Raw genomic sequence first — 57,671 nt, 5'->3', positions numbered from 1 at the left:
CTCGGTGTGTAGACCGCATTGGTCTTGACCATCCGCAACTGCTTGGCAGTGTTCTCCGAACTTGCAGTGAGGAAGCGATTCCGCTCGTAGGGCTCGCCACCGAAACTACGTACCACGCGGTAGCCCTGAATGGTTTCCGAAGCCACGTGCGTCACATCGCCCATCGCGAGCTGGATCTTCTTGCTCTGCTTGCGGAATTTCTTGCTGGCGCTCGACACCATGAAGCCGATCACCGGCAGGATCGCCAGCATCACCAGAGTGAGCTTCCAGTTCATCCACAGCAGCGTGGCGAACAGGAAAATCACCGTCATACCCTCGCGCACCACGACCTTGATCGCATCCGTCGCCGCGCCGGTGACCATGGTAACGTTGTACGTGATCCGCGAGATCAGGTGTCCGGAGTTGTGGCTGTCGAAATAACGATTGGGGAGGGTCAACATGTTGTTGAACAATGCCAGCCGCAAGTCATGCACCAGGCCTAGTGAAACCTTGGCGAGAAAAAAATTACCGAGGAACGAGCCGATGCCCTGCATGAGGGCGATGAAGATGATCAGCAGCGGGACGGCCTGCAATAGCTTGAGTTCGGCGAGCCAGCTGTGCTCCTGCAAATAGGGGACCTGGGCAAAGAAACTGGCCTCGGGATTGTTTAATCCATCGACGAAAAACTTGAGCATGTAGCCCAGCATCGGCTGTGTCGATGCGAAAATCAAAAAGCCAGCAAGGCTGACCGCGAACAGCCCCCAGTATGGAAGCACGTAGCGCAGCAATCGCAGGTACACAGTGAGACTGGATTGCTGGGTAGAATTGGCCATTCGGCGAGCCCCATACGACTGGCTAGAGGAACAAGATGCGGATTGTAACAGCGCAGGAACTGGAAAGCTGGCTGGCTAGCGGCGACGTGCTAGAGAGAGACGGCCGCGGCCCGAAAGTGGTAGCGCTATCGAATGGGCTATACCTGAAGATATTCCATACTAGGCGCGCCTCATGGCTCGCTCGTTTACGGCCGGCAGCCATTCGCTTCGCACGGAATGCGCAAACACTGGCCGCACACGGTATAGCCACACCCGAAATTACCGAGACTTTCTGGCTCGACCGTGACATAGGTCTGAGTGGCTGTCTGTATCGGCCACTGCCGGGCCACTCGCTTGAAGGATTATTTAGAGAGTCGCCAGAGACGCTGATAGCTAAGCTTCCTGAGCTGGCGAGCTTTATCCGTAAACTTCACGAACATAAAATTTACTTTCGCTCGCTACATATTGGAAATATCCTGCTATTGCCCACAGGAAGGTTTGGCTTGATTGACTTTCTTGATCTGCAACAAAAGCTCCTCCCTCTAAACAGCTGGCAGATCAGGCGAAATCTTCGCCATATGCAGAATCACCTCGCCCGTAAAAAGCTCGGAAGCTTCCCCTTCGAGGCGCTCCAATCTTTCTACTATAACAAGGATGTCCATGCGCACCCCCAGAAGAGTCACCGGCCTAAAACATGAAGTTAATGCGCAGCATGGCGATCTAGTCGCTTTCAGCGTGGGTGATGAATCAGCCCTGATTGGCAACCTCGAATCGATAGAGGAACTCATTGCACTACGGAAGCGAATGGGCCGCCAACGCCTCGCCCAGCCTTGCATAACTTGCGATGGCCAGCAAATATTCGTAAAAACTTCCTCTATCGAAAGCTACCCATCACGTCTGCGCATTAGCTTTGGCCTTAAGCGCCGCTCCGGCGCGTATGACTGGCCCCTGGCCGAACTGCGAAACAATTTTAGAGCAAACCAAAAGACCAACATGATCCCAAGGCTGACAGGGCTTGGATTTGCACGAGGCAGGCTTGGATTGGTCCGGGAAGTATTTTTGGCATTCGAGAACCTGGCAGGCTATACCAATGGATTCGACTGGGTAAATAGTCATCCGGCGCAACTCGAGCGGTTTATCCGAGCGGCGCTAGATTCGCTCATGACCCTCAACTCTAAAGGAATCTACCACCTTGATCTTTGGGCAGGAAACATCATGTTTCCAGACCATTCCCTAGAAAATCCAAAAGTTATCGATCTAGAGAACTGCTTTATCGGATCTACTGCATATCATAACGAAACGGTCGGCTACCAACTTGCGCTTTTTTACCAACATTCCCTTGAACGCCTAATATCCGAAAAGGATTATGACGAAATAATCAGGAGCTACATGCACGACCGCCGTGAACTGAAGAGCAAAACAGCCCAAGAGTTTTATCAGCATTTCAAGCATAACGGTGCAGGACGCAAGGCACGTTATTTAATCCCATTTAGGGGAAAACTTTAGCCATTACATTTGCGCTTACCCCGAACGGGACGCTAACGATGTCTAAATCGTCGAAGCCTGGTGCGGAGCCGGAACATTTGCCAGGCCAACCAGGCGCCGAGGTGCTCTGGCACCTTGCGCGCGCTTCTGGCCAGACGGCTTGCCAAGCTCTTGCCATCACGCCTACGCCAACTCCCAGCATACAGATGGCGTGCAAGCGGCTGGATGCCCACCTTCGGTGCGCGAACAGCATCAGCGAGCCGGCCGACACCGAGCACTCGCTCGGTTCCACGAAATTCTTCCTCACCACTGCCAGTGAAGCCCCTCGCCAGCATCAACCGGCTTACTTCATTCACGTTAACCAGCTCGGACAACCGCTCTTCGTCGAACTGGACCCGCCCATAATATTCAAGCATATGGACAGGAAGCCAATGCCCGACAGACGCTCCGATAACGGCCGTCGCGAACCGTTGACGATCCTCGAGCCCGATGAAGAATTCATTATCTAAAAGCTCGTCAAAAGAGGCACAAACCTCCACATCGACGTCAAGATAGATGCCTCCTTCTTTAGCGAGCACGTGCATTCGCACATAATCGGCTACAAATGCGAACTTGCCTGCCGAATGTGCCGCAGCGGTAAATGGATGACTCGCTGGATCGAAAGCGGCTTCATCCCAGCGCACCACTTCATAATCAGGAAGATAATAGGCCCATGAAGCGAGGCATCGCTTGGCCTGCAAAGGCATTGGCTGCCCGCCAAACCAGCAATAATGTATACGGCGCGCTATCACCTAGCGCACCTTAGCCGCAGCCCACTCAAACAACTTTTCTTCACGTAGGTCATCGCGCCACCTCATCTTATGATGATGCTCGTCGGATCCGCGAAGTAGAATATGGCCTTCACACAGGATCTTGGATGCCTGCGTTTTCTTCAGCGTAGCGTGAACGCTGAGCCAGAACGAGGCCTAGACCGATTGGCAGCCAGGTAATCATCCAATCGGCGTTGGGTTTAAGCCAAAGCCCTATTCCGTCCGTCATCAAACTCAACGTCGAAAACACCCAGAGCATCAATAGCGCGCGCCCCAGTGCTTCTCCTCGGGCTCGCCAGGCCAGGAATGCGCAGCGAATCCATATAAAAAGAAAAAGCAGCAGACCAACTAGGCCAAGCCGTATGCCTATATCAAGAAACAGATTGTGGGGATGGTTATATAGCGTCTTTAGCCCCGGCACCGCCAATTTGAAATCTTGGAATCCCAGCCCCCAAAACGGGTTCTCCAACAACAAAGCGGTGCCCGCTCGCCAGAGCTCCGGCCGATAGGAGAAACCTCGCTGCAATAGCAGATAAGCGTCATGCCAGATGATTATAGCAACCATCGTCACCGCAGCGACCGTCACTGCGATCCGTACACGCCAAGGCAATGACAACAAAGCCAGCGCCATCACACCCGCAATTCCAAGCCAAACCCCGCGCGTCTGGCTCGACAAGAGAAATAGAGCACAGGCTCCAATTACAAAAGCTTCAATAGCCGAGCGACGCCATGTTAGCGGCTGCTTGAGAGCCAGACCGACGCCAATGACAGCCAAAGCGCCTACGGCATGCGCCGCCATAATGACGGTATCCCATATCCCGATGGCCAGGACACGATGGCGATAGGAATGCTCAGTCAACACGTAGAAATCGATCCATGATGCCAGCGAACCAACACCGGCAACCAGAGCGGCTAGCATCAGGACACGTTCTACGGATGAAGGTGCTGCACGCTCTGATAACAGCATCGCCGCCACGCTGAGACTGACGTAGAACACGACCTTGGCTTGGCTGACGGGTTCCCCTCCACCATTGAGCGCGGTTATTAGCAGCGTCCAGCTAGCAAATGCACCGAGAAGAACTAAGTCTAGTCGCGGCAACTTTGGCCTTAGGTGCGAGAAGCCCAAGCTGATCAGCGCAGGCAGCCACATCAGTGCAATTAGTGCTTGGTGATACAACTTGTTGGAGGGCATCAGCCACGGCGCGCAAAGCAACGTCACAAAACCAAGCAAAGCCCAACGGGAAAGAACATCCGAACTATTCAAACAACCACTCCATTGCTCGCAAAACAACCGCTGGCCATCAGACGACGTGCCGCTTCTTGCAGATGCTCCGGAGAAGCATCCTGCCACCGACCAGGCACACAATATTCATTGGATAAATAATGCAGAAAAGCACGCCGCAAACGTTCATCGACAGGCCACTTCGGAAACTCTTCAACCAGTGCCAATAATTGCTCCACCGAGTCGGCGTGCACGACTAGACCTTCAATGTTAAAAAAGGCTTGGCCTAGCGTGAGCAGCGGCTTGCTGAGAAGCAAGGACTCGAGCCCGACAGTAGAGTTAAGGGTAATGACGAAGCTGCTAGCCTCGATAAGCTCCTGGGTAGAATTCCCATTGGCAAACGTCAGTCGATCGCGGCAACGGCAGTGAAGATCGGGATAGCTCTCGCGGCTTGAGGGGTGCTCCTTGAATACAACCTCCCAGCCAGTCTCATCGGCAATGCGCTCACCCAATGCGAATAAATCACGCATATTTCGCACCCACGGTGAATACAGCCTAACCTGTGTATCCCGGTCGTCCTGAAAGGGAATGAAGATAAATCGATCTGGCAACTTGACCGGTGGCGGCCCCTCACCACGTGGCTTGCGAGGAATCAAAACGACCGGCTCACCATCAGAGGGCAGAGATACTCGACCTGCATAATCCAGATAAAAACGTGCTTCACGAGGGACGGAATTGAGATAGTTAACGCCCCGAGGATCCAGCGTTGTGGTTCCAGGAAGCAAACCATTCTCGACAAAAAAGGTACGCGTGCCCGCGGGCAGCAACGCCAGCATGAGCTGGCAGTGGCGATTCGCGCCATTCCAGACTACTACGGCGTCCGGCTGCTCCTTTTTCAAAATTGCGGCACAGCGCAATGCAGTCAAAAGCATTTCCAAGCGCAGCAGCAGACGAAACGCTATGCCTTGGTATTTTCCTTTAACACGCCGCTCCTGGCACTTCTCCTCGACTAATTTGCGCCACTCGACCAGCTGTAGCACATTGGCCAACTGGCCAAACGCCGGCCACGGCAGGCCCTGCACTTCAACTACCCGTCCATCCATACCAGCGCACGACAACAACTTTGTAAAGTAAGTCGACTGGTGTTTAGCCAGAGAAAAAAAAAGGAACTTCACTTCCCTAACCTCTCGATGAGAGGCACGCCAACACAGGAATCCCCTGATACTAGGCTTTCCAGCAGCGTCAAACAATTTACCAATCCCTTATTCCCCTGAGCCAAATGATAGTTGGCAAAAGACACAGATGCCGACACTGCAGCTGAGTAGTTATTCTCTATATTATTTAATCTCTCTGAAATTTGCTTCGTATTATTAATGCACCGACCAAAGAATCGTGATTGTTCAAATATATCCTGGTCGGAGCTGGCATTAACGTACATGACAGGGCGCCGCGCCAAGGCGGCCTCAATGACAGCATTGGACATGACATTCACAACGATCGATACCTGCGACAACGCCTCTGCCAAGGTGCACTCTTTCGGAAGCACACGGACATTGCTAAGTTGCGTCGAAACGTCTTGCCAGAAGGGCACGCAACTGCGGGGGTGCGCCTTGATGAGCACCCGGTAAGTTGGATTGGCGGCCGCCCAATCGCGTAACAGTTCATAGGTAGCCCGGTAACCAGCATCCTTTTCCTTGTCCGGACCTACACCCAAGACCAGTAATGTATGCAGGTGAGGATCCGCTACCGGCAGATCATAGCTATCGTCAATCATGTGCGAACCAGCCAAAACGGCTAGCGAACTGCCAAATCGGAGATTCCTAGATTTCAACGCTGCTAAAGAACTCTGCCCGAACAGAAAATAGTAGTCGTAATCGTTCATGCCGAGCCGACGCGAGCCCTCCACGGTTGTGGCGTGCGCCAGATGCACTAAAAGCCGCTGGCGGGCGTTGAGAGCCAAACGGAGGAAGGGAGCATGCAAGCTGCCGTTGCGGTCGTTGAGCAGAACTTTCGGCTGATGGTGCTCCACTAGCCATTGCGCATAAGCAGCCAGCCCGAAATAGCGCGTGGGCAGGGAAAAGGGAGGACGCCGGAGCATCGCGTCACGCAGGACAACCCTCGGAGGCTGTAGCGCAGTTTCGGTAAGCGTATAGCCACGCTCTCGAATCCCAGCAATCAGCTTCTTCTTACGCTGAAAAGCCAACACTTTGGGTGCCGACTGCAAAAGCAAAAAGTCGCAAGGCTGGGCTTCGACTCTCGTTGCCAGCCGCGTCTTGGCACGAATCCCAAACAGCCAATCGCTAATCGCCTCTCGCAAGAACCGCACACTACTGCCGACAATGCCGTGTCGCTCACGCAACAGCATCCAACGATAACGATCTAGATCACGCGCCTTGGTGCTCCAGGGATTGCTACCCATAGCTCGGCTCACTCCTTAACCGCGGGCAGAACCGACAGATTCCAAAAACGTTTGCGCGAAGCTTGGTCGGAAAAAACTTCGGCCAACCGAGCCGCCATCATGCCGCGAAGTTGCAGGGTGTCTCCAGTATTCGCTCGGCGCTCGAGTGTCGCGGCCAACTCCTGCTCATCCTTTAGAGCGAACAGCTCCCCGATGCCCCCAACCACCTCCTTTCCGCCCCCGGAATCTGTGCATGCCACAGGGACACCCGCGGCCATAGCCTCCAACAGAACCATGCCGAACGGCTCATGATCTGAGGTAAGAACGAACACATCGAATGCCTTGAAATACCGTCGCGCGTGCGGGACCTGCCCTAGAAAACGCACAGACTGAGATATCCCAAGTTCAGCAGCCAAACCCTTCAGCACCTCTTCCAGCCCGCCGCTACCCGCAATCACCAGCAAGCTGGCCACCGGTAAACCAGGTAAGGCCAGTGCGAAGCCCCTAATAAGGGTTGCCTGATCCTTATCGGAGTGCAAACGCCCAACATTACCGACAACCCAAACATCCTGAGGCAATCCAAGAACTGCTCGCGCCTCCTCCTTGGATACCTGCTCAGCTTGCACCGCAGCTATATCGATACGGTTGTATAGCGTCTCGATACGCTCGGCCGACCAGTCTGGTAGACAAGCGCGGATGTCGTCGCGTACAGCGTTGGAAACGCCCAGCAAAGCCAGGCGCTTTCGATAGAAATTGGCAAACAGCTGGCGCGACCGACGCTGGTAATCGCCAAAGGCATGGTGAACGCCGATCACCGGCAGCTCGGTGCCCAGCAATGCCACGTAGATCGGTTTGAAGCGATGAGCGATACAGAACGCGAAGTTGCGTGTTCTGGCCAGTTTGCGGATATCCAGGATCGCTCGCAGTTTTAGACCGCGGACGTCGCGACTGCTGTAATTGAGAAAGATCACTTCATCAGAAGCCGAACCTTGCACCACCTCTTCGCTCGGTGCGCCTGTCAGATAGACGGTACAGACCTTGTAAGGGGTACCAACGAAAAGCGCGGCGTATTGCCGCGCACAATCGAGAAAAGGTCCATCGTAGCCATGGCAGAACTGCAGAACCCATCGCTGCGCCTGACCAGGCGACAGTTCAGATGCTGTCATACCAATCCTTGCCATCCTTCACCACCAATACATCTTCCATGATCAGGTACTGCAGATCCGAGCCATAGAACATGTTCAGCGCATCGGTCGGCGAGCAGATCATCGGTTCGCCGCGGCGGTTCAGCGAGGTGTTTAGCGACACGCCGTTACCGGTCAGCTTTTCCAGCTCCAGCATCAGATCGTACCAGCGCGGATTGTGACGGCGCTCCAGCACCTGGGCGCGGGACGTTCCGTCCTCGTGAACCACTTCGCCGACGCGCTCCTTCCAGCCTTCGTTGACCTCGAAGGTGAAGGTCATGAACGGGCTTGGATGGTCGACCTTGAGCATTTGCGATGCCACGGTATCGAGCATTGATGGGCAGAAGGGCCGCCAGCGCTCGCGGAACTTGATCTGCTCGTTGATGCGATCGGCCACGCCAGGGACGCTCGGACAGCCGATGATTGAACGCCCACCCAAGGCCCGCGGACCAAATTCCATGCGACCCTGAAACCAGGCGACAGGATTGCCGTCGGCCATGATCCGCGCGATGCGTTCAGGCGTATTGGTGATTTGTTTGAATACCGGCTTATTCGGATGCTTGGCGCAAGCGGCAATAACATCCTCGTTGGAGTACGACGGACCGAGATAAACGTGCTCCATCTTCTCCACCGGCACGCCGCGCTGGACCGATACATAAGCCGCAGCACCAACCGCAGTACCGGCGTCACCAGAGGCTGGCTGAACGAACAGCTCTTTGACCTCGTCGCGGGCGATGATCTTCTGATTGAGCTTGACGTTCAGCGCGCAACCGCCGGCGAAGGCGATCTTGCCGGTCTCGCGGATAATGTCGCCCAGGTAGTAGTCCATCATCTGCAGCGCAAGCTTTTCGAACAGCGCCTGCATGGCGGCCGCGTAATGGATGTAGGGATCGTCGGCGATATCGCCTTCGCGCTTGGGCCCCAGCCACTCGATCAGCTTGGGCGAGAAGTAGTAGCCCTTACCCTTCTCCTTGTAGCGACGGAAGCCGATGACGTTGGCGTAATCGGTGTTGATGGTCAGTTCGCCGTTCTCGAAGGTCGCCAGGCGCGAGAAATCGTACTTGGCCGCGTCACCGTAGGGCGCCATGCCCATCACCTTGAACTCGCCATCGAGCATCTCGAAACCGAGGTATTCGGTGATCGCACCGTACAGCCCACCCAAGGAATCCGGGTCGTAGAATTCCTTGATCTTGTGGATCTTGCCGTTCTCGCCCCAGCCAAAGAAGGTGGTGGCGTATTCGCCCTTGCCATCGATGCCAAGGATCGCGGTCTTCTCGGTGAAGCCCGAGCAATGGTAGGCACTGGAGGCATGAGCCAGGTGATGCTCGACCGGCTGCAGCTTGACCTTTTTCAGGTCGAAGCCCAGCTGCTGCAGACACCATTCGATGCGCTTCTTGTAGCGGTAGTAGCGGCGGTTGCCCATGAGGATGGCATCCAGCGCACGATCCGGTGCGTACCAGTAGCGCTTGGCGTAGTGCCAGCGCGCCTTTTCGAAGATGCTGATAGGCGCGAAAGGAATCGCCACCACGTCGACGTCGGACGGTTTGATGCCCGCCTGCTCAAGGCAGAACTTGGCGGATTCGTACGGCATGCGGTTCTTGGCATGCTTGTCACGTACGAAGCGCTCTTCTTCGACGGCGGCGATCAGCTTGCCGTCGATGTAGAGAGCGGCAGAAGGATCATGACTGAGGGCGCCGGAAAGGCCGAGAATCGTCAATGCCACGGGTATTGCCTCTTAATCTTCGATGCTGGTGCCGGGCACCGCGGGTAAACGTTGGTCAAGCAGCCGGTACAGGGCGCTGTCGGTTGGCCAGTTGCGCAGGAACCGCGCGCGGTCCTTGGCATATGCTCGGGCGAAGCTGGCGTCGCTGCCATGCTGCTGAACCGCATCGAGATCGATGAGTGCCCAGCCGCCTTGCTCCCAGAACACATTGTGCCCTTTCAGGTCGCCATGGCTGATACGTTCGCGAATCAGCACTGCGAACAGCCGATCGAGGGCGAACAGTTCCTCCTCGGGCGGACAGTCATTCAGGTATGGCTGAAAACGCGCGATTATATCTTCTCCGCGCAGCAATTCGGTAATCAGCCATGCCGGCCCGCGCATCCACAGCCAGCGTCGCTCGATGACCGCCAGCAATCGCGGAGTGGCAATTCCGAGAAAGTCGAGCCGATTGCCCTCGACCCAGCTGTGCCAGGCCCGGCTCGGCCGCCAGAAGCGCTTGAGCCAATGCAATGGATTCTTGATGTTGTAGCGCTTGATCAGCAGTGCGCGGCTGTCCAGTTCGCATTGCGCAACGGTGGCTGCGCCGCCGGTCTTGAACAGTTTGCCCTTGGCGATGAACGCATCCGGGTCGGCAAGCACGACCTGCAAGCCTGCTTCCTCATCGCGCCTGATGACCTGCGCACCGAACGCACCGATACGCGCGCTGAAGAGACTGCAATCGCGCGCGACCTTTTTGAGGTAATCATTCAGACGCCAGGCGCGGGTCTTGCGGATTTCCTTGAGCAACGCCTCCAGTGGCAGCGCGTGCTCGCTGTTAGCGAGCAGGTAGTGCACCAGCAGCTCTTCGATGAACGGCTCGATTTCGGCCGGTAGCTGCGCGAAGAAGACTCCGAGATTCTCCAGCACCTGCTCGCGAGACAAAGGCTGCCCGGGTGTCTCTGCCCTCACGCCGCCACCGTCGACCACATAGAGCCGCCCGTCGGCCCTGAGCAGATTGTCCAGATGCAGATCCGCCTGCCAGAGGCCTTGCGTATGCATCCTGGCGATCAGTTCAAGCGCCTCACCGAGTACGTCTCGCTGCCCATCCGAGAGGGCATGCTCGGCCTCTACCGAGCGCCAGGCATCCCACAGGCTTTCGGAGGAATCGAGCCAGTCGAATAGCAACCAGCCACCTTCGCCCTCCTGCCAACCCTGAGCGACCAGTGATGGCGTAGGCAACTGTTGGTCCGCCAGCAGCTGCGCGCCAGCCATCTCACGCTGATGATGACGCTGCGCTTTGCCGCCCACCATCAGCTTGGCCAGGACCTGGCGGCCGTTCCAAAGTGCTCGGCCGACGTAGCGCTGGCCGGGCAGGATGCGCAGCCAGCAGTCAATATAGAGAACCCCGCCGCCGGGTAACTCGACTTGCGCAGGGCATGCGGGCTGTCGCCCTGCGCCGGCCAAATCGGACAGTTTCATCCGCGGGCCTCCTTGGCTTCGTGTCGCCGCTGCAACTGCAGCTGCCATGGCTCAATCTGGCGAGGATCGTCCAGATAGGCATTCAGCAGATGCCGCACGCCTTGCTCACCGATGCAGCTTGCACGTCGCACCAGCGGTTCTAGATCCTTGATGCGATCACGCCGTCCTAACAGGAGAGGACGAGTCTTCTCCAAGTCGATTAGGCAGGCCTGCCAGTCACCGCCCTGCTCGCGGAGGAAGATGTGCTTCGGATAGAAGCAGCCATGCATCTGTCCGGCCTGATGCAGGGTGCGCGCCAGCCTGCCGACCGCGCCGATGATGGCCTGGCGATGAGATTCGTCCAGCTCAGGCCATCGCTTCAGCCAGCCTTCCAGATCCATCCAGCCATCCAGCGCACGCGTCAGGAGAATAGCCCGCCTGTCGCCACCGACCTTGCGCTGCCCGAAGAAACTGGCCTGTAACGCCGGCACGCCAAGCTGCGCATAACGACGGATATTGCGAAACTCTCGGGCAAACGTTGGCTCTCCAAACGGGTGCGCCAATGTGCGAGTCAGATGATTGCTCTGCCGCTTGAGGTAGAACGCCGAGTCGTCAAGCTCCAGCCGGAAGACACTGCTCCAGCCGCCGCGCTCGACGTTGGGCTCATCCACCGCCGTTAACTGCACTGACCAGAGAGCATCGAACCCCGCCAAGCCGTGACGCTCCAGCGTCGCGCGATCAGCCTGTGCAATGAAATCGTTCATTCCCGCCCCTGGAAATAATTCAGAATCTGCTGGATGCGCGGCTTGTCCTTCTCAACCAACCGCTTTCGCTGGCAGTACTGCAGATAGAACCGCAGGCGCTGGGTTCGGCTGAGCTGGTACTTGGCAACCTTGTCCAGACAGGCCAGGTCCTTGATGATGCGCCGCTGTAGAAACGGACCGCGCCAGAACGCGCCGGTCGGACAGTCGATCAGGTAAAGGCGGCGCTGCGGGTCGACCAACAGATTGCGCCACTTGAGATCGTTGTGAGCAAAGCCCCGGTCGTGCATCGCTCGCGTCGAACGCGCCAGCTGCAGGCTGACTTCCTGTACCCAGCGGGGATCGCGAAGGCGAGCATCGTGGTTGGCCGCCAGCAACGCCAGATCGTCCGTCTGCTCCAGCTCCCGGGTTATAAGCGCGCCTCGTAGGAATGCCCCGCCGCGCCGCTCCATGCCGTAAGCCACGATCGGCGCCGTCGGAATGCCCCAACGACGAAAGAGCATAAGGTTCTGCCACTCCGCCTTTACCCGCGGCCGACCGATAAATCGGCGTAACCCTTTGCCCGCGCCGGAATAACGTTTTACGTAGTAGCGCACACCGTTGCGCTCGACTCGAATGACCTCCGATAAGGGGTCTTTCGTCAGACGCTCGCCTTTGAGGGCAAACACAGCCTTCAGGCTGCCAAACTCGCCGTCCAGATCGAGGTAGGCTGGATCCAACGTCCAACTTGCCATCAGCGGCTATATCCCAGACGCTTGCTGATCCGCCAAATCGGGATGAAAGGCCGCCATATGTAACGCCCCAGCAACTTGAACGAAACGATTGGCGCCAACACTTCGTTGCGCGTATTGAAGCCCGGCCGCCATACGAAACCAGTGTGCTTACGCGTAACCGTAAAGCTCTGCAGCCCCAGCAGCGAACCGAGATGGCCGCCGCCAGAATCATTACTGACAACTACCGAGCAATTGACCAGAAAGTCCATCAGCGCACGCACATCGGGAAATGTGCGAATGGAAAAACCTGGAAAACACCGGGCCAGAACTTCGATCTCGTGAGGCATCCCAACGATTTCGACCAACCAGCCCCGCTTTTGCAAACGCTGAGCCAGCCAACGGAATCCCCTCGTTGTGTAGTTTTTCTTCGCGTGAGGGGTAGTGGGGAATATTGCTACGCGCCTTTTTGAATCAGCGCAGTGCTTCGAGAGGTCGACGTTAATCGGGGCGTCGCTCCGCAAGCCGAAAACTGTCGCGGCATACTCATCTACCCACCCCACCATGGTTAGCCCTGCACGTGAGCTTTGACAAAGCGCACGGCTCGCTCCAGCAAAGACGTGATCGCCTACGACGACTTCTCGGCCGTCCAACTTAAGTGCAGCAGGCAGCTTCTTCGCCGTGACGAAGCAGATGTTCCGTTCTTCCAGTACCCGATCTAGCGAATCTGGATGGCAAGTCAGCCAGTTGATGTAGCAAATGACCAGATCTGCTTGGGTGCACAGATGCAGCAGATCGACTTGTTCACTCAGCTCTACCTTCAACCAGCCAAAATACTTCTCAGCTGGCTTGAGCAAGCTACTTACAAAGCGTACTTCCGCACCGGCAAGATGAAACAACCAAGCCAAACGCAAATATATCGTCACGTCACCTAGAGCAGGGCAGGGAGCAATAACAACGCGCCTGCCGTTCCATTCCATCTCAGTCCTCAAAGCGCATCTCCATAGCGCTGCTTGCGCGCCTGCAACTTTTCGGCCTTGCGCTGTAACCAGGCCAACATCCCCGCTTCTTTGCGCAGGATCTCTCGTAATGGATGCTGAAAGTAATCACGTAAAAAACGCAGCTTGTCACCACGGGTCAGGCCGATTTCGAGTGCCGAGAAGTACAGCCCGGCCAGGTCCTTGTCGCGCCAGCGCCGCGGCGTCTGGGTGCGAGTCTGGGCACGGTGCAGATCGATCAGCGACAGGCGGAAATCGCTCGCCGTCACCGGCTTGTCGGTATGCAGCAGAAAGTGACAGATGTAGAAATCGCGGTGGTTGACGCCGGCGCGGTGCATGGTACCGGCCATGCGCGCGACTGCGGCAATCAGTGCGCGCTTTAATGCTGGCGGCGGCGGTTGTTCCAGCCAGTTTGCCGAGAAGTCCTCCAGGCTAATGGTGGGGGCCAATTCTTCTGTGATGATGAACGAATGCTGCTTCGCCGGATTGCCGCCACGCTCGCCATAGGCAACCGCGGTCATGGTCGGCACCCCCGCTTCGTGCAGCCGCTGAATCGCTCGCCACTCCTGGCCGGCGCCAAGTACGGGCGCCTTGGCCGTCAGCAGATTCTTGGCGATCTCGCCCCAGCCGATACCACGATGGATCTTGACGAAGTATCCGCGCCCATTGACCTCAGTGCGCAGCGTGCGACGGCCCTCCAGTTCGCGGTAGACCTGGCCCTGCAGGCGCTCGACCTCGACGAAGGGATCCGTGCCATGCCAGAGGCTCTTGAACGGTTCCGATAGCATCAGACGCATGGGGCCTCCGCCAGTCGACAGGTCACTGACTGACCGGCGACAGTCATGAGCGCTCCCCCAGAATCACATCAGCAGCTTTCTGCGGCATCGAATAAAGATCGGCCGTGTCGGCAAAGGCCAACGCATTGTGCCTCCAGACCGCGCGCTGCTGATCATCGGCCAGCATCTGTGCCAGCAGTCGATCGAGGATGCTCTGCTCGAATGGGCTAGGCACCACGCGACCGCAGTCGGCGTCGGTGATGTAGTGCGCATAGCCACATACATCAGTGACCAGCACTGGCAGCCCGGCGACCAACGCCTCCAGCAGCACGGTACCGGTATTCTCGTTGTAGGCCGGATGGATCAGCAGATCGGCGCCCAGCAGAAAACGCGGGATATCGCTGCGCCCCTTGAGGAACTCGACCATGCCGGAAACGCCTAGCGCCTTGGCCTGCAGCTTGAACGGCTTGGGGTCGTCCTGACCGATCACCAGTAGGCGGGTGCGCTGGCTCAGCTCGCGTGGCAATGCGGCGAGCGCCTTTAGGCTGCGATCCAGCCCCTTGGTCTTGAAGCCGGAGCCGATCTGCACCAGCAACAGTTCTTCGGGCCTAACCTCGAACTCATCTCGAAACTCGGCACGGATCTGCGCGGTATTGGCCGGCGCGCGGCGGTCTAGGGCAATGCCGGGCGGCAGCAGGTGAAAGCGCTCAGCGGGCGTGCCGTAGTGTTTGACGAACAGCGGCTGCTGCACCTCAGAGATCATCAGGATCTCGGTCTTCGCCTCGGGCGCGAACACAGCACGCTCATACTCGGCGAAATGCTTGTAGCGGCCCCAGCGGCGGTAAATTGGGTTGCGCAGGGTCTGCGCCTTGTCCTCGAAGCATGGGTCGGCCGCGTAATAGACATCCAGTCCCGGCATCTTGTTGAAGCCGATCACCCGACCCACCGGCCGCTTGGCCAGATCGGCCTCGACCCAGGCGGTGAAGCGCTCGTTGCGGGTGTGGTTGAACAGCGCCTTGACCGGCGCGATCAGCACTTCGAAGCCGTCCGGCACCTCACCTTCCCAGATCATCGCGTAGACGCGGATTGAATGGCCGCGACGCTGACATTCAAGGGCAATGCGCATGAAATCGCGCTGCAGCCCGCCGAAGGGGAAATACTTGTAGAGAATGAACGCCAGTTGCATCAAACGGACTCCGGGGCCCGCAGCAGGGCTTTCAGTTCGGTGACGACACGCTCGGGGCGCAGATCGTCGAAACAGGGCTTGTGCCGATCACCGCGACCGGCGTTCGGTCCGCTGGCGCACAGGTGCACCTGCGAGCGCCCATAGGCGCCGACCCGCCCGGGCAGGGTCGGACCATAAAGCGAAATGCTCGGCACATCCAGCGCAGCAGCCAGATGACCAAGGCCGGTATCCACTGCGACACAAGCCCGCGCACCAGCGATGACCCGTGCAACACCGGCCAGATTGAGCTTCGGCAGCACCGCTGCATTGGCCACTCCGCTGACGATGCGTTCGGCCCGCGCCTTCTCCTCGGCATTACCCCACGGCAGGCGGATCGCCCAGCCGAAATCGCTCATGCGTTCGGCCAGCTCGCGCCAGTAGGTTTCCGGCCAGTGTTTGCTCGGCCAGGTGGTGCCATGCAGGAACAACAGATAGGGCTGATCACTCGGTGCAGCCATCTGCTCGCGATTCAGGCCGTAGTCGGCAATGCTCTCCGGCAACGGATAACCAAGGGCCTGGGCGAACAGCTGACGCACTCGTTCCAGCGCATGCTGATCACGCGGCACGGCGTAACAGCGGTCATAGAAGCGTGCGGCGATGGGCTCGCGGGCCGAAGCACGGTCCAACCCGGCTACCGGTGCCTTGACGTAGCGGGTCAGCCAGGCGCTTTTGAGCAAGCCCTGGGCGTCGATCACCAGGTCGTAACGACCTTCGCGCAGACGCGCCTTGAAGCGTCGCCACTCGCCGCTGCGCAGGGTATCGATCGGATGTTTGCGCCAGCGACGAATCGCCACGGGAATCACCTGCGCCACGGCCGGATGCCAGGCCGGGATTTCCGCAAAACCCTCCTCCACCACCCAGTCGAACTGGATGCCGGGTAACGCGCGCTGCGCGTCGGTCAGCGCCGGCAGCGTATGCACGACATCGCCCAGCGACGAGGTCTTGACCAGCAGGACCTTCAATCAGCGTACCTCGACCGACTGCGGAGCCAGACGATCCAGCGCCTCGATCACCGCACGCGGCTTCAGCTCGCGCATGCAGTTGTTGTGGCCGAAGCGGCAGGTGCGCTCGAAACAGGGACTGCAGTCAAGGCCCAGGCGCACCACTTCGACCTGCTCGGAAAGCGGCGGAGTGAAGGCTGGCGAAGTGGAGCCGTATACGGCCACCAATGGCCGAGCCAGCGCGGCGGAGACGTGCATCAAACCGGAGTCGTTGGACACCACCGCATCGGCGCAGGAGAGCAGGTCGATGGCCTCGGCCAGACTGGTTTCACCGGCCAGGTTCACCGCTTCTTCGCGCAACCCAGGAATCAATCGCGCGAGAATCTCCTCGCCCACCGGATGATCGTTTTTCGAGCCGAACAGCCAGACCTGCCAGCCGTCACGGATTTTCAGCTCGGCGACCTTGCCGAAGTGTTCCGCCGGCCAGCGCTTGGACTCGCCGAACTCGGCGCCCGGACAGAGCGCCAGTACCGGACGATCCAGGCTCAGACCGAAACGCGCCAATGCCGCATCGCGGGTCACCGGATCAATCCGCAGCGAAGGATTTGGGTACGGTCTGGGCAGCTCCGCGCCCGGTTCGAAGGCCAGCGCCATGAAGCGCTCGATCATCAACGGATAGCGTTGCTTGTCGAGCTTGCGCATGTCGTTGAGCAGGCCGAAGCGCATTTCGCCGCGCCAGCCGGTGCGCTTGGGAATACCGGCGAAGAACGGCACCAGCGCCGACTTCAACGAATTGGGCAAGAGGATCGCCTGCTCGTACTGACCGCGCAGACTCTGCGCCACCTTGCGCCGGGTCGCCATGTCGAGCACGCCGTGTCCCACCGGAAAGCTCAGCGCCTGACGCACCTCGGGCATGCGCTCGAGAATCGGTCGGCTCCATTCAGGCGCCAGCACATCGATCTGGCAGTCGGGATGGCGCTGTTTCAGGCAGACGAACAACGTCTGCGCCATCACCATGTCGCCAACCCAGCTGGGTCCCACAATCAGTATGTTCATAAGCTCTAAGCCATAAGCTGAGGGGCTGGAAGCGTGGCCGGCAAGCGAGTCATGCGTTGCCGGCTCCCAGCGCCAGGCTTACTTGACCAGTGTCCGCCATTCGGCATGCGCCGCGGTCTTGCCGGAGACCAGATCGAAGTAGGCCTTCTGCAGCTTTTCGGTGATCGGTCCACGACGGCCGATGCCGATGGCGCGGCCGTCGACTTCGCGAATCGGCGTGACTTCGGCGGCGGTGCCGGTGAAAAAGGCTTCGTCGGCGATGTAGACCTCGTCACGGGTGATGCGCTTCTCGACCACCTTCAATCCATGCTCGGCGGCCAACGTCAGCACGGTGCCACGGGTGATGCCGTTCAGGCAGGCGGTGACTTCCGGGGTGTAGATCACGCCATCCTTGATAATGAAGATGTTCTCGCCCGAACCTTCGGCCACGTAGCCTTCCGGATCCAGCATCAGCGCTTCGTCAGCGCCGCCGGAAATGGCTTCCTGCAGCGCCAGCATCGAGTTGATGTAGGCACCGTTGGACTTGGCGCGGGTCATGGTGATGTTGACGTGGTGACGGGTGAAGGAGCTGGTGCGCACCTTGATGCCCAGCTCCAGCGCCTCGTCGCCCATGTAGGCACCCCAGTGCCAGGCGGCGACGATCACGTGCACTTTCAGGCCGCTGGCGCGCAGGCCCATGCCTTCGCTTCCGTAGAACACCATCGGGCGGATGTAGGCGCTTTCCAGATTATTCTCGCGCACTGCGGCGCGGGTCGCCTCGTTGATCTCTTCCTTCGAGTACGGCATCGGCATGTTCATGATGTGTGCCGAATCGAACAGGCGGTCGGTGTGCGCCTGCAGGCGGAAGATCGCCGTACCGTCCGGGGTGCTGTAGGCGCGTACGCCTTCGAACACGCCCATGCCGTAGTGCAGGGTATGGGTCAGCACATGGGTGGTCGCATCACGCCACTGCACCAGTTCGCCGTCATACCAGATGACGCCATCACGATCGGCCATCGACATCGTTGCCAGCTCCTCAGAATTCGAATTTGCCAGTAGCCCGACGAGGGGCTCAGCTTAGGCCCAACTCACGCCAGATACGCATGACAGCGCGGCGCTCGTCGTGGAATTGATCCCCACTCACCACTCCGGGCTGCTTCTGCAGTGATTGCCGGTGGGCTGCGGCGCGGTAGGCCTTGTAGGCGTCCTGCAGCAGCCGAACCTCATCGCCGGTCATCAACCCGGCCTGCTCCAACCCATCGAGAATGCGGATGTTATCGGTATAGCGCAGCAGTTCGGGATGCTGGTGCGACCACGCCAAAGCCGCGTATTGCACCATAAATTCGATATCCACGATACCACCGGCGTCCTGCTTGAGATTGAACTCGGCAGCGGCGTCGAAGGCCTGCTCGGCGGTTCCCGCATGCGTCGCGCGGGTGCCGAGGTTGTCGCGCATCTTCGCGCGCATGTCGCTGACTTCGCGACGCAGCGCATCCAGGTCGCGCTCGCGACCGAGCACACCAGCGCGCACCCGCTCGAAGTCGGCAGTCAGCTGTGGACAACCAACCAACACCCGCGCGCGCACAAGCGCCTGGTGCTCCCAGGTCCAGGCTTCCTGACTCTGGTAGCGCTCAAAGGCGCCAAGGGAGCTGACCAGTAGCCCGGAAGCGCCGGACGGACGCAGGCGCATGTCCACCTCATAGAGCTGGCCGGAGGTGGTCTGGGTGGTGAGCAGATGGATGATGCGCTGGCCCAGGCGAGTGAAGAACTGCGCGGTGTCGATGGGCTTGGCGCCATTGGTCTCGGCGGCAGGGTCGCCGTCGTGGATGAACACCAGATCCAGATCGGAACCGTGACCGAGCTCGATGCCACCGACCTTGCCGTAACCAACGATGACGAATGCAGGATCGCAGAGCGTGCCATCGCTGCGCTGGGGCTGGCCATGACGCGCGACGGTGTGGCGCCAGGCCAGGGTCAGCACTTCTTGCAGGATCGCCTCGGCCAGCCAGGTCAGGTAGTCGCTGACCTTCATCAACGGCAGCGTGCCGGCGATCTCCGAGGCGGCAACGCGCAGCCGGTGCGCCAGTTTGAAATGCCGCAACGCCTCCATCTGCTGTTCGAGGTCGTCCTCAGGGATGCGCATCAGCCGCTCGCGCAGCTCGGCGGCGAGCTCGGGCGCCAGCGGCGGACTGTAGAGGCGCCCGGCGTTGAGCAGCTCGTCGAGCAGCAGCGGGAAGCGAGCGATCTGCTCGGCGATCCACGGGCTGGCCGCGCAGAGCTCCAGCAGTCGCTGCAGCGCCCCGGGATTTTCGGTCAGCAATACGAGATAGGCCGAACGCCGAGCCACCGCCTCGACCAATGGCAGCACGCGCTCGAGCACCAGATCCGGGTCGTCCTGCTCGACGGCCTGTGCCAGCAAACGAGGAATGAAGGCATCCAGGCGCTCGCGACCGAGACGCTGCATGGTCCTGACCTGGCTGGCATTGCGCAGTGCAGCAAGACGCTGACAGGCAGCCTGACCATCACGAAAACCGGCTTCGGACAGCTGTCGGCAGGCGAATTCCTCGTCCCAGTCCTGCTCCCACAGGGGCAGCCACTCGCCACCGACCAGCGCCTCGCCTTCGGCATTCTCGTCCTCGTCCGGGTCGGCGATGACTTGGCGGAAATGCCAGTCGATACGCCCACGCCAGTGCAACAGCTGCTCGTGGAAGGCCTGCCAGTTGTCGAAACCAAGCATGAAGGCGACCCGCGCACAGTCCACGTCAGTCTCCGGCAGCATCTGCGTCTGGCGATCGGCGATGGCCTGCAGCGCGTGCTCGGTATAGCGCAGAAACTCGTAGCCTTCGCGCAGCTCCGTCACCGCTGCGCCCGGCAGATAGCCCTGACCTTCCAGTGTCGCCAGCACCTTGAGCAACGGCCGCTGCTGCAGGCTGAGATCGCGCCCGCCGTGAATCAGCTGAAACGCCTGGGCGATGAACTCCACCTCGCGGATGCCACCGGCACCCAGCTTGATATTCGAAGCCATGCCCTTGCGCCGCACTTCCTGCTGGATCAGCTGCTTCATGGTGCGCAGCGCTTCGATAGCGGAGAAATCCAGGTAGCGCCGATAGACGAACGGCCGCAGCATCTCCAGCAGCTCCTTGCCGGCCTGCTGATCACCACCGATAACACGCGCCTTGATCATCGCGTAGCGCTCCCAGTCGCGCCCCTGATCCTGGTAGTACTGCTCCAGCGCGTTGAAGCTGTAGACCAGCGGACCGGACGAGCCATAAGGACGCAGGCGCATGTCGACGCGGAAGGCGAAGCCATCGACGGTGATGGCGTCCAGCGACTTGATCAGCCGCTGGCCAAGGCGGACGAAGAACTCCTGATTGTCCAGCGAACGCTTGGCGCCGACGGTTTCGCCGCCCTCCGGATAGCCGAAGATCAGGTCGATGTCGGAGGACAGGTTCAGTTCATGGGCGCCCAGCTTGCCCATGCCGAGAATCACCATGTGCTGCGGGTTGCCGCTACGCCGCCCGGTGGGCACGCCGAACTGTTCGCAATGACGCACGTACAGCCAGTGATAGGCCAGATCGACACTGGCATCGGCGAGATCGGAGAGGTCGCGACAGGTTTCGGCAAGCTCGGCCTGACGGGTCAGGTCGCGCCAGATGATCCGCACCTGCTGGCGCGTGCGGAAGCGGCGCAGGGTCAGCGCCAGGGCATCCTCGCTATCGCACGCAGCGACCTGCTCACTCAGCGCGTTACGCATCTCGGCGGGCGCGAGCGATCTGCCCAGCCAGCCCTGCTCGGCCAGCTGCAGCAACATCTGCGGATCTCGGCTAACCTGTTCGCTGACGAAGTCGCTCGCCGCGCAGACCCGGTCGAACGCCTCGCGCTGCTCCGCCAGCCAGGCGCGGCAACGTGCCGCAATGGCATCCGACAGGCTGCCGGCAGCAGCGAGGAACGACTCTTCGGCACGACTGACAAAAGGCAGAAGCGAGGGCGGCAATGCAACCAGCGATGGCAGACTCATTGAGGTTTCCTTCACAGCAGCAACACAGTGAAACCGCGCGATTCAGAGCCTCGCAAATGCCTTTCTCAGGAAATTGCCAGCGCCGCTGATCTGTAGTTTTACTACTAAAGAGTATTTCAGGGGGCTGATCCCGACGTCATTTTGTAGTAAAACTACAGACGCCCGGTCCTACCCCCGGCACTCGTCCAAGAACATTACACGCACCGGCCCACAAAGCCGGTCGCGAACAGGCAACCGATTCTGGAAGCCTTTCCGCCATGGAGCAAGCCATGCAAGATCTCGATCCCGTCGAAACCCAGGAATGGCTGGACGCCCTCGAGTCCGTCCTCGACCGCGAGGGTGAAGACCGCGCTCACTACCTGATGACCCGGATGGGTGAACTGGCCACACGTAGCGGCACCCCGCTGCCCTACGGCATCACCACGCCGTACCGCAATACCATCCCCGTCACCCGCGAAGCCAAGATGCCTGGCGACCTGTTCATGGAGCGCCGCATTCGCTCCCTGGTCCGCTGGAACGCACTGGCCATGGTGATGCGTGCCAACCTCAAGGATCCGGATCTGGGTGGCCACATCTCCACCTTCGCGTCCAGTGCGACGCTCTACGACATCGGCTTCAACTACTTCTTCCAGGCGCCGACCGAAGAACACGGCGGCGACCTGATCTACTATCAAGGCCACGCGTCCCCCGGCATCTACGCCCGCGCCTTCCTCGAAGGCCGCCTGAGCGAAGAGCAGATGCTCAACTTCCGCCAGGAAGTCGATGGCAAAGGCCTGTCGAGCTACCCGCACCCGCACCTGATGCCGGACTTCTGGCAGTTCCCGACCGTGTCGATGGGCCTCGGCCCGATCACCGCGATCTACCAGGCGCGCTTCATGAAGTACCTGGAAAACCGCGGCTTCATTCCGAAGGGCAAGCAGCGCGTCTGGTGCTTCATCGGTGACGGCGAGTGCGACGAGCCGGAAACCCTCGGCGCCATTTCCCTGGCCGGCCGCGAAAACCTCGACAACCTGGTGTTCGTCATTAACTGCAACCTGCAGCGTCTGGACGGCCCGGTGCGCGGCAACAGCAAGATCATTCAGGAACTGGAAGGCGTGTTCAAAGGCGCCAACTGGAACGTCAACAAGGTGGTCTGGGGTCGTCTGTGGGATCCGCTGTTCGCCGCCGACGAAGACGGCCGCATGCAGCGCCGCATGGACGAGGCGATCGACGGCGAATACCAGAACTACAAGGCCAAAGACGGCGCCTATGTGCGCAAACACTTCTTTGGTGCTGACCCTGAGCTGCTCAAGCGTGTCGAGAGCATGTCCGACGAGGAAGTCTGGAAGCTCAACCGCGGCGGCCACGATCCGTACAAGGTCTATGCGGCCTATCATCAGGCGGTCAACCACAAGGGCCAGCCAACGGTCATTCTCGCCAAGACCATCAAGGGCTACGGCACCGGTGCCGGTGAGGCGAAGAACATCGCCCACAACACCAAGAAGGTCGATATCGACAGCCTGAAGAAATTCCGCGATCGCTTCGATATCCCGGTCAACGATTCGCAGCTCGAAGAGCTGCCGTTCTATCGCCCGGCCGAAGACAGCGCCGAGATGCGCTACCTGCGCAAGTGCCGCGAGAAGCTTGGTGGTTCTCTGCCGCAGCGCCGGCCGAAGAGCTTCAGTATCCCGACGCCGCCGCTGGACACGCTGAAAGCCGTGCTCGACGGTTCTGGCGACCGCGAGATTTCCACCACCATGGCCTTCGGCCGGATTCTCTCGCAGCTGGTCAAGGACAAGGATCTCGGCAAGCGCATCGTGCCGATCCTCGCCGACGAGGCCCGCACCTTCGGCATGGAAGGCATGTTCCGTCAGCTGGGCATCTACTCCCCGGTGGGGCAGCTGTACGAGCCGGTCGACCGCGATCAGGTGATGTACTACCGCGAAGAAAAGGACGGCCAGATTCTTCAGGAAGGCCTGAACGAAGCCGGTGCGTTCTCCTCGTTCATCGCCGCAGGTACCGCTTACAGCAACTACAACCAGCCAATGCTGCCGGTATACATCTTCTACTCGATGTTCGGCTTCCAGCGCATCGGCGACCTGGCCTGGGCGGCCGGCGATGCGCAGACCCGCGGCTTCCTGCTGGGCGGCACATCTGGGCGTACCACGCTCAATGGTGAAGGCCTGCAGCACGAGGACGGCCACAGCCACATCCTCGCCAGCACCATCCCCAACTGCCGCAGCTATGACCCCACCTATGGCTACGAGCTGGCGGTGATCATGCACCACGGCATGCACGAGATGATGGAGCTGCAGAAGAGCGTCTACTACTACATCACCGTGATGAACGAGAACTACCAGCAGCCGGCCATGCCGCAGGGTGTCGAGGACGGCATCATCAAGGGCATGTACCTGCTCGAAGAAGCCAAGGGCGACTTCAAGCACCGCGTACAGTTGCTGGGCTCGGGCACCATCCTGCGTGAAGTGCGTGCTGCGGTGGACATCCTCGCCAAGATGGGCGTCGGCGCCGACGTCTGGAGCGTGACCAGCTTCAACGAACTGCGACGCGATGGCCTGGCGGTCGATCGCTGGAACCGTCTGCACCCGACCGAGGAGCCGCGCAAGAGCTACGTCGAGCAGTGTCTGGAAGGCCGCGAAGGCCCGGTAGTGGCCTCGACCGACTATATGAAGCTGTTCGCCGATCAGATTCGCCAGTGGGTTCCGTCGCGTGAATACCAGGTGCTCGGCACTGACGGCTTCGGCCGCAGCGACTCGCGCGCCAAGCTGCGTGACTTCTTCGAAGTCGACCGTCGCTGGGTTGCCGTCGCGGCACTGCAGGCACTCGCCGATCGCGGCGCCATCGAACGCACCGTGGTGGCCAACGCCATCACCGAGTTCGGTATCGACCCCGAGAAGCGCAATCCGCTGGATTGCTGATGCTGCGTGCGCACAGGAGAACCTATTGTGAGTGAAACCATACGCGTACCCGACATCGGCAGCGGTGAGGGTGAAGTAATCGAGTTGTTCGTCAAGGTCGGCGACCGTATCGAAGCCGACCAGAGCATCCTGACGCTGGAGTCCGACAAGGCCAGCATGGAAATCCCTGCGCCCAAGACTGGGGTCGTGAAGGCCTTGAAGGTCAAGCTCGGCGACCGCCTGAAAGAAGGTGACGAGTTGCTCGAACTGGAAAGCGAAGAACAGGACAGCGAGGCGCCGGCGCAAGCCGCTGCCGAGCCAGCCGGCGCAAGCAGCGGCGGCCCTGCCGACGAGACCGAGGCCCCCACGCCTACAGGCGATGAGAATCCGTCAGCTTCGGCTGAGGAAGGCGAATCGCAGGAGATCAAGGTTCCGGACATCGGCTCCTCCGGCAAGGCCAGCGTGATCGAGATATCAGTGAAGGCTGGCGACACCATTGCCGCCGAGCAACCGCTGATCACTCTCGAGTCCGACAAGGCCAGCATGGAGATCCCCTCCCCAGCCGCCGGCGTTGTCGAGAGCATTTCGGTCAAAGTGGGCGACGAAGTTGGTACCGGCGATCTGATCCTGATTCTCAAGGGCGCCGCCGCGAGCAAGCAGGCCGCCGCCAGTGCTCCGGCCAGCCAGGCACAAAGCCCGGCCAAGGAGAAACTGACCGAGCAGGCGGCAGAAGCACCCGCCGAAGCTGCCGGTGAGTCCGTGGAAGAGGTTCGTATTCCGGACATCGGTTCCAGCGGCAGCGCCAAGGTCATCGAAGTCATGATCAAGGCCGGCGACAGCGTCGAGGCGGACCAGTCGCTGATCACCCTTGAGTCCGACAAGGCCAGCATGGAAATTCCGGCGCCCAAGGCGGGCGTGGTGGAATCGCTGTCGATCAAGGTGGGTGACGATGCCAAGACCGGCGATCTGATCCTGACCCTCAAGGTTCAGGGCTCCGCACCTACGAAAAAGGCCGAGGTCACGCCGCAAGAGGCCGTTTCCCAGCAGCAGGCCGTCGCACCGAACAAGCAGGGCGTACCGGAGGCCAAGGCCGCGGCGACGCCGGCTCCGGCCGTCAGCGGTCCGAGCAAGGCCGGCACCAAGGTTCACGCCGGGCCGGCGGTTCGCATGACCGCGCGCGAGTACGGCGTCGACCTGGCCGATGTTCCGGCCACCGGTCCCAAAGGCCGGATTCTCAAGGAAGATGTCCAGGCCTACGTGAAGAACATGCTGCACAAGGCCAAGCAGGCTCCGGCCGAAGGTGCCTCGGGCGGTGCCGGCATTCCGCCGATCCCGGCCGTGGACTTCAGCAAGTTCGGCGAAGTCGAAGAAGTCTCGATGTCACGCCTGATGCAGATCGGCGCAGCCAACCTGCACCGCAGCTGGCTGAACGTACCGCACGTGACCCAGTTCGAATCGGCCGACATCACCGAACTGGAAGCCTTCCGCGTCTCTCAGAAGGCTGCCGCCGAAAAGGCCGGCGTCAAGCTCACCGTGCTGCCGTTGCTGCTTAAAGCCTGTGCGCACCTGCTCAAGGAGCTGCCGGACTTCAACAGCTCGCTGGCGCCGAGCGGCAAGGCACTGATCCGCAAGAAATACGTGCACATCGGTTTCGCGGTGGATACGCCGGACGGCCTGATGGTCCCCGTGATCAAGAACGTGGATCAGAAGAGTCTGCTGCAATTGGCTGGCGAAGCGGCCGAGCTGGCAGAGAAGGCGCGCAGCAAGAAGCTCTCGCCTGACGCCATGCAGGGTGCCTGCTTCACCATTTCCAGCCTCGGCCACATTGGCGGCACCGGCTTCACGCCGATCGTCAACGCGCCGGAAGTGGCGATTCTCGGGGTTTCCAAGGCCACGATGCAGCCAGTCTGGGACGGCAAGGCATTCGAGCCGCGCCTGATGTTGCCGCTCTCGCTGTCCTACGATCACCGTGTGATCAACGGCGCAGCGGCGGCGCGCTTCACCAAGCGTCTGTCGGAGCTGCTGGCGGACATCCGTACGATGCTGCTGTAAACATCTGCGACTGACAAAAAACGCCGCGTTCTCTCACGAGAATGCGGCGTTTTTCTTCAGATGCTCTTGGAATGCCGGCAAGTGGGGAGCTGGCCGCTGTGTCAGCCCTTTTGCAGATTGCGGATCAGGAACGACAACGCCTTCGCCAGCTCTTCTGCACCCTTGGGGTCGCGCAGGATAACCACCAGCGGCAGGCCGTCGACCGGGCTGTTTACGGAACAGCTAGGCCCCTGCGCAGGACACTGATACTGCAGGTAGGGATCGAGGCCGAACACCGACAAGCTGCGATTGCGCACAGCGACGCCGCCATTGTTGCCGCGCACCTCCTCACGGATACGTAACTCACCCGGCGCAGCCACGCTCAATTCGTAGATAAAATCCTGGGGGTTGGTCTGACCGACTTGATAACCGGCCCGCAACGCATAGGTGTCCAGCAAGCCATTGCTGTGCGCCAGAAGGGCCTCGCGATCACTGGTGGTGAGATAAAGCTTCTTCAATTCAGCCAGGTAATGAGCCGATTCGTCAGAACCGAACTCGATCGGCTCTGCGGCCATCACTGGCGTGCCGATCGCCCAGAAAACCGAGACCATCACTAACTTTGCAAGTCGACTTGTCAGTCCCTGTCGCATGATGCACCCTTGCCGAAATTAATATTATTTAGCCATCGTCCTTCACTGGAACGGTGCCTGGAGCCCGAGCCAGCCCGACTCCGTGGAGCATACTGGAAGCCAACCGCTCGATGAAAATACATACCGATGCCGCCAGCCGCCTGGCGACCGAGGTTGTGACGCAGTTGCCAGTGCCTTCACGGCTCGGCATGCTGCGTTTCGAGCGGCTGAACGAGTCCAGCTGGACGCTGCTATTTCTCGACCCCGCCTGTGAGCGGTTGCTCGGCGTGTCAGCCAGCGAGCTCTGCTCGCTGATCGACTCGCCGTACGCGAGTCTGATGGAGCCCAGCGCTCGTCATCAACTGCATGAGGAAATCCAGCAACAACTCGCCAGCCGAAGCCATTATTCGGTCAACTACCGGCTGCATACGCCCGAGGGCGTACAAGACATTACCGAGCTGGGTGAGGTCTGGCAGCAGTACGGCAGGGAAATGCTCAGGGGTTACCTGATGGCGGGCCGGCAGCCCGACTCGGATCAGGACCTCAGAGCCCAGAACGCACGATTGCGTTCCACACTACAGCAGCATCAGCAAACTCAGGACGAGCACATCGAGCACATGCTGCGTTCGCGCACCCAACAGGGACTTATCGTCAAACTGGCGCGGCACCGATACAGCTCTGCTAATCCGCAGCTGGAAGCCGCGCAGCTGATCACCCAAGCTGCCTGTGAAGTCTACCAACTCGACCGCGCGGCAATCTGGCACCTGAACGGCACCCATCTCGAGCCCGTCGCCTGCTATAGACTCGGCAGCGCCAGCTATGAGGCGCTGCCAGAACTGGATCTGGCACCCTTTCCTCGTTACCTGCAGGCCCTGCAAAGCGGCCGCGCTGTCGATGCGCAGGAGGTCTCGCAGGATCACCGCACCTGCGCCTTGAGCGAGTATCTCCATCGCCCGCAAGGCATCCGCTCAACGCTCGATGCCAGCATTCGGGTCGGCGGTGAGGTGATTGGGGTGTTGAGCTTGCAACACGCCGGTCAGCCGAGGACATGGCAAGCTGACGAGATCGCCTTTGCCGGAGAACTGGCCGACCAGTACGCACAGGTGCTGGCGAACCAGCAGCGTCTCAGCGCCACGCATATGCTCAGCCTGTTCCAGCGCGCCGTAGAACAGAGCGCCAGCGCCTTCATTCTGGTCGACCGGGAGGGCCGCGTGGAGTATGTCAACCCCGCCTTCACCAGCATCAGCCAGTTTTCCTCAGCCGAGGTGCGCGGCCAGCGCCTGACCGACCTGAAAGCCCTGGAAAATCTCAGCGAGCTGCTATTCGATACCTCATCGGTGCTCGCCCATTCCAACAGCTGGCAAGGTGAATTCCGTTCACGGCGCAAGAATCTGGAGCCGTACTGGGGCCAACTGTCCATCTCCAAGGTGTTCAACGAAGAGGGCGTTCTGACCCACTACATTGGCATCTACGAGGACATTACGCGCAGCAAACTGGCGCATCAGCATATCGAGCGCCTCGCCTATACGGACAACCTGACCAACCTCGGCAATCGACCGTACTTCATCCGCAGCCTCGAAGAGCGCTTTGCCGCTGGCGCCGAGCCCAGGCTTTGCTTGCTGCTGGTGGATATCGACAATTTCAAGCGAATCAACGACAGCCTGGGCCACCAGACCGGCGACAAGCTGCTCACCTGTCTCGCTCGCCGATTGCGTAACGGCCTCAGTCAGCAGAGCGTGCTCGCGCGTTTTGCCAGCAATGAATTCGCGCTGCTGTTCGACGACATGATGCTGGATGAGGGGCTGCGGCTGGCCGATCAGGTTCTGCGTGTGCTGGACAAGCCGCTGTTCGTCGACAAGCAGCTGATCAGCGTCAGCGCCTCACTGGGTCTGGCCTGCTCGCCACAGCACGGTCATGACCCGGAAACGCTGATGAAACATGCCGGGCAGGCGCTGCACAAGGCCAAGGCCAACGGCAAGAATCAAGTGCAGATTTTCACCGAAGCCCTGCACGCCGAGGCCAACTACAAGCTGTTTGTCGAAAACAACTTACGACGCGCCCTTACGCAGAACGAGCTTGAAGTGTTCTATCAGCCAAAGCTGTGCCTGCGCAGCGGACAGCTGCAAGGACTGGAAGCCCTGTTGCGCTGGAACCATCCCGAAAAAGGCATGATCCGCCCGGACCAGTTCATCGGCGTCGCTGAGGAAACCGGCCTGATCATCCCCATCGGTAAGTGGGTACTGCGCGAAGCATGCCGCATGGGAGTGAGATTGTCGGCATTGGGTCTGGGCAAGCCACAAATAGCGATCAACCTATCACCCAAGCAATTCTCCGACCCGGACTTGCTTGGCTCGATCGCCGCCATCCTTCTGGAAGAGCAGCTTCCGCCAGCGCAGCTGGAGCTGGAGTTGACCGAAAGCCTGCTGCTCGACGCAACAGAAGAAACGCGACAACAGCTGATAGGGTTGAAGGCATTAGGCCTGACCCTGGCCATGGACGATTTCGGTACCGGCTATTCCTCGCTCAGCTATCTGAAGAAATTCCCCATCGACGTGATCAAGATTGATCGCAGCTTCATCAAGGATATCCCCGGCAATCAGGACGACATGGAGATCACTTCCGCGGTCATTGCCATGGCTCGCAAGCTGCATCTCAAGGTCGTCGCCGAGGGCATCGAAACAGCCGCGCAACTCAAGTTCCTCCGTCATCACCGTTGCGACATCGGCCAGGGCTATCTGTTTGACAAGCCGATCCCCGGCAACATTCTCAGCGACGCCCTACGCCGCTACCCACGCTGGCACTGAGCTCAGCCAAGCGCTTTTGCCAAGTTCGGCGACGCGTGGTCGTTGCCAAGCTTTCGCTGTTACTCGCGCTTTTGTAGCCTAGCTTGCCAGCCCGCTAAACCGATCGAGGCAAACATGTCGCTACGCTCGCAGATACTGGTCAACAAACAGGCGCTGCCGACTGCCGAGCAGGCCCTGCCCGGCCGCTCGACGCCCATGTCGGTCCCGCCTGCCCACTATGTAAACGGCAACCCATTGCAGCCGCCTTTTCCCGCCGGATTTTCCCAAGCCATATTCGCCATGGGCTGCTTCTGGGGAGCAGAACGCCGGTTCTGGGAGTTACCGGGCGTGTGGACCACAGCCGTAGGCTATGCCGGAGGCCTGACGCCGAACCCGACGTACGATGAAGTCTGTTCCGGGCTCACCGGACATACGGAGGCGGTACTGGTGGTCTTCGATCCGCAGCAGATCGACTACAGCACACTGTTGCGCGTTTTCTGGGAAGCGCACAACCCGACCCAAGGGATGCGGCAAGGCAACGATGTCGGCAGCCAGTATCGTTCGGCGATCTATTGCATGGATGCGCAGCAACGCAGCGAGGCAGAGGCGAGTCGTGAACGTTTCCAGCAGCGGCTGAGCGCAGCGGGTTTTCCGGCCATCACCACCGAGATCGACGACGCGCCGCCGTTCTACTACGCAGAGGCTTACCACCAGCAGTATCTGGCAAAGAATCCGGGGGGATATTGCGGGCTGGGCGGAACCGGCGTGTGCCTGCCGAATTGATGCTTTAGGAAGACGGACTAAGCCAGAGGCGCCAGAAGGCCATTTGAATGGCTAATGGCTGGAGGAGGACTAAGCAGAAAAGAAAAACCCCGCCGAAGCGGGGCTCTGCAGACTGAATCCTGACATCCATGATCGCGCGCCATCCTGGCACCGCTCCCTGTGTGGTCCGTATTGTTGATTCGCGCTTTCCATGCGCCACGTCCCTATCCAGTAGATTACTGCCTGCCCTTGCGGACCTGTAGTAGCCATTGTGCATCACGCCTTGTAAGCCTTTTCCTACACCGCGTCATCCGTGATGCAGAACTGTAAGTCCAAGCTTACATTGCGCGGTTTTTATGACCGAAGGGGCGACTTAATCGTTCCGCATCATGGCCAAATAATTTCATATTGCCTTTAGATTAAGCCGCGCCGCTTAGAACTGCGTCGCGTCGAGCAGGTACAGCGACTCGCTGCCAGCTTTCACCGAAGCGCTCAGCGAATGAATTCGCGGAAGCAATCGCGCGAAATAGAAGCGCGCGGTACCGAGCTTGCTCTGGTAGAAGTCTCCCTCCTCCCGCTTGGCAAACGCGACTGCGGCCATGCGCGCCCACATATAGGCGTAGGCGGTGTAGCCGAACACATGCAGGTATTCCACCGAGGCGGCGCCGATTTCGTTCGGGTTGGCCTTGGCCTGATCGATAACCCAGGCGGTCAGCTCGTCCAGATTGTCCATTGCGGCCTTGAGCGGCTCGGCAAACTCCGCCAGCTCAGGATTGGCATCGGCAATGAACGCACGGATCTCGTCGACGAAGGCCTGATACATGGTGCCACCACTGCCGACGATCTTGCGCCCGACCAGGTCCAGCGCCTGAATGCCGTTAGTACCCTCGTAGATTTGGGTAATGCGGCAGTCACGCACCAGCTGCTCCTGCCCCCACTCACGGATGAAGCCATGGCCGCCGAAGATCTGCTGGCCATGTACCGTGGTTTCCAGACCCATATCGGTGAGGAAGGCCTTGGCTACCGGTGTCAGCAGCGCGACCTGAGCCTCGGCGCGCTGCCGGGCCTCGTCGTCATCGCTGAACTTGGCGATGTCGAGCTGCAGCGCGACATAACTGGAGAACGCCCGGCCGCCCTCGTTCAGTGCCTTCATGGTCAGCAGCATACGACGCACGTCGGGATGCACGATGATCGGATCGGCCGCCTTGTCCTGAGCCACAGGCCCGGTTGGTGCGCGACTCTGGATACGATCGCGGGCGTACTCGATGGCGCTCTGATAGGAACGCTCGCCAGTCGACAGGCCCTGGATGCCGACACCCAGACGCTCGTAGTTCATCATGGTGAACATCGCAGCCAGGCCCTTGTTCGGCTCGCCGACCATCCAGCCGGTGGCACCGTCAAAGTTCATCACACAGGTCGCCGAGGCCTGGATACCCATTTTGTGCTCGATGGAACCGCAGGACAGCGAGTTGCGCTCACCCAGCGTGCCGTCCTCGTTGACCATTACCTTGGGCACCAGGAACAACGAGATGCCGCGAGAGCCAGCCGGGGCGTCCGGCAGCTTAGCCAGCACCAGATGGATGATGTTCTCGGTCAGGTCGTGCTCGCCGCCGGTGATGAAGATCTTGGTCCCGCTGACTTTGTAGGAGCCGTCTGCCTGAGGCTCGGCCTTGGTGCGGATAATGCCCAGATCAGTCCCGGCATGAGGTTCGGTCAGACACATGGAACCGGACCAGACACCGGCATACATGTTCGGCAGGTACTTCTGCTTGAGCTCCTCGCTGGCGTGGGCGTAGATCGACAGGCAGGCGCCGGACGTCAGCATCGGATAGAGGCCGAATGCCAGGCTGGCGGAGTTCATCATCTCCTCGACCTGAGCCGAGATGACCTTGGGCATGCCCATGCCGCCAAATGCCGGATCGCCACCGACGCCGACCCAGCCGCCCTCGGCGTACAACTGGTAAGCCTCGCGGTAACCGGCAGGAGTAGAAACCGCCCCGGCGTCCCAGCGGCAGCCTTCTTCATCACCGCTGCGGTTCAGCGGCGCGATGCTATTGGCGGTGATCTTGCCAGCTTCCTCGAGAATTGCATCGGCCGTCTCGGCATCGACCACCTCCGCCAGCGCTGGCAGCGACTGCCAGAGTTTCGGCGCGTCGAAGACTTCATTCAGGACAAAACGCATGTCGCGCAGCGGCGCTTGGTAGTCGGCCATGGCAAGGTTCCTCGCAAGACACTGGGTTGCGGCCACTATGGGCCGTTTCCAGCGAGTCTAACCGAATAACCAGGACAGGATTAAGCGTCTTTTTATGACCAGATAGTTTTTACCGGTCACTATCAATACCACTGCAACCCTAACGCGAATGCTCGGCCATACGCACCGCACCGCGGCCGCTGCCGTGCACTCGCAGACAGTTTCTGCCTGCTTTTTTGGCACTGTACAGCGCCTGGTCGGCGGCCTTGATCACCTCCTCCGGGCTGCGCTGCTCCCCTTGTCGCTCAGCCACCCCGATACTGATGGTCACCGAGACCTGTTTCGCCGACGCTGCTCCTCGAGCCATACGGCCGCGACGATCATCCTTCGGTCGATTGTCTGCGTCACGCAGTTGCAGCGCATAGCTCTCCACCGACTGACGTACCGCCTCCAGATGCGGCAGACATTCTTCGATACTGCGCCCGGGGAAAACCAGGGTGAACTCCTCACCCCCGTAGCGATATGCACGCCCACCGCCCCCTATCTTGCGCAGCCGGCTGGCGACCATCTTCAGCACCTGATCGCCGACATCGTGGCCGTGGGTATCGTTGAAGCTCTTGAAGTGGTCCACGTCGGCCATCGCCAGCACGTACTGCCGCCCCAGACGCTGCAGCCGCTCGTTCAACGCACGCCGCCCAGGCAGGCCAGTCAGCTCGTCACGAAAGGCCATGAGATAAGCCTCATGGGCGATCGCCACCACCAGCATCAGCAACACATGGCTACTTAGAATGTTCAGCGCGGCATGGCGACTGAATGTTTGCGGCAACATCAGCAGGAGGCCGAGCAGCGCAATGATCTGCGCCGCGTGGGACGGCCTCGGTTGGCGCAGGTACTGGACGATCAGTAACACTAGCGCCACGAGGAACGCCGGGTACGCCAGCTGGATGAGCTGCAGCCAATCGGCCTGCAAGGCGGGCCAGCGAATCAACACCAACCAGGCATGTAGCGCTTCCGGAAAGCGCCTTGCCAACGCCACGGCGACGACACCTACGGCAAACAGCACGGCGGCGCGCGCCAGCCCATCCTGGGCAAGGTGGCTGCGCTCACGCCACACGCCGTACAGGCCATAGAGCAGCGGTAGCAGCAGGCTGCAAAGGTGGAAAGTCAGTGCGGCATCGTCCAGCAGTGTGCCGTGTGCACGGTAGTGATCAGCGTGGGTGTCGAGGAGGAAATAAGCGAGGTAAACGCAGAGCAGCAGAAAGGACTCGCGGATGCGACCGTACATGACGCAAAGCGCTCCGCCGAGCAGCAGCAGAACGGTCGGCAGCACGTTATAAAGCGAAGTGAAGAACTCGTTCAGGGCGACCTGACGCGCAACGACCTCGCCGCCGAGCAACAGGGCCAATGGCGCAAGAAAGTGGCTGAAGCGAGGCGGGACGGTACGCGACACGGCGACTCCGGCGTGCTGCCGACAAAGGCTAGCATTTTGCCTTCTCGCTCACCGTTATGCAGCCGAAAAACCGGCGAATATGCAGCAATATCGGTACAACTGCATGGGCCGCGCATAAAAAAGCCGCTGCAGAGCAGCGGCTTTTCGACAACTTCAACCCGTCAGTAGCCGAGCGCGAAATCTTCCTCTGCCATTTCCATCAGGTTATCGGCACCGGACATCATGGCATCGACATGCATACGGGTGCGCGGCAGGATGCGCTGGAAGTAGAAGCGCGCGGTCTGCAGCTTGGCCTTGTAGAACGCCTCGTCAGAGGTGCCTGCAGCCAGTTTCTCGGCAGCAACCCGTGCCATGTCAGCCCAGAAGTAGGCCAGGCAGGCGTAGCCGGAATACATGCAGTAATCGACCGACGCCGCACCGACCATTTCGCGGTCCTTCATGGCAGCCATGCCGATCTTCATGGTCAGCTCGCCCCACTCCTTGTTCAGCTGACTCAAGGGGGCCACGAACTCCTTGATGGCGTCATTGCCTTCCTGGCTCTGGCAGAACTTGTGCACGATCTTGGTGAAGGACTTCAGCGCTTCGCCCTGAGTCATCAGCACCTTGCGGCCCAACAGATCCAGCGCTTGGATACCGGTGGTGCCCTCATACAGCATGGAGATACGAGCATCGCGCACGTTCTGTTCCATGCCCCACTCGGCGATGAAGCCGTGACCACCGTAGATCTGTACGCCATGGTTGGCCGCTTCGAAACCCACTTCGGTCATGAACGCCTTGGCGATCGGCGTGAGGAAGGCCAGCAGCGTGTCGGCTTGCTTCTTCTGCTCTTCGTCCTGGCTGTTCTTGACGATGTCGACCTGTTTGGCGGTGAAGTAGACCATCGCGCGATTGCCTTCGGCGAACGCTTTCATGGTCAACAGCATGCGGCGCACGTCAGGATGCACGATGATCGGGTCGGCTGGTTTCTCAGGCGCCTTCGGACCAGTCAGCGCACGCATCTGCAGGCGCTCGCGGGCGTACTTGATGCCACCCTGGAAGCCGATTTCGGCATGCGCCAGGCCCTGCAGCGCAGTACCCAGGCGCGCCGTGTTCATGAAGGTGAACATCGCGTTCAGGCCCTTGTTCGGCGGCCCGATCAGGAAGCCAGTGGCGCCGTCGAAGTTCATCACGCAGGTCGCGTTGCCGTGAATACCCATCTTGTGTTCCAGCGAGCCACAGTTCACACCGTTGCGCTCGCCCTTCTCGCCTTCGGCGTTCGGCAGGAACTTGGGCACGATGAACAGGGAGATGCCCTTGGTGCCAGCCGGAGCATCGGGCAGGCGAGCCAATACGATGTGGACGATGTTCTCGGCCATGTCGTGCTCACCGGAGGAGATGAAGATCTTGGTGCCGTTCAGCTTGTAACTGCCGTCGGCCTGCGGCTCCGCCTTGGTGCGCAGCATGCCCAGATCGGTACCGCAGTGCGGCTCGGTCAGGCACATGGTGCCGGTCCACTGACCAGACACGAGCTTGCTCAGGTAGGTGTGCTTCTGATCGTCGGTGCCGTGGGTAGCGATGGTGTTCATGCAGCCATGGGACAGGCCGGGGTACATACCCCAGGACCAGTTGGCCTGGCCGATCATCTCGCTGATCGCCAGACCGAGAGACTCGGGCAGTCCCTGACCGCCGTGCTCGACATCATGGGCCAGGCTCGGCCAGCCGCCCGCCACGTACTGCTCGTAAGCTTCCTTGAAACCGGTCGGTGTCTTCACGCCCGACTCGCTCCAGGTGCAGCCTTCGATGTCACCAACGCGGTTCAGCGGAGCGAGGACCTGCTCACAGAACTTCGCGCCTTCATCGAGAATCGCATTGACCATGTCCGGGGTGGCGTCTTCACATCCCGGAAGGCTCTGGTAGTGCGCCTCGTAGCCGAGCAGCTCATCACGTACGAAGCGGATATCGCGCAAGGGGGCCTTGTAGTCGGGCATAGCGTAAACCTCAGCGGTGAGTTCTTGTTACAAGCTGACCGGAGCGACCCAGCCATTGGAATTCGATTTCGACCGTCGGACAACTAGCCCGAAGGGTCAAACAGGCGTTTGAAACATACGTTTCGACCTGATCGATGTCAAGCAGGGGAAAATTCTCCATTCGACAGCCGTAGCTACCCCGCCTCCTCCAGATGCAGCACCGGAGCAGGCAATGGACGCTGGGTAAAAGGCTGCAGAAATGAGCTGTTGCAAAAGCGCGTGCGTGAGCAGTTGCCCGCCGCAATGGCACTAGGAGATCAGTCAGGAGAGAAACGCAGTGGGTCGAACGATACGACCAACGGCGGGGAGAAGCAGGAAGAGCGGATCAGGGCCGAGGAATCAGGCCTGGGTATCGATCAGCGTGCCAAGCACTTCATCAGCACTCTGAATCACACGGGCACCCACCTTGGCGCTGTGCTCGCCAACTTTCAGCTGAATTAGCTGCTCGGTGATATCTGCAACCGCTTGGGAATTATCAGGCATGGGCTTACTAGCGGACGCGATAGCCGAGGCAGCCTGATCAACGCGCTGCTGGCCACTCTGGAAGGCGCTAAGACCGGCACTCAAAATACTATTGGTAATCTGCATGGTGCCTCCGAAAGCCATCAGGTTGCCAGCATTCAAGCAGATGCCGGCCGCCACCGCAAGGCGCTAGCTGTCGGCATCCGTTGTTCACGCCGAGTGCTACATGGGTAAAGCGAGGTACTGCGCAACCTGCGGCGCTGTTGGCTCAGCGAGGCGCGGCACTCGGCCGAGGCAGGGTGCCGGTAGCAGCTCAGCAAGCGTGGCGAGGTTTTCTTCCAGGCGCGAAGTGGCAGGGTCGACGATATTCGCCACCCAGCCGGCCAGCACCAGTCCATCACGGGCGATCGCTTCCGCACTGAGCAGCGCGTGATTGATACAACCCAAGCGCACCCCGACCACCAGAATGACCGGCAATCCCAGCGCCGCGGGCAATGCCGACAGATACTCACTCCCGTTCAGCGGTACCCGCCAGCCGCCCGCGCCCTCCACCAGAGTGAAGTCGGCCTGCCGCGCCAGTACCGGCTGCACGGCCTGAACCAGACGAGCGACGGTCAGCTCGAGCCCGGCTTCGCGCGCAGCGATGTGCGGAGCAATAGCCGGTTCGAAGGCGAACGGGTTGACCGTCGCATAATCAAGAGCAAGGCTGCACTCGGCCAGCAGCGCCAGCGCATCGCTGTTACGCAAGCCCTGATCGGTCAGCTCGCAGCCGGAGGCAACCGGCTTTACCGCTGCGGTAGAAAGCCCTGCCGATCGAGCCACATGCAGCAAGCCAGCGGCGACGGTGGTCTTGCCGACGTCGGTATCGGTACCGGCGATGAAGAAAGAGCGGGCCATCTCATGAGTCCTTGCGCAGAACGCCATAGACCACCTGATAGGTGGCCGGCAGGCCCGCGGGCTGACGGAAACCTTCGTAGGCATCGACCAGCGCGCGGATGCGTGCTCGCCCGGTCAGTCCGCCGGGGCGACCGGGGTTGAGGTTGTGCGCACCGAGCGCCTTGAGTTCATGGGTCAGCTGGCGCAGATCGGGGAAATGCAGCACTTCGGGGCGCACTTCGAGGCTCACCAATCTCAGACAGCAGTCGCTACACAGTGCCTGGTAGGCCTCCAGCGAGCGGAAGCGATTGACGTGAGCGAAGCCATCCACCGCCTGCCAGCTATCCCGCAGTTCCTGCAGGGTTCCGCTGCACAGGCTGCTGAAGGCGAAGGTGCCGCCCGGACGCAGCACCCGCCGCGCTTCGCTCAGCACGCCTGCGAAATCCTCGCACCATTGCAGCGCCAGGCTCGAATAGATCAGGTCAACGCTGCCATCACGCAGCGGTAGCCGCTCGGCGTCGCCGGTCACGAAATGCCGTGCACCGCCCTGCGGCCGCGCATGCCGCAGCATGCCCTCGGCGATATCCAGCGCCAGGCCATCGGCATCCGGAAAAGCCGTGGCCAGAGCTCGAGAGAAGTAGCCGGTGCCGCTGCCGAGATCGAGCCAGCGGCCAGGTTGCCGAGTAGAGGGCAGACGGGCCAGCAATTGCTTGCCGACCTGTCGCTGCAGCGCGGCGACGCTGTCGTAGCTGGCCGCAGCGCGGGAAAACGATGCCGCGACCTGACGCTTGTCCGGCAACTGCTTGGGCGGGCGTTCGCTGAGTGACGCTTCAGTCATCCTCGCCCTCACCCATGAAGGCCAACATCGCCGTCGCCACGTCGTCGGCCCGCTCCAGCGGCAACCCATGGCTGGCGCTGGCCAACACATCGACTTCCACATCCGGCAGGCAGGCCAGCAGCGCCTCGGCGGCAGCCGCAGGGACCAGCGCATCGCTGCCCGCGAACAGGTGCAACTGTGGGCCGACGTAACGCTGCAGCGATTCACGCCCGTCAAGCTCGGCAAGCAAGCGCAGACCGGCTGCCGACGCTGCCTGAGGCTGATCGAGCAGACTGACCTGCAGCTGCCGCGCCAGTGTGCGCGGATCGTAGGCACCACGACTGCAAAGCAGGCTGAAGCGCTTGAGCGTATCCTCCGGCCCGAGCTGGAACGCCGCTTCGAACGCATCGAAGACTTCGGCGGGCATGGCCGTCGGCCAGTCGTCACGGCTGCGGAAGCAGGGATTGCTGCAGAGGGTGATCAACCCAGGACAGCTGTCGCCACGCCGCGCGGCCAACTGCGTCGCCAGCATGCCGCCCAGCGACCAGCCCGCCAGCCAGCTATCGAGGGGCAGCCGAGCATCCAGCTCGTCGAGCCAGGCGTCCGGTCGCTCCAGTGTAGGCAGTGGAGCGATTTCGACATGCAGCCGTGGCTCGCGATCACGCAGCAGTTCGGCCAGCGGTTCAAGGGCAGCCGAGCTGAACGCCCAGCCCGGCAGAAGGATCAGTCGATCACGCATCGTCGCTCTCCTTGGGCAACAAGGCCCAGCACTCGGCTAGCGCCTCCAGCAGGCGCTCCAGCTGCGCATCGCTATGCGCCGCGGTGAAAGTGATCCGCAGCCGCGCGCTGCCGGCCGGAACGGTCGGCGGGCGAATAGCACCGACCAGGATGCCGCGCTCGCGCAGCAATGCCGACAGCCTTAGCGCCCGTTCGCTGCTGCCCACCAGCACCGGCTGGATCGGCGTCGGACTGTCAATCAGCGTCAGGCCGATGTGTGTCGCACCCTCACGAAAACGCGCGACCAGCCTGTTCAGATGCTCTCGACGCCAGCCTTCGCTGCGCAGCAGCTCCAGGCTTTTAAGTGTGGCACAGGCTACCGCCGGCGGCTGGCTGGTGGTGTAGATGTAGGGCCGGGCGAACTGGATCAGCGTTTCGATCAGTTCCTCGCTGCCGGCGACAAAGGCTCCCGCGGTGCCGAAAGCCTTGCCCAGCGTACCGACCAGCACCGGGACGTCATCCATGCCCAGGCCGAACTGCTCGACGATGCCGCCACCCGTTGCGCCCAGCGGGCCGAAGCCATGGGCATCGTCGACCATCACCCAGGCGCCGCGCTGCTTCGCTGTGGCGCAGATCGCCGGCAGGTCGGCGAGATCGCCGTCCATGCTGAACACGCCATCGGTCACCACCAGGGTATTGCCGCTGGCCTTCTCTAGGCGCTTGGCGAGGCTTTCGGCGTCGTTGTGCAGGTAGCGCGAGAAGCGCGCGCCGGAGAGCAGACCGGCGTCGAGCAGGGAAGCGTGATTGAGGCGATCCTCCAGCACCGTATCGCCCTGCCCGACCAGCGCCGTCACCGCGGCCAGATTCGCCATATAGCCGGTGGAAAACAGCAGCGCCCGTGGTCGCCCAGTAAATTCGGCGAGCGCTTCTTCGAGCTGATGATGCGGCGTGCTGTGGCCGATCACCAGATGCGAGGCACCGCCGCCCACGCCCCAGGTCGCGGCGCCCTGCTGCATGGCTGCGATCACCTCGGGATGGCTGGCCAGGCCCAGATAGTCGTTGGAACAGAACGCCAACAGACGCAACCCATCAACCAGCATTTCCGGCTGCTGCGGCGACTCCAGCAAAGGACGTTGGCGATAGAGGTGGGCAGCGCGACGCTCGGCGAGACGGGCGGAGAGATCGAAGCTCATGGGTGCACCGACAGACGGTGGATGACCGCAAACAGGTCACCCAGCCTACGAGGGGGTTGGACTGGCAACAGGCGGATGAAGCGCGCCGCCGATGCGGCGCCCATCCACCAGATCATCAGACCGCGGCGTTATAGAACAGCTTGCTGTCGCGCTGCTCGATCAATGCCTGCTCGATGGCCGCCTGATGCACTTCGTCGGCGTGCTCGTGGCGCTCTTCCGGCTTGATACCCAGGCGTGCGAACAGCTGCATGTCCTTGTCCGCCTGCGGATTGGCGGTGGTCAGCAGTTTCTCGCCGTAGAAGATCGAGTTGGCGCCGGCGAAGAAGGCCAGCGCCTGCATCTGCTCGTTCATCTGCTCGCGTCCGGCGGACAAGCGCACATGGGATTTCGGCATCATGATCCGCGCCACGGCGAGCATGCGGATGAAGTCGAACGGATCGACGTCCTGCTCTTCGGCCAGCGGCGTGCCCTTGACCTTGACCAGCATGTTGATCGGCACCGACTCGGGATGCTCAGGCAGGTTGGCCAGCTGGATCAGCAGGCCGGCGCGATCGTCCAGCGACTCGCCCATGCCGAGGATGCCGCCGGAGCAGATCTTCATCCCCGCCTCGCGCACGTAGCTCAGCGTTTCCAGACGCTCGCCGTAAGTGCGGGTGGTAATGATGTTGCCGTAGTACTCCGGCGAGGTGTCGAGGTTGTGGTTGTAGTAATCCAGCCCCGCTGCGGCCAGCGCCTTGGTCTGCTCCTGATCGAGCTTGCCGAGGGTCATGCAGGTTTCCAGACCCATCGCCTTCACACCCTCGACCATCTTCAGCACGTAGGGCATGTCCTTGGCGGACGGATGCTTCCAGGCCGCGCCCATGCAGAAACGCGTCGAGCCGATGGCCTTGGCTTCGGCCGCCGCCTCCAGCACCTTCTGCACTTCCATCAGCTTTTCTTTATCCAGGCCAGTGTTGTAGTGGCCGGACTGCGGGCAGTACTTGCAGTCTTCCGGGCAAGCGCCGGTCTTGATCGACAACAGCGTGGAAACCTGCACGCGGTTGGCATCGAAGTGCTGACGGTGCACGGTCTGCGCCTGGAACAGCAGATCGTTGAAGGGTTGCTCGAAGAGCGCCTTGACCTCGGCAAGGGTCCAATCGTGACGCGTTACGGAAGCGGAGGTGGCGCTCATGGGCATTCCTTGTAATTAATAGCGGCTCGGCGGCCTGGCACGGATGCGGAATGGTTAGCCAAGCCCGATACGCTGTCAACCAGGAATGGAATCATGGTTTACAACTGGTCAATTAATAAACAATTCTGTTTGCTGTGTGATGAGCCTTGCGAAGGCCATCCACTGTGTATTCCGTGTGAAGCGGAGCTGCCCTGGCTCGATGGCCAGTGCGCGGTCTGCGCCGTGCCGCTGCCGACCCATGGACTGATCTGCGGCGAATGCCAGAAGCGGTCGCCCAGCTACGATCACGTTGAAGTGCCCTGGCGCTTTGCCTTTCCCGTCGACACGCTGATTACCCGCTTCAAGCATCAGGCGCGCTGGCCGTTTGGGCGATTGCTTGGCGAGCGGCTGGGGCTGCATCTGCAGCACGCCTTCACCGACGGGCTGCCGCAGCCGGACCTTCTTGTACCCGTGCCGCTGGCACGCCGTCGCCTGCGCCAGCGCGGCTTCAATCAGGCGCAAATGCTCGCGCAGTGGCTGGGCAGCGCGCTGAAACTGCCGGTCGGTGAGCGCCTGCTGGAACGGGTCGTCGATACGCCTCCGCAACAGCAACTCGACGCCGCCACCCGACGGCGCAATCTGCGTCAGGCGTTCCGCGTCGCCCATGACGCCAATATCGAAGGCCGCCATCTGGCGTTGATCGACGACGTACTGACCACCGGTGCGACCGCCGAGGCGCTGGCGCGACTGCTCAAACGTGCGGGTGCTGTGCGAGTGGACGTCTATTGCCTGGCCCGCACGCCCAAGCCAGGCGACTGATCGCGGCGGACGCGCGGTTGTTTAAAAGCCCGGGTGCAATACACTGAACGGTCTATCCTGCGGAGCCGGTCATGTCTCATCCCTTCGATACACTCACGCCGGACCTGGTCCTCGACGCTGTGGAAAGCATCGGTTATCTCAGCGATGCCCGCGTGCTGGCGCTCAACAGCTACGAGAACCGCGTCTATCAGGTGGGCATCGAAGACGAAACGCCGCTGATCGCCAAGTTCTATCGCCCTGGCCGCTGGAGCAACGAGGCGATTCTGGAAGAACACCAGTTCAGTCAGGAGCTGGCCGAACATGAAGTGCCGGTGGTGGCGCCGCTGCAGCGTAACGGCACGACCCTCTTCGAGCACGCGGGCTTCCGCTTCGCGCTCTTTCCACGCCGCGGTGGTCGCGCGCCGGAGCCGGGCAATCTCGACCAGCTCTATCGTCTCGGCCAGCTGCTGGGGCGCATGCATGCGATAGGTGCAAACCGGCCGTTCGAGCATCGCGAAACCCTGGGTGTACAGAATTTCGGCCACGACTCGCTGAATAGCTTGCTGGAAGGCGGCTTCGTGCCCAAAAGCCTGCTGCCGGCCTACGAGTCGGTGGCGCGCGATCTGCTCAAGCGGGTCCAAGACGTCTTCGCCAGCACCAACTTCACCCCGATCCGCCTGCATGGCGATTGCCACCCGGGCAACATCCTCGCCCGCGACGATGCCTTTCATCTGGTCGATCTCGATGATTGCCGCATGGGCCCATCGGTGCAGGACCTGTGGATGATGCTCGCCGGCGAGCGCCATGAACGTCTTGGTCAGCTGGCCGAATTGGTGGACGGCTACAACGAATTCCATGATTTCGCCCCCCGCGAGCTGCCGCTGATCGAGGCACTGCGCGCGCTGCGGCTGATGCACTACAGCGCCTGGCTCGCCCGCCGCTGGGACGATCCGGCCTTTCCGATGAGCTTTCCCTGGTTCGGCAGCGAGCGCTACTGGGGCGACCAGGTGCTGATCCTGCGCGAGCAGATTTCAGCGCTGCAGGAAGAGCCGCTCAGGTTGTTCTGAGGACGGGCAAGCGGTGCGACTGCGGACCCGTGGCGGTGGATGTGAAAAGCGACATCCACCCTACGGCTGATCACGCAGCGCAGGGCGGATCGCGCTTTATCGATCCACCGGGTGGCGGTCCACCGTGTGTCGATCTCCGCGGCTCAAGCCTCTTCGATCAGCCAGTCCAGCCGCCAGCTGCCCTGGCTCTGCGCCAGCTGCTCGGCCAGCCAGGGCAACAACTCACGCAGCTCTTCCTCCAGCCCCCACGGCGGGTTGACGATAGCCAGACCGGAACCGCTCAGGCGGCTGGCGTCGTCGGCGGGGTGGACGAACAGCTCGGCACGCAGCAGTTTCGGTGCTCCGCTGCGCGCCAGGTCCTGATAGAAACGTTTGAGCTGGCGCTCGTCCTTGATCGGATACCAGATCACGCCGATGGTCTGGCGCATGCGCCCGAGCGCTTCCTTGATTGCCGTCACACAGCGGCTCAGCTCGTCGGCCTGCTCGAACGGCGGGTCGATCAACAGCACCACGCGCTTTTCCTGCGTCGGCATCAGCGCCCGCGGCACGAACCAGCCCTCGCCGCGGTGCACCGCCACGCGGCGGTCGCCGGCCATGTTGTCCTTGAGCAGGGCGCCATCCTCGGGATGCTTCTCGTTGAGCTGCAGGCGATCCTGCTCGCGGGTCAGCTGCCGCGCCAGCTCCGGCGAGCCCGGGTAGTAGCGCAGCGCCCCATCAGGGTTCAACTCACGAATTACGCCGAGGTAGTCATCGAGTAGCGCCGGCTGCGCCTCGGCCTGCCAGATGCGCGCGATGCCCTGCAGCCACTCGCCGGTACGGCTGGCCTGGTCGCCCGCCAGGTCGTAGAGACCGACACCGGCGTGGCTGTCGAGGTAGGCGAACGGCGCCTCCTTGCGCGACAGCAGGGCGAAGATCCGGCTCAACACCAGGTGTTTGAGCACATCGGCGTGGTTGCCGGCATGGAAGGCGTGGCGGTAGTTCATCTGATCCTCCTCGAGAGCCGCGCAGTTTACCCGTCCGCCTTGCGCCGCGCAGGTCCGGCATGACCAGCGTCGTTTTCCCCGGCCACCGACTAGGGCTACAGTGGCGCCCCACGACGACTGAACGGAGCTGACCTCATGGACCTGCGTGATCTTTTCGGCATCGAGCATCCCATCATCCAGGCACCCATGGCCGGTGCGCAGAATCACCTGCTGGCCGCCGCGGTCTGCGAAGCCGGCGGGCTGGGTTCGATCCCGGCCGGCATGCTCAACGCCGAGGCGCTGGACGCCGAGCTGACCGCCATCGAGGCGCTGACCGACCGTCCCTACAACGTCAACTTCTTCTGCCACCAGACGCCGGCCGTCGACCCGACGGCCTTCGACACCTGGCATCGGATGCTCGCACCCATGTTCGCCGAGTTCGACATCGACCCGGCGAGCATTCCGGTCGGCGCCACTCGCCAGCCTTTCGATGCAGCGATGGCCGAGGTACTGGAGCGGCACAAGCCGGCGCTGGTCAGCTTCCACTTCGGCTTGCCGACGCCCGACCTACTCCAACGCGCCCGAGGCACCGGAGCAAAGATCGCCTCCAGCGCAACGACGGTCGCCGAAGGCCTCTGGCTGCAGCAGCACGGCGTCGATCTGGTGATCGCCCAGGGCCTGGAAGCCGGCGGACACCGTGGCATCTTTCTCAGCGAGGACCTGACCACCCAGCTCGGCACCTTCGCCCTGCTGCCGCAGCTCACTGCTGCGCTGGACGTGCCGGTGATCGCCGCCGGCGGCATTGCCGATGCCGGGGGCGTGACGGCAGCGCAAACCCTCGGTGCGGCTGGCGTGCAACTGGGCACGGCCTACCTGCTGTGCCCGGAGAGCCGCACCAATGCGCTGCATCGCGCCGCGCTGAAGAGCCCGCACGCAGCGCATACCGCGCTGACCACCCTGTTCAGCGGGCGCCCCGCCCGCGGTATCGTCAACCGCATCATGCGCGAACTGGGTCCGCTGCCCGAAGGCGTGCCGCCCTTCCCGCTGGCGGGTAACGCCATCGGCGCGCTGCGCGCCCAGGCCGAGAAGCAGGGCCTGGATCACTGCACGCCGCTGTGGGCCGGGCAGAACGTCAGCGGCTGCCGGGAGATCCCGGCCGGCCAGCTGACGCGTGAACTTGCGGCCAGCTGGCGGGCCTGAGTCATTACGCAGTCCGTCGCGGCGAGCCCTGAGCCGCCGCGACGGCGCGTAGAATCGACCGCACGTCACACGGAATCCCGCCATGAGTCCACTGACCAATACGCTCGTCTTCCTGGCCACCCTGGCCGGCATGGAAGTCTTTGCCTGGTGGGCACACAAGTACGTGATGCACGGCTGGGGTTGGGGCTGGCACAAGTCGCACCACGAGCCACGCAGCGGCTGGTTCGAGAAGAACGACCTGTATGCGGTGGTGTTCGCTGGCGTGGCGATTCTGCTGATCGCCCTCGGCACCGCCGGTTATCACCCGCTGGAATGGATCGGCGCCGGGATGACGGCTTACGGCTTTCTCTATTTCGTCGCCCACGACGGCCTGGTCCATCACCGCTGGCCGCTGCGCTACGTGCCGCGCAACGGCTATCTCAAGCGGCTGTATCAGGCGCACCGTCTGCACCATGCGGTCGAAGGCAAGGAGCGCTGCGTATCCTTCGGTTTTCTCTACGCGCCGCCGCTGCCGGTGCTCAAGCGCCAGCTGCGCGAGCTGCACGACGGGCCGTTGCGCAAGCACCAGGGTGCATCTAGCGAGGACGCCTCCAAAGACCGTCAGGACGCGGCCTGACCTGCATCCGCCGCGAGGCCAGCGCCAGCACCCCGCCACCCAGCAGGAACTGCAGCTTCTGCCCTTTGCTGGTCGACACCCGCGCATCCCAGGCCGCCGCGCCGCGCGCTTTCACCTCGACGCCAATCTGCCGATAGACGCCATGGGCCGTGGCAATCGACCAGGCCGAGCGCAGCGGCAGATCGCGCAGGCCCTGCGACGCCGAGCGATAGTAGGGCTCGGCCAGATCCACCAGCCGCGCCGCCAGCGTCGCCAACGCGGCACGATGCCCAGGCAGTGCGATTTCATCTTCGGGAATGCCCACTTCAGCCAGCCACTCGGCCGGCAGGTAGACGCGGCCGATCTGCGCATCCTCGACGATATCGCGGGCAATGTTGGTCAGCTGAAAGGCCAAGCCCAGATCACAGGCGCGATCCAGCGTCGGCTCCGCTTCGGCGCCCATCACCCGCGCCATCATCAGCCCTACCACGCCGGCAACGCGGTAGCAATACAACAAGGTGTCGTCGAGGGTCTGGTAGCGGTAGCCCTGCACATCCATTCGAAAACCCGCCAGATGCTCAAGCGGATAGGCCTTGGGAATCCGATGGCGCTGGATCACCTGCTGAAAGGCGGCGAACGCCGGATCGGCCATCGGCTCGCCGGCATAGGCGCGCTCGGTGAGATCGACCAGCTCGGCCAGCCGCGCCTCACCGCTGTTGCGATCGCCCTCGACCTGGCTATGCCCCAGCGTCTGACCGTCGATCACATCGTCGCAATGACGGCACCAGGCGTAGAGCATCACCGCGCTCTGGCGGGTGCGCTCGTCGAACAGCTTTGCCGCCGCGGCGAAGCTCTTGGAGCCGACATTGATCGCCTGGGTCGACTGGTCGATTACCCGGTCGTTCATCCGGCCTGCTCCTTCAATATGAAGTCCTCCAGCATCAGCCCGGCGGTGGCCTTGGCCGAACCGACGACCCCCGGCACGCCGGCACCGGGGTGAGTGCCGGCGCCGACGATATAGAGGTTGGGGATCACGTCGTCGCGGTTGTGCGGGCGGAACCAGGCGCTCTGGGTAAGGATCGGCTCCAGCGAAAACGCCGAGCCAAGATGGGCGTTGAGCTCGTCGCGAAAATCCTGCGGCGTGAAGATCCGGTGGGTCACTAGATCGCCGCGCAGCCCCGGCATGTAGTGCCGTTCCAGGTATTCGAAGATGCGATCGCGGTACTTCGGCCCCTCCTCCGCCCAATCGATATCTGCCGTGCCCAGGTGTGGCACCGGCGCCAGCACGTAGTGGCTGGCACAGCCTTCCGGCGCCAGCGAGGGATCGGTTACACAGGGCGCATGCAAGTAGAGGGAGAAATCATCGGCCAGGGTCTCACGCTTGAAGATCTCGTCGATCAGCTCACGGTAGCGCGGCCCGAAACACACCGTGTGGTGTTGCAGGTGCTCATGGCGGCGCTTGAGGCCGAAATGGATGACGAACAGCGACATCGAGAAACGCTTGCCGGAGAGCCGTTTGGCCTCGTCGCGACCACGCGCCTCATGCCCAAGCAGCTGTTTGTAGGTGTTGACCACATCGGCGTTGGAGGCCACCGCATCGGTATCGAAGCGACGCCCGTCACCCGTGATCACGGCCTTCACGCGGCCTCCCGCCAGTTCGATCCGCGCCACCTCGGCGTTCAGCTCCAGCTTGCCGCCCAGATCCTCGAACAGCCGGACCATGCCCTGCACCAGCGCCCCGGTGCCCCCGCGCGGAAACCACACACCACCCTGGCGCTCCAGCGCGTGGATCAGCGCGTAGATCGAGGAAGTCTCGAACGGGTTGCCGCCGACCAGCAGCGAGTGAAAGGAGAGCGCCTGGCGCAGCCGATCGTTCTCCACGAATTTGGCCACCATGCTGTAGACGTTGCGCCAGGCCTGCAGCTTCGCCAGCTGCGGGGCGACGCCGATCATGCTGCGAAACGACAGGAAGGGCACGGTGCCGAGCTTGACGTAGCCCTCCTCGTACACCGCGCGCGAATAGGCGAGAAAACGCTGATAGCCGGCGACGTCACGGGGGTTGAGCGCATGGATCTGCCGATCCAGCTGGGCCTGGTCGTTGACGTAGTCGAAGCTGTAACCGTCCTCCCAGCACAGCCGGTAGAAGGGGCTGACCGGCAGCAGCTCGACGTAGTCAGCCATGCGCTTGCCGGCGCCGCTGAAGAGCTCTTCCAGCGCTGGCGGATCGGTGATCACCGTCGGGCCGGCATCAAAGGTGAAGCCCTGGTCGTGATAGACGTAGGCGCGGCCACCCGGCTTGTCGCGCTTCTCCAGCAGCGTGGTCTGGATGCCGGCGCGCTGCAGGCGGATGGCCAACGCCAGCCCGCCGAAGCCGGCGCCGATCACCACCGCTCGTTTAGCTTGGTTCATCGGTAATCCTTGCGATGCAGATCATGGGCGGCAAGTGCGCGCAGCGCCTCACCGAGCGGAACAGGAGGCTTGCCCGAGACGATGCGCAAGCGGTCGCGGGTGGTCAGATTGGCCGCGTAGAAGCGCTGGATCAGCGGTTCGCGCAAGCGGTAAAAACGTTGCATCACCGCCCAGCGGCGATCCGCCGGACCGGCCATGAACAGCATGCGATTGAGCAGTCGGAAGAAGCCGCGCTGGCGCCACTGCGCCAACGAGTAATCGCGGATCGCCTCGAACAGGCTGGAGGCATCCCAGCGATCCAGAGCGATCAGGTGATCGGCCAGACGCACCGCGTCGGGCAGTGAGTAGCCGGTGGTGGGATGAAACAGCGCCGCGGCCAGCCCCGTCTGCGGCACGCCGCGCGCCTCCTCCCAGAACGCCGGCAGATCACCGGAAAGCACGATGGGCAGCACGCCCTGCTCCTCGCGCAGCAGCTCGGCGATAGTCCAGCCGCGGTCCTGAGCATAGCGTTCGATATTGGCGCGCAATGTCTCGGGCGCCACCGTGTCACCGTCTGCGTAGTAGGTGTCTTCGATCAGCAGGCTGTCGGCGCTGAGCGGCAGTACGTAGACGAAGCGATAACCGTCGTGCTGGGCGACGCTGGCGTCCATGATGATCGGCTCGCGCAGGCCGTGCGGCTGCTGCAGCCGCACCTCCTGGCCGAGGAACTTCTGAAAGCCTAGGGCCAGCTGATCGGTCCCGCGCACGCCACGGCCGTCGATCACGGCGCCGGCCTGCAGGATGTCCCCCGAAGCCAGACGCACCCTTTGTGGCTCCACGCTGGCAACGGTGGTGCGCAAACGCACGCCATCGCTCAGTTCGGGCATCAGGTACTGGTGAAAGCGCTCCGAGAAGATGCTCGCGTAACCGCTGTCCAGCCTTCGCTGCAGTTCGGGAAAGATCACTTCATAGCCGGGCCAGCGCTTGCCGACCATAGGTTCCAGCCAGCGCTGCTGAGCCGGCGTCAGGTCATGCTCATGAAAAGACCAGGTGTGATTGCCGCCCAGGGTGTCACCCTGCTCCAGCACCAGCAGGCGCAGATCGGGGCGCTGCTGACGCAGGCGCAGGGCCAGAAGGCCGTTGGCCAGCCCGCCGCCAACCAGGATCAGGTCCGCATCAAGCGCCACTCGCCACCTCCAGCCGTTGCCCATCGGTCCCGAGCGCCGCCTCGATCAGGTCGGCGGCACGCACCACACCGCCAGCCTCACGCACTTCCGCCCCGAGCTGCGCCGCCCGCTGACGAAACTCACCTTCGCTCAACAGCCGCTGCAATGCGTGGCTGATCCGCGCCGGGCTCGCCAGCCATGGCTGTAGCCGCAGCCCGACACCGGCGTGTTCGATACGCGCTGCGACACCCGGCTGATCGAAGGCAATCGGCAGCGCCAGCATCGGCACACCGGCCTCCAGCGCATCGAGCACGGTGTTCAGTCCGGCGTGGGTGACGACCGCCGAGGCCCTGGCCAATGCCGCGCGCTGTGGTGCGAAGTCGGTGACCCAATGCGCGCCCTCCTCGCGTAGCCGCGCCGCTTGTACAGCATTTAGCCCGCCGCAATGGGCGACCAACAGCTGTACGCCGAGCGGCTTGCAGGCGCGGGCGATATTGCGCAGCAGCCCGTAGCGATGCCCCTGCAAGGTGCCCAGCGAGGCGAAGACGAACGGCCGCGCCGGGTCGATCAGCAGGTTCAGCTCGGCTTCGCTTTCCAGCGGCCGCCGCAACGGCCCGACGCCATGAAAATTCGCCGGAAGCTGGCGGCGCGGAAAGTCGAAGCCAGGCACCGTCTGGCTGATCTGCAGCAGCGGCGACAGGCAGTCGCTCAGGGTCGAGCGCGGCGCCAGGCCGAACGCCTGGCAGTAGTGTTGGATCACCTCGGCATGAGGCCGCATCAGGCGGTCGTAGACCCGACTGCTGTGCAGATTGAGCTGCTCGCCCCGGTCGGTCGCCCGGTAGCGCCAGGGCATCACCGGCAACGGCACCAGCGGCTCGCGGTTGAACGGCAAGGCGCAGGCGGTGGAAACGAACGGCAAGCCAAGATGCTCGGCCACCAGCGCGCCCGCTGGCTCCATCTGATCAGCCAGCACGGCGTCGACCTGCAGCGAACGCAGCACGCCCGGCGCCTCGCGACAGAACAATGCGGTACTCGCCGCCATGTCGGCGATGACCCGGCGGATGCCGAACGGCCCCGGTTGCGCGGCGCGGCGGACCACCGCAGCCAAAGTGCCCGTCGGATGGGAATCGGCGCCGATGGCGGCAAATCCTGCGTCGGGCAGCTCCAGCAGCGCGGCGACATCGGCCTGCTGAACGAAGGTGACGCGATGACCACGCTGCGTCAGCTGCCAGGCAATGGCTTCGAAGGCGCGCAGATGGCTGAGAAAAGGCGGGGCGATTGCCGCGAAATGGGTCATCTGGCGGCTCCGCCCGGGCTTCAGTAGCCGGAGACTTGCAGCAGCCGCGCCTGCCGCAGCGCGGTGAGGCTGGCCGAGCCCGTGCAGAAACAGGCAATCCGCAGCTGCTCGATCAGCACCTCGAAGTGCTGTACCACCGCATCACTGCTGAGCATCGCCGCCTGCAGTACCCCGGCCGCCTGCCCGACCAGATCGGCACCCAGGCAGATCGCCTTCGCTGCTTCGACCCCGTCGCGGATGCCACCGGAAGCGATCAGTGGTGTGCCGGGGCAAGCCTCGCGCACCGCCTGCAGCGCCTGCGCAGTGGGAATGCCCCAATCGGCGAAGGCCTGGGCGATCGCGCGCTGGCTGGCGTCGCCGGCCCGCTCGGCTTCTACCGCGGCCCAGCTGGTCCCGCCGGAACCGGCCACATCGATGGCGGAGACGCCGGCATCGACCAGCTGCCGTGCCACCGTCGCGGATATGCCGGCACCGACTTCCTTGATCACCACAGGCGCGGCCAGGCGGCTGGCAAGCGCTTCGATCGCCCGCAACACGCCTCGCCAATCACGATCGCCGCCCGGCTGCACCGCCTCCTGCAACGGGTTCAGGTGCACGATCAGCGCATCGCCGTCGATCATCTCAACGGCGCGGCGCGCCTCGTCTACGCCATAACCACGTACCAGCTGTGCGGCGCCGAAGTTGGCCAACAGCAGAATGTCCGGCGCGAGTTGGCGCAACTGGCTGGTCAGGCCCTGATCTCCAGCGGTTTCAAGCGCAACCCGCTGCGAACCCACCGCCATGGCGATACCCAAGTGTTGCGCAGCTTCCGCCAGGTGCGCATTGATCGCGGCAGAACGTGCGGCGCCGCCAGTCATCGAGCTGATCAGCAGCGGCGCCCGCAGCTGGCGCCCGAACAGCGCGCTATGCAGGTCGATCTCATCAAGGTGCAACTCGGGCAGGGCGCAGTGTTCAAAGCGAAATGCGCCGAAACCGGTACCCGTCGCACCGGCTGCCCGCGTCGGGTCCAGGACGATATCCAGATGATCGTTTTTGCGGCTGACCAACGATTGCTTGCTCATGGAAATCGGCTCCCGGGAAGACTTGTTTGGACGTGACGCCCTGAAAAAAGTGCTATGCGATGGCACGACTTGTACAGCTTTCTGTCGAAAGGTCCAATCGTTGTACAACATTGCGCAACCCGGCTGCTCGAACTGGAGCGCCAGCGAGGGCACCGCCATGCAAACGCAGAATTCCTCCCTCCCGCTCCCGCAATGCGATGGCCTGCTGCGCCTGCGCCGACAGGTCGACGAGCGTCTGGCCTTGCGTCTGCCACGGCCCGAGTCGGAGCTGGACAAGGTCACGCTGGCGTTACGTGAAGGCACCCTTGCTCCCGGCAAACGAATCAGGCCACTGCTGTTGCTGCTGGCGCTGGGTGATCTCGGCGCCGACCCGGATATCGGCCTCGACCCGGCCTGCGCACTGGAAATGATCCACGCCGCCTCGCTGTTTCTCGACGACATGCCATGCATGGACAACGCCAGCCTCCGGCGGGGGCAGCCGACCATTCATCTGCGTTTCGGCGAAGACGTCGCCGTGCTCGCCTCGGTCGCCCTGCTCAGCCATGCCTATGGCATCACCGCCACCGCGCCCAGACTCACGCCACGGCAGCGCAACGACGCGGTGGCCATCCTTGCGCGCTCGGTCGGTGCGCAAGGCCTGGTGCGTGGGCAATTTCGCGACCTGCATGGCGCGCAAGAAGCACAGCAGCTCGACGGAGTGATCGCCACCAACCAGTTGAAAACCGGCTCGCTGTTCACCGCTGCCCTGGAGCTCGCGGCGCTGCTCGCGAACGCTGAGCGGGCGCGGACACGCCATCTGCAAGGTTTCGCCAACGAGCTGGGCCAGGCCTTCCAGCTGCTCGACGACATCGCCGATGGCCTGACACCCGAGCAGACCGGCAAGGACTGCCAGCAGGATCGGGCCAAGGCAACCGTGGTCTCGCTGCTCGGCCAGCAGGCGGCCGAGCAGCAACTGGCAATGCACCGAGAGGCCGCACTGACCCATCTCGACGCCGCAGGCCTGGGCGATGGCGAACTGGCGGCGCTGCTGCGTCAGCTGTTCGGCTGAGCATTGATCGACCTCGTGTTGACGCTTCATCAGTGCAATGGATGAAGCTAGGCAATGGAAAACCGCGGTCCTTAGACTCGGGCCGATAAAAACGGAGGTTGACCATGACCGAGACCCTGCTCTGCCCGCGTAACCTGGCATTCGAACTCTACGAAGTGCTGGACGCCGAGGCCCTGACCCGCCGCGAGCACTTTGCCGATCACAGCCGCGAAACCTTCGACGCCGCCATCGGCACCGCGCGAACCATCGCCGAGAAATACTTCGCGCCGCACAATCGCAAGTCCGACGAGCACGAGCCGCAGTACATCAACGGCGAAGCGGTGCTGATTCCCGAGGTCAAGCCGGCCGTCGACGCCTTTATCGAGGCGGGCTTTCACAACGCTCAGCGCAGCTTCGACGACGGCGGCATGCAGCTGCCGAACCTGCTGTCGCGGGCCTGCTTCGCGCATTTCCAGTCGGCCAACATCGCCACCAGTTCCTACCCGATGCTGAGCATGGGCGCCTCGCACCTGATCGAAACCTTCGGCTCGGAAGAGCAGAAGCAGCGCTTCCTGCAGCCGATGCTCGAAGGCCGTTTCTTTGGCACCATGGCACTCACCGAGCCACATGCCGGCTCCTCGCTGTCGGACATCCGCACCCGCGCCGAACCGGCGGGCGACGGCAGCTATCGCCTCAAGGGCAACAAGATCTTCATTTCCGGTGGCGACCATCCGCTGTCGGAAAACATCGTGCACATGGTGCTGGCCAAGCTGCCGGACGCGCCGCCCGGAGTGAAGGGCATCAGCCTGTTCATCGTGCCGAAGTTCCTGGTCAACGACGACGGCAGCCTCGGCCAACGCAACGACGTGCTGCTGGCCGGTCTGTTCCACAAGATGGGTTGGCGCGGCACCACCAGCACCGCGCTGAACTTCGGTGACAACGGCAACTGCGTCGGCTACCTGGTAGGCGAGCCGCACAAGGGCCTGGCCTACATGTTCCAGATGATGAACGAGGCGCGCATCGGCGTCGGCATGGGCGCGATCATGCTCGGCTACGCCGGTTACCTCTATTCGCTGAACTACGCCCGCGAGCGCCCGCAGGGCCGCCTGCCGGACGGCAAGGACCCGGCCTCAAGCCAGGTGCCGATCATCGAGCACACCGACGTCAAGCGCATGCTGCTGATGCAGAAGGCCTACGTCGAAGGCGCCTTCGATCTCGGCCTGTACTCGGCACGCCTGGTGGACGACGAGCACACCGCCGAGAGCGACGAGGAGCGGCGCAATGCCAGCGAGCTGCTCGACCTGCTGACGCCGATCGTCAAATCCTGGCCGTCGGAGTACTGCCTGAAAGCCAACGAGCTGGCGATCCAGATTCTCGGCGGGCATGGCTACACCCGCGAATATCCGGTGGAGCAGTACTACCGCGATAACCGCCTCAACCCGATCCACGAAGGCACCCACGGCATCCAGTCGCTGGACCTGCTCGGCCGCAAGCTGATGCAGAACAAGGGCGCCGGCCTGCGTCAACTGCTTGGGCTGATCCAGGCCAGCTGCGCACGCGCCGCCGAATACGACTCGCTGACCGCCCTGCGCCAGCCGCTGGAGCAGCACATCGCCCGCCTCACCAGCGTGACCCAGGCGCTGCTGGGCGATCTCGCAGCCGGCAAGGTCAATCAGGCGCTGGCCAACTCGGCGCTGTATCTGAAGGTGTTCGGCCATGCGGTGATCGGCTGGCGCTGGCTGGAGCAGGCGCTGCGCGCCGAGCGCGGACTCGGCGGGGGCAACGCCGCAGACGCCGACTTCTATCGCGGCAAGCTGCAGGCGGCGCGTTACTTCCTGACCTGGGAAGTTCCGGCCTGCGAGCACGAACTGGCCATCCTCGAAGCACGCGACGACACCTGCCTGACCATGCAGGACGCCTGGTTCTAGGGCATCGCGTACAACACGTACGGCGCCCCGCTCATGCGGGGCGTTTTTTTTACAGCCTGCCAAATCATCGGGTTAGAATCGCTGGCATATCCCGTGCATGAGCGCGAGGCGGCATTCTCTGACGGAGACCTGATTTGGACCTCGGCAACCTCAACCACCTGTTCTTTATCGGTGCCTTGTTGGTGGCTGCGAGCATCCTGATGAGTTCGCTGTCGAACCGCCTCGGCGTGCCGATTCTGGTCATCTTCCTTGCCGTGGGCATGCTCGCCGGCGTCGACGGCGTCGGCGGTATCGTCTTCGGCGATTACCAGCTGGCCTTCGTCATCAGCAACCTGGCGCTGGCGGTGATCCTGCTCGACGGCGGCATGCGCACCCGCACTGCAACCTTCCGCGTCGCACTCAAACCGGCCTTTTCCCTGGCGACCCTGGGCGTGGCGATCACCTCCGGCCTGACCGGGCTGGCCGCCGCCTGGCTGTTCGATCTGCCGCTGCTGCAGGGGCTGCTGATCGGCGCCATCGTCGGCTCCACCGACGCTGCGGTGGTGTTCAACCTGCTCAACGGCAAAGGCCTGAACGAACGGGTCGGTTCGACCCTGGAAATCGAATCGGGCAGCAACGACCCGATGGCGATGTTCCTCACCGTCGCGCTGATCGACATGCTGCTCGCCGGCCGCACCACCTTCGGCTGGGATTTCCTGCTCACCCTGCTGCAGCAGTTCGGCATCGGCACCTTGCTCGGCCTGCTCGGCGGCTGGTTGTTGCTGCAGCTGATCAATCGGCTGGCGGTGGCCGACGGCCTTTACCCACTGCTGGCGGTGGCCGGTGGCCTGATGATCTTCGCCCTGTCCGGCTCCATCGGCGGCAGCGGCATCCTGGCGATCTATGTCTGCGGCCTGCTGTTGGGCAACCGGCCGATCCGCAACCGCCACGGCATCCTGCACATGTTCGACGGTCTGGCCTGGCTCAGCCAGATCGGTATGTTCCTCGTGCTCGGCCTGCTGCTGACACCCAGCGAACTGCTGCCCATTGCACTGCCAGCGTTGGCGCTGTCGCTGTGGATGATCCTCTTCGCCCGGCCGCTGGCGGTGTTCGTCAGCCTGCTGCCGTTTCGCAGCTTCCACCTGCGCGAGCGCCTGTTCATTTCCTGGATCGGCCTGCGTGGCGCAGTACCGGTGATCCTCGCGGTGTTCCCGCTGATGGCCGGGCTGGAAAACGCCCAGCTGTTCTTCAACGTGGCCTTCTTCATCGTGCTGGTGTCGCTGCTGCTGCAGGGCTCGACGCTGACCTGGGCCGCAAAGAAGGCCAAGGTCGAAGTACCACCTTCGCCAATGCCCGTCTCACGTAGTGGCCTGCAGGTACATACAACCAGCCAGTGGGAAATGTTCGTCTACCGCCTTAGCGCCAGCAAATGGTGCGTCGGCGCCGCCCTGCGCGAGCTGAAGATGCCACCCGGCACGCGCATCGCTGCCCTGTTCCGTGGCAAGGACCTGCTGCACCCGTCCGGCAGCACCCGGCTGCAGGTCAACGACATTCTCTGCGTGATCGGCCATGACGCAGACCTGCCGGCCCTCGGCAAACTGTTCAGCCAGGCGCCCAAGCGCGGCCAGGACTTGCGCTTCTTCGGCGACTTCATCCTCGAAGCCGATGCCCAGCTCAGCGCCATCGCGGCGCTCTACGGGCTCAAGCTCGGCGAGGTGGACGGCAACCAGACCATCGGCACCTTCATGGCCGAACAGGTCAGTGGCAATCCGGTGGTGGGCGACCAGATCGAATGGAACGGCCTGACCTGGACCGTGGCGGCGATGGAAGCCGGCGAAGTGCGCAAGGTCGGCCTCAAATTCCCGGAAGGCGACAAGCCCGGTCCGCAGCTGATGTTCTAGCGGCAGCGCAGCCGGCGAGCGACGCGGCCAACCGCCCGTCCGTCGGCCGGCTGCAGGGTACTCGCGCTAGGCTGGCGCAGCCCGTAGACTTTCGCCCTCTCTGGTCATCCGCCTACGTCACTGCCCCCATGTCACTTCTGCGCACCCTGCTGTTCTCGACGTTCTGCCTGTTCGTCGCCCCCCTGCACGCCCAATCGCTGGAAAGCCTGACTGGCACGCCGCCGGCCACCGAAGGCGAGGCGAAACCTGCGCAACTGTCGCTGGGCGAGCAAACCCAACGCATGGTTCAGCAGACCGAAACCAGCAACAAGCGCGCCGAGGACCTGAAGGCCCTGCTGGCCCAGGCCCCCAAGGAAATTGCCGAGGCTCAGCGCGAACTGGCCAAGCTCAAGGCCAGCCCGGATGAAGACCCGGCGCAGCGCTACGCCAAGCAGTCGGTCGAGGCTCTCGAGCAGCGTCTCAGCGCACGGGTCGAAGAGCTGTCCGAATGGCAGAAGCAGTTCAGCGCCGCCAACAGCATGATCATCACCGCGCAGACCCGCCCGGAGCGCGCCCAGGCGCAGATCAGCACGGCGCAGACGCGCATTCAGGAAGTCAACAACCTGCTCAAGAGCGGGCGCGAATCAGGCAAGCCGTTGAGCGAGGAGCGCCGCGCGCTGCTGGACGCCGAGATCGTTTCACTCAGCGCGCAGATCGATCTGCGCCGCCAGGAACTGGCCGGCAACAGCCTGTTGCAGGACCTGGGCAAGGCACGCCGCGATCTGCTGGCCGAACGCATCGCCCGCGCCGAGCTGGAGACACAAGCGCTGCAGGGGCTGATCAACGAAA

Annotated in this window: 47 protein-coding genes (2 of these 47 only partly in view); 14 read left to right on the top strand and 33 right to left on the bottom strand. The window is 62.0% G+C overall.

Annotation, left to right across the window (positions count from 1 at the left end; all coding sequences use genetic code 11):
- Nucleotides 1-812, bottom strand: partial view of a lipid A export permease/ATP-binding protein MsbA gene (msbA, locus tag UIB01_RS02055; protein WP_038656402.1) — the 5' portion only. 1,006 nt of this gene lie to the left of the window's left edge; the window shows 812 of its 1,818 coding nt (coding positions 1-812); the start codon lies at nt 810-812; the stop codon falls past the left edge of the window.
- Between the two features lie 35 nt (nt 813-847).
- Here msbA and UIB01_RS02050 point away from each other — a divergent pair, with 35 nt between their 5' ends.
- Complete coding sequence (locus tag UIB01_RS02050; RefSeq protein ID WP_038656400.1) at nt 848-1,489, top strand: protein kinase family protein; 642 nt, start codon at nt 848-850, stop codon at nt 1,487-1,489.
- Nucleotides 1,452-2,297 carry a protein kinase family protein gene (locus UIB01_RS02045; RefSeq protein ID WP_038656398.1) on the top strand — a complete coding sequence of 282 codons (846 nt, stop codon included), beginning with the start codon at nt 1,452-1,454 and terminating at the stop codon, nt 2,295-2,297. Before UIB01_RS02050 ends, UIB01_RS02045 begins: the two co-directional genes overlap by 38 nt.
- Nucleotides 2,298-2,329: 32 nt before the next feature.
- On the opposite strand, the gene UIB01_RS22610 is transcribed toward UIB01_RS02045, so the two are convergent.
- The 16 genes from UIB01_RS22610 to glnE form a co-directional block, all read right to left on the bottom strand.
- Complete coding sequence (locus tag UIB01_RS22610; RefSeq protein WP_080695036.1) at nt 2,330-3,067, bottom strand: glycosyltransferase family 32 protein; 738 nt, start codon at nt 3,065-3,067, stop codon at nt 2,330-2,332.
- 109 nt (nt 3,068-3,176) lie between these two features.
- The gene (locus tag UIB01_RS02035; RefSeq protein WP_038656394.1) at nt 3,177-4,349 is read right to left on the bottom strand and encodes an O-antigen ligase family protein; all 1,173 of its coding nucleotides are present in this window, start codon (nt 4,347-4,349) and stop codon (nt 3,177-3,179) included.
- Entirely contained in the window at nt 4,346-5,482 is a 1,137-nt protein-coding gene (locus UIB01_RS02030) for a capsular polysaccharide export protein, LipB/KpsS family (protein ID WP_038656392.1), read from the bottom strand. The genes UIB01_RS02035 and UIB01_RS02030 overlap by 4 nt, the downstream gene beginning before the upstream one ends.
- Nucleotides 5,479-6,726, bottom strand: coding sequence for a CDP-glycerol glycerophosphotransferase family protein (locus UIB01_RS02025; protein WP_038656391.1), 1,248 nt, complete (start codon nt 6,724-6,726; stop codon nt 5,479-5,481). The genes UIB01_RS02030 and UIB01_RS02025 overlap by 4 nt, the downstream gene beginning before the upstream one ends.
- 8 nt (nt 6,727-6,734) lie before the next feature.
- A complete protein-coding gene (locus UIB01_RS02020; protein ID WP_038656389.1) occupies nt 6,735-7,871 on the bottom strand; it encodes a glycosyltransferase in 1,137 nt (378 codons plus the stop codon).
- Nucleotides 7,858-9,612: a carbamoyltransferase family protein gene (locus UIB01_RS02015; RefSeq protein ID WP_038656386.1), complete on the bottom strand. Its 1,755-nt coding sequence runs from the start codon at nt 9,610-9,612 to the stop codon at nt 7,858-7,860. Before UIB01_RS02015 ends, UIB01_RS02020 begins: the two co-directional genes overlap by 14 nt.
- Nucleotides 9,613-9,624: 12 nt before the next feature.
- Complete coding sequence (locus UIB01_RS02010) at nt 9,625-11,070, bottom strand: lipopolysaccharide kinase InaA family protein (protein WP_038656384.1); 1,446 nt, start codon at nt 11,068-11,070, stop codon at nt 9,625-9,627.
- Nucleotides 11,067-11,813, bottom strand: coding sequence for a lipopolysaccharide kinase InaA family protein (locus UIB01_RS02005; protein ID WP_038656382.1), 747 nt, complete (start codon nt 11,811-11,813; stop codon nt 11,067-11,069). Before UIB01_RS02005 ends, UIB01_RS02010 begins: the two co-directional genes overlap by 4 nt.
- Nucleotides 11,810-12,544 (bottom strand): lipopolysaccharide kinase InaA family protein, encoded by a 735-nt coding sequence (locus UIB01_RS02000; RefSeq protein ID WP_038656380.1) that lies wholly within the window; start codon nt 12,542-12,544, stop codon nt 11,810-11,812. Before UIB01_RS02000 ends, UIB01_RS02005 begins: the two co-directional genes overlap by 4 nt.
- Entirely contained in the window at nt 12,544-13,500 is a 957-nt protein-coding gene (locus tag UIB01_RS01995; RefSeq protein WP_038665319.1) for a glycosyltransferase family 9 protein, read from the bottom strand. Before UIB01_RS01995 ends, UIB01_RS02000 begins: the two co-directional genes overlap by 1 nt.
- An 8-nt stretch (nt 13,501-13,508) precedes the next feature.
- Nucleotides 13,509-14,315 carry a lipopolysaccharide core heptose(I) kinase RfaP gene (gene rfaP, locus UIB01_RS01990; RefSeq protein WP_038656378.1) on the bottom strand — a complete coding sequence of 269 codons (807 nt, stop codon included), beginning with the start codon at nt 14,313-14,315 and terminating at the stop codon, nt 13,509-13,511.
- A 43-nt stretch (nt 14,316-14,358) separates the two neighbouring features.
- On the bottom strand, nt 14,359-15,480 hold the full coding sequence (locus tag UIB01_RS01985) for a glycosyltransferase family 4 protein (protein WP_038656376.1): 1,122 nt from the start codon (nt 15,478-15,480) through the stop codon (nt 14,359-14,361).
- Nucleotides 15,480-16,481 (bottom strand): lipopolysaccharide heptosyltransferase I, encoded by a 1,002-nt coding sequence (gene waaC / locus UIB01_RS01980; protein WP_038656374.1) that lies wholly within the window; start codon nt 16,479-16,481, stop codon nt 15,480-15,482. Before waaC ends, UIB01_RS01985 begins: the two co-directional genes overlap by 1 nt.
- Nucleotides 16,482-17,516, bottom strand: a complete 1,035-nt coding sequence (gene waaF / locus UIB01_RS01975; RefSeq protein ID WP_038656372.1) for a lipopolysaccharide heptosyltransferase II — start codon at nt 17,514-17,516, stop codon at nt 16,482-16,484.
- Between the two features lie 78 nt (nt 17,517-17,594).
- On the bottom strand, nt 17,595-18,518 hold the full coding sequence (gene ilvE, locus UIB01_RS01970; protein ID WP_038656370.1) for a branched-chain-amino-acid transaminase: 924 nt from the start codon (nt 18,516-18,518) through the stop codon (nt 17,595-17,597).
- 49 nt (nt 18,519-18,567) lie between these two features.
- Nucleotides 18,568-21,513 (bottom strand): bifunctional [glutamate--ammonia ligase]-adenylyl-L-tyrosine phosphorylase/[glutamate--ammonia-ligase] adenylyltransferase, encoded by a 2,946-nt coding sequence (glnE, locus tag UIB01_RS01965; RefSeq protein ID WP_038656367.1) that lies wholly within the window; start codon nt 21,511-21,513, stop codon nt 18,568-18,570.
- 269 nt (nt 21,514-21,782) lie between these two features.
- Between glnE and aceE the strand changes: the two genes are divergently transcribed.
- Both aceE and aceF read left to right on the top strand, forming a co-directional pair.
- On the top strand, nt 21,783-24,428 hold the full coding sequence (gene aceE, locus UIB01_RS01960; protein ID WP_038656365.1) for a pyruvate dehydrogenase (acetyl-transferring), homodimeric type: 2,646 nt from the start codon (nt 21,783-21,785) through the stop codon (nt 24,426-24,428).
- Nucleotides 24,429-24,455: 27 nt separating this feature from the next.
- Nucleotides 24,456-26,459, top strand: coding sequence for a dihydrolipoyllysine-residue acetyltransferase (aceF, locus tag UIB01_RS01955; RefSeq protein ID WP_038656364.1), 2,004 nt, complete (start codon nt 24,456-24,458; stop codon nt 26,457-26,459).
- Between the two features lie 101 nt (nt 26,460-26,560).
- Here aceF and UIB01_RS01950 read toward each other — a convergent pair whose 3' ends face one another.
- Nucleotides 26,561-27,049 carry a hypothetical protein gene (locus tag UIB01_RS01950; protein ID WP_038656362.1) on the bottom strand — a complete coding sequence of 163 codons (489 nt, stop codon included), beginning with the start codon at nt 27,047-27,049 and terminating at the stop codon, nt 26,561-26,563.
- Between the two features lie 149 nt (nt 27,050-27,198).
- On the opposite strand from UIB01_RS01950, the gene UIB01_RS01945 reads away from it, so the two are divergent.
- Together UIB01_RS01945 and msrA are read left to right on the top strand one after the other, a co-directional pair.
- Nucleotides 27,199-29,871 carry a bifunctional diguanylate cyclase/phosphodiesterase gene (locus tag UIB01_RS01945; RefSeq protein WP_038656360.1) on the top strand — a complete coding sequence of 891 codons (2,673 nt, stop codon included), beginning with the start codon at nt 27,199-27,201 and terminating at the stop codon, nt 29,869-29,871.
- Nucleotides 29,872-29,985: 114 nt separating this feature from the next.
- Entirely contained in the window at nt 29,986-30,633 is a 648-nt protein-coding gene (msrA, locus tag UIB01_RS01940; protein ID WP_038656358.1) for a peptide-methionine (S)-S-oxide reductase MsrA, read from the top strand.
- A gap of 412 nt (nt 30,634-31,045) precedes the next feature.
- Here msrA and UIB01_RS01935 read toward each other — a convergent pair whose 3' ends face one another.
- The 9 genes from UIB01_RS01935 to bioB all read right to left on the bottom strand — a co-directional run bounded on the left by UIB01_RS01935 (nt 31,046) and on the right by bioB (nt 41,495).
- On the bottom strand, nt 31,046-32,824 hold the full coding sequence (locus UIB01_RS01935) for an acyl-CoA dehydrogenase C-terminal domain-containing protein (protein ID WP_038656356.1): 1,779 nt from the start codon (nt 32,822-32,824) through the stop codon (nt 31,046-31,048).
- Nucleotides 32,825-32,963: 139 nt separating this feature from the next.
- Nucleotides 32,964-34,253 carry a GGDEF domain-containing protein gene (locus UIB01_RS01930; RefSeq protein WP_038656354.1) on the bottom strand — a complete coding sequence of 430 codons (1,290 nt, stop codon included), beginning with the start codon at nt 34,251-34,253 and terminating at the stop codon, nt 32,964-32,966.
- 161 nt (nt 34,254-34,414) lie between these two features.
- The gene (locus UIB01_RS01925) at nt 34,415-36,220 is read right to left on the bottom strand and encodes a phenylacyl-CoA dehydrogenase (protein WP_038656352.1); all 1,806 of its coding nucleotides are present in this window, start codon (nt 36,218-36,220) and stop codon (nt 34,415-34,417) included.
- 378 nt (nt 36,221-36,598) lie between these two features.
- On the bottom strand, nt 36,599-36,847 hold the full coding sequence (locus UIB01_RS01920; protein WP_038665316.1) for a hypothetical protein: 249 nt from the start codon (nt 36,845-36,847) through the stop codon (nt 36,599-36,601).
- A gap of 96 nt (nt 36,848-36,943) precedes the next feature.
- Complete coding sequence (bioD, locus tag UIB01_RS01915) at nt 36,944-37,618, bottom strand: dethiobiotin synthase (RefSeq protein ID WP_038656350.1); 675 nt, start codon at nt 37,616-37,618, stop codon at nt 36,944-36,946.
- Between the two features lies 1 nt (nt 37,619).
- Nucleotides 37,620-38,435 (bottom strand): malonyl-ACP O-methyltransferase BioC, encoded by an 816-nt coding sequence (gene bioC / locus UIB01_RS01910; protein ID WP_038656348.1) that lies wholly within the window; start codon nt 38,433-38,435, stop codon nt 37,620-37,622.
- Nucleotides 38,428-39,153, bottom strand: coding sequence for an alpha/beta fold hydrolase (locus UIB01_RS01905; protein ID WP_038656346.1), 726 nt, complete (start codon nt 39,151-39,153; stop codon nt 38,428-38,430). Before UIB01_RS01905 ends, bioC begins: the two co-directional genes overlap by 8 nt.
- The gene (gene bioF / locus UIB01_RS01900) at nt 39,146-40,324 is read right to left on the bottom strand and encodes an 8-amino-7-oxononanoate synthase (RefSeq protein WP_038656344.1); all 1,179 of its coding nucleotides are present in this window, start codon (nt 40,322-40,324) and stop codon (nt 39,146-39,148) included. The genes UIB01_RS01905 and bioF overlap by 8 nt, the downstream gene beginning before the upstream one ends.
- A 115-nt stretch (nt 40,325-40,439) precedes the next feature.
- Nucleotides 40,440-41,495: a biotin synthase BioB gene (gene bioB, locus UIB01_RS01895; protein WP_015275415.1), complete on the bottom strand. Its 1,056-nt coding sequence runs from the start codon at nt 41,493-41,495 to the stop codon at nt 40,440-40,442.
- Nucleotides 41,496-41,588: 93 nt separating this feature from the next.
- Between bioB and UIB01_RS01890 the strand changes: the two genes are divergently transcribed.
- Nucleotides 41,589-42,293, top strand: a complete 705-nt coding sequence (locus UIB01_RS01890; RefSeq protein ID WP_038656342.1) for a ComFC family protein — start codon at nt 41,589-41,591, stop codon at nt 42,291-42,293.
- 71 nt (nt 42,294-42,364) lie between these two features.
- Nucleotides 42,365-43,339, top strand: coding sequence for a serine/threonine protein kinase (locus tag UIB01_RS01885; RefSeq protein ID WP_038656340.1), 975 nt, complete (start codon nt 42,365-42,367; stop codon nt 43,337-43,339).
- A 143-nt stretch (nt 43,340-43,482) separates the two neighbouring features.
- Here UIB01_RS01885 and UIB01_RS01880 read toward each other — a convergent pair whose 3' ends face one another.
- Nucleotides 43,483-44,322, bottom strand: a complete 840-nt coding sequence (locus UIB01_RS01880; RefSeq protein ID WP_038656338.1) for a 23S rRNA (adenine(2030)-N(6))-methyltransferase RlmJ — start codon at nt 44,320-44,322, stop codon at nt 43,483-43,485.
- Between the two features lie 135 nt (nt 44,323-44,457).
- Here UIB01_RS01880 and UIB01_RS01875 point away from each other — a divergent pair, with 135 nt between their 5' ends.
- Together UIB01_RS01875 and UIB01_RS01870 are read left to right on the top strand one after the other, a co-directional pair.
- Complete coding sequence (locus tag UIB01_RS01875) at nt 44,458-45,501, top strand: NAD(P)H-dependent flavin oxidoreductase (protein ID WP_038656336.1); 1,044 nt, start codon at nt 44,458-44,460, stop codon at nt 45,499-45,501.
- Between the two features lie 82 nt (nt 45,502-45,583).
- Nucleotides 45,584-46,117, top strand: coding sequence for a sterol desaturase family protein (locus UIB01_RS01870; RefSeq protein ID WP_038656334.1), 534 nt, complete (start codon nt 45,584-45,586; stop codon nt 46,115-46,117).
- Here UIB01_RS01870 and UIB01_RS01865 read toward each other — a convergent pair.
- Genes UIB01_RS01865 through fni form a run of 5 tightly spaced genes read right to left on the bottom strand, consistent with a single transcriptional unit; the run spans nt 46,077 to nt 52,008 of the window.
- Nucleotides 46,077-47,003 (bottom strand): phytoene/squalene synthase family protein, encoded by a 927-nt coding sequence (locus UIB01_RS01865; protein WP_038656332.1) that lies wholly within the window; start codon nt 47,001-47,003, stop codon nt 46,077-46,079. The genes UIB01_RS01870 and UIB01_RS01865 overlap by 41 nt on opposite strands.
- Nucleotides 47,000-48,505 (bottom strand): phytoene desaturase, encoded by a 1,506-nt coding sequence (locus tag UIB01_RS01860; protein ID WP_038656330.1) that lies wholly within the window; start codon nt 48,503-48,505, stop codon nt 47,000-47,002. Before UIB01_RS01860 ends, UIB01_RS01865 begins: the two co-directional genes overlap by 4 nt.
- A complete protein-coding gene (gene crtY / locus UIB01_RS01855; RefSeq protein WP_102856651.1) occupies nt 48,502-49,671 on the bottom strand; it encodes a lycopene beta-cyclase CrtY in 1,170 nt (389 codons plus the stop codon). The genes UIB01_RS01860 and crtY overlap by 4 nt, the downstream gene beginning before the upstream one ends.
- Nucleotides 49,661-50,947, bottom strand: a complete 1,287-nt coding sequence (locus tag UIB01_RS01850) for a glycosyltransferase (protein WP_038656326.1) — start codon at nt 50,945-50,947, stop codon at nt 49,661-49,663. The genes crtY and UIB01_RS01850 overlap by 11 nt, the downstream gene beginning before the upstream one ends.
- Before the next feature lie 20 nt (nt 50,948-50,967).
- A complete protein-coding gene (gene fni, locus UIB01_RS01845; RefSeq protein ID WP_038656324.1) occupies nt 50,968-52,008 on the bottom strand; it encodes a type 2 isopentenyl-diphosphate Delta-isomerase in 1,041 nt (346 codons plus the stop codon).
- A gap of 157 nt (nt 52,009-52,165) precedes the next feature.
- On the opposite strand from fni, the gene UIB01_RS01840 reads away from it, so the two are divergent.
- From UIB01_RS01840 to mscK, 4 genes are all read left to right on the top strand, one after another.
- Nucleotides 52,166-53,056, top strand: coding sequence for a polyprenyl synthetase family protein (locus tag UIB01_RS01840; protein ID WP_038665313.1), 891 nt, complete (start codon nt 52,166-52,168; stop codon nt 53,054-53,056).
- Between the two features lie 104 nt (nt 53,057-53,160).
- On the top strand, nt 53,161-54,963 hold the full coding sequence (locus tag UIB01_RS01835) for an acyl-CoA dehydrogenase (RefSeq protein WP_038656322.1): 1,803 nt from the start codon (nt 53,161-53,163) through the stop codon (nt 54,961-54,963).
- 134 nt (nt 54,964-55,097) lie between these two features.
- Complete coding sequence (locus UIB01_RS01830) at nt 55,098-56,843, top strand: potassium/proton antiporter (protein WP_038656320.1); 1,746 nt, start codon at nt 55,098-55,100, stop codon at nt 56,841-56,843.
- Between the two features lie 128 nt (nt 56,844-56,971).
- Nucleotides 56,972-57,671, top strand: the start of a protein-coding gene (gene mscK / locus UIB01_RS01825) for a mechanosensitive channel MscK (protein ID WP_038656319.1). It continues 2,591 nt past the right edge of the window; 700 of the gene's 3,291 nt are visible here — the first part of the coding sequence; its start codon is at nt 56,972-56,974; the stop codon falls past the right edge of the window.

The sequence above is a fragment of the Stutzerimonas decontaminans genome (assembly GCF_000661915.1).
Classification (GTDB): Bacteria; Pseudomonadota; Gammaproteobacteria; order Pseudomonadales; family Pseudomonadaceae; genus Stutzerimonas; species Stutzerimonas decontaminans.
This window is presented reverse-complemented; position numbering and strand designations above follow the sequence as displayed.

Bases quoted from the DNA above. Each gene is read 5' to 3' on its own strand.
- bioC (WP_038656348.1), bottom strand. From the start codon at position 38,435: ATGACTGAAGCGTCACTCAGCGAACGCCCGCCCAAGCAGTTGCCGGAC.
- UIB01_RS01835 (WP_038656322.1), top strand. From the start codon at position 53,161: ATGACCGAGACCCTGCTCTGCCCGCGTAACCTGGCATTCGAACTCTAC.
- UIB01_RS01985 (WP_038656376.1), bottom strand. From the start codon at position 15,480: ATGCAACTGGCGTTCATTCTCTACAAGTATTTCCCCTTCGGCGGGCTG.
- bioD (WP_038656350.1), bottom strand. From the start codon at position 37,618: ATGGCCCGCTCTTTCTTCATCGCCGGTACCGATACCGACGTCGGCAAG.
- UIB01_RS02020 (WP_038656389.1), bottom strand. From the start codon at position 7,871: ATGACAGCATCTGAACTGTCGCCTGGTCAGGCGCAGCGATGGGTTCTG.
- UIB01_RS02010 (WP_038656384.1), bottom strand. From the start codon at position 11,070: ATGAAACTGTCCGATTTGGCCGGCGCAGGGCGACAGCCCGCATGCCCT.
- UIB01_RS01865 (WP_038656332.1), bottom strand. From the start codon at position 47,003: ATGAACGACCGGGTAATCGACCAGTCGACCCAGGCGATCAATGTCGGC.
- UIB01_RS02045 (WP_038656398.1), top strand. From the start codon at position 1,452: ATGCGCACCCCCAGAAGAGTCACCGGCCTAAAACATGAAGTTAATGCG.
- UIB01_RS01875 (WP_038656336.1), top strand. From the start codon at position 44,458: ATGGACCTGCGTGATCTTTTCGGCATCGAGCATCCCATCATCCAGGCA.
- bioB (WP_015275415.1), bottom strand. From the start codon at position 41,495: ATGAGCGCCACCTCCGCTTCCGTAACGCGTCACGATTGGACCCTTGCC.
- UIB01_RS01840 (WP_038665313.1), top strand. From the start codon at position 52,166: ATGCAAACGCAGAATTCCTCCCTCCCGCTCCCGCAATGCGATGGCCTG.
- UIB01_RS01890 (WP_038656342.1), top strand. From the start codon at position 41,589: ATGGTTTACAACTGGTCAATTAATAAACAATTCTGTTTGCTGTGTGAT.
- UIB01_RS01995 (WP_038665319.1), bottom strand. From the start codon at position 13,500: ATGGAATGGAACGGCAGGCGCGTTGTTATTGCTCCCTGCCCTGCTCTA.
- UIB01_RS01880 (WP_038656338.1), bottom strand. From the start codon at position 44,322: ATGAACTACCGCCACGCCTTCCATGCCGGCAACCACGCCGATGTGCTC.
- UIB01_RS02050 (WP_038656400.1), top strand. From the start codon at position 848: ATGCGGATTGTAACAGCGCAGGAACTGGAAAGCTGGCTGGCTAGCGGC.
- msrA (WP_038656358.1), top strand. From the start codon at position 29,986: ATGTCGCTACGCTCGCAGATACTGGTCAACAAACAGGCGCTGCCGACT.
- bioF (WP_038656344.1), bottom strand. From the start codon at position 40,324: ATGAGCTTCGATCTCTCCGCCCGTCTCGCCGAGCGTCGCGCTGCCCAC.
- fni (WP_038656324.1), bottom strand. From the start codon at position 52,008: ATGAGCAAGCAATCGTTGGTCAGCCGCAAAAACGATCATCTGGATATC.
- waaF (WP_038656372.1), bottom strand. From the start codon at position 17,516: ATGAACATACTGATTGTGGGACCCAGCTGGGTTGGCGACATGGTGATG.
- UIB01_RS02025 (WP_038656391.1), bottom strand. From the start codon at position 6,726: ATGGGTAGCAATCCCTGGAGCACCAAGGCGCGTGATCTAGATCGTTAT.
- UIB01_RS01905 (WP_038656346.1), bottom strand. From the start codon at position 39,153: ATGCGTGATCGACTGATCCTTCTGCCGGGCTGGGCGTTCAGCTCGGCT.
- UIB01_RS01935 (WP_038656356.1), bottom strand. From the start codon at position 32,824: ATGGCCGACTACCAAGCGCCGCTGCGCGACATGCGTTTTGTCCTGAAT.
- UIB01_RS02000 (WP_038656380.1), bottom strand. From the start codon at position 12,544: ATGGCAAGTTGGACGTTGGATCCAGCCTACCTCGATCTGGACGGCGAG.
- UIB01_RS01945 (WP_038656360.1), top strand. From the start codon at position 27,199: ATGAAAATACATACCGATGCCGCCAGCCGCCTGGCGACCGAGGTTGTG.
- UIB01_RS01860 (WP_038656330.1), bottom strand. From the start codon at position 48,505: ATGAACCAAGCTAAACGAGCGGTGGTGATCGGCGCCGGCTTCGGCGGG.
- glnE (WP_038656367.1), bottom strand. From the start codon at position 21,513: ATGAGTCTGCCATCGCTGGTTGCATTGCCGCCCTCGCTTCTGCCTTTT.
- UIB01_RS01850 (WP_038656326.1), bottom strand. From the start codon at position 50,947: ATGACCCATTTCGCGGCAATCGCCCCGCCTTTTCTCAGCCATCTGCGC.
- UIB01_RS01925 (WP_038656352.1), bottom strand. From the start codon at position 36,220: ATGCCCGACTACAAGGCCCCCTTGCGCGATATCCGCTTCGTACGTGAT.
- UIB01_RS01870 (WP_038656334.1), top strand. From the start codon at position 45,584: ATGAGTCCACTGACCAATACGCTCGTCTTCCTGGCCACCCTGGCCGGC.
- rfaP (WP_038656378.1), bottom strand. From the start codon at position 14,315: ATGCGTCTGATGCTATCGGAACCGTTCAAGAGCCTCTGGCATGGCACG.
- ilvE (WP_038656370.1), bottom strand. From the start codon at position 18,518: ATGTCGATGGCCGATCGTGATGGCGTCATCTGGTATGACGGCGAACTG.
- UIB01_RS01950 (WP_038656362.1), bottom strand. From the start codon at position 27,049: ATGGTCTCGGTTTTCTGGGCGATCGGCACGCCAGTGATGGCCGCAGAG.
- aceE (WP_038656365.1), top strand. From the start codon at position 21,783: ATGCAAGATCTCGATCCCGTCGAAACCCAGGAATGGCTGGACGCCCTC.
- UIB01_RS01920 (WP_038665316.1), bottom strand. From the start codon at position 36,847: ATGCAGATTACCAATAGTATTTTGAGTGCCGGTCTTAGCGCCTTCCAG.
- UIB01_RS02005 (WP_038656382.1), bottom strand. From the start codon at position 11,813: ATGAACGATTTCATTGCACAGGCTGATCGCGCGACGCTGGAGCGTCAC.
- UIB01_RS01885 (WP_038656340.1), top strand. From the start codon at position 42,365: ATGTCTCATCCCTTCGATACACTCACGCCGGACCTGGTCCTCGACGCT.